The organism is Yersinia rohdei ATCC 43380 (assembly GCF_000173775.1).
Taxonomy (GTDB): domain Bacteria; phylum Pseudomonadota; class Gammaproteobacteria; order Enterobacterales; family Enterobacteriaceae; genus Yersinia; species Yersinia rohdei.
Map to the genome: position 1 here is coordinate 57,672 of NZ_ACCD01000011.1, position 57,671 is coordinate 115,342.

A 57,671-nucleotide genomic window follows, 5' to 3' on the forward strand; every position below is an offset into this window, starting at 1 on the left:
AAGTCACATCAAATAGTATTTAGATTACCCCGCAGAAACCTTCTTGCGCCGCTTATCCAAATCTTTCAATAAAAGATTAACCTGGCTGTCGGCAAACATCTCTTCCAAGCTTACTTTTAACTTGCGCCGCCAGTTAGGATATTCATCACTGGTTCCAGGGATGTTGACCGGCGTTGCCATATCTAACCAATCTTCTGGCTGTAAACCTAATAGCGCGCTGGCGCTGTCCGCAACATAACGCTGTAATCCGCGATTAAGCACCGGGCTCATTGCCAGCAACGATGCCTTATGGCCCACTTTCTTTGGCACACAATCATAATGATGCAGCCCTTCCAGCAAACCTTGCTTCGCGCGCTCTCTATCCAGATAAAGCTGTTTCAATATCTGTTGGTCCGGATAGAGCCCCAGCTTATTCCCCAGCGTCAAATCATCACTTTGCCAATAACCGCGCAATGTCGGTAAGTCATGGGTCGTAATGGTGGCCATAGCTTGTACCGGATAAGATTGCGGCGCACGGAAGGTGTTCTCACTGTCATGCTCAAAATACAGCACTTTGTAGGAATACACGCCGCTGTCGCGCAGCTTGCCAACAATCTCTACCGGAACTGTGCCCAAATCCTCGCCAATCACCATGCAGTGGTGGCGCTGACTCTCCAGAGCCAATATCGCCAGCAGATCATCCACCGGATATTTTACATAAGCGCCGTGATCAGCAGTCTGGCCATAAGGTATCCACCAGAGGCGCAATAAAGCCATTACATGGTCAATACGCAGCGCGCCGCAACTGGTCATATTGGCGCGCAGCAAATCAATGAAAGGCTGATAAGCACGGGCCACCATGACGTGCGGATCCATTGGTGGCAACCCCCAATTCTGACCCAAAGGCCCTAAAATATCAGGCGGTGCCCCCACGGAGGCTTTAAGGCAATATAATTCGCGATCACACCAGGTTTCAGCCCCGCCTTCCGCCACACCAACCGCCAAATCACGGTATAAACCCAGTGGCATTTTGCGCGATTGGCTGGCGCGGAAACAGTCATCAAACTGGCTGGCGGCCAACCACTGTAGCCACAGATAGAAATTCACTTCCTGCACATGCTCGCGACAGAACTCAGCCACAGCACTGCTGTGACCATTACGATATTTTTCCGGCCACACTGGCCAGCCCCACATCATGGGGTCATTTTCACTTAAATGGGCATGAAGGGCATCAAAAGCGGCTTGTTGATGCAAGCTACTGCCGCCTTGCTCAACAAACTTATGAAATGCCTGCATCCGGGTATCTTTTGCTTTGCGGGCAGTAAACAAAGGAAATGCCAAACGCAATGCAGTTAATTTCAGCTGCATAACCTGCGGATAATCAACCCATTCGCTGGCCCGGATACTGGCCAAGCTGGCTTGTGTCTGTGGCTTATGCCACCAGAGTTGTGCGGCTTCACTGTGCTTAAATTCATCCACGCGATTTACGTCGATATAAATCACATTCAGCCAACGTCTGGATGAGGGGCTATAAGGGCTGGCACTTTGTGGATTAGCAGGATACAGCGCATGAATCGGATTGAGGCCAATAAAGGCCCCGCCGCGCTCTTCGACCTGCTCCAGCATCTGGTTTAAATCACCAAAATCACCAATACCCCAGTTATGTTCAGAACGCAGGGTGTAAAGCTGCACACAAGCGCCCCAGAGCTTTTTCCCTGCCAGCAAGGCATCTGGCTCATAGCAACGTTTTGGCGCTACAATAACTGAGCACTGCCACTGTTGTAAGCCCTGCTCCAGTACCAAACGGTGATAACCTTGCGGCAAAGATGCCGGCAATGTTAGCGTTTTTTTGGCACTGATACGCCCTTGATGTAATTCACCTTTTTCGGTTTGTAGCTGCCAGTGATAATCGCCCGAACCCGCCATTGGCAACTGCATTGGGCTGCCAAAAGTAAAGATTTTCACGACCGGTAATGGGGCTTTTTCTACCTGAGTCTCCTGGGGCGCATGCAAGCGCCCCATCGCCGCCAATAATTGCTGCTTAGTTTCCGGCGAAATAGCTTGCGGCTTACCATGCGCATTAATATAGCTGGCAGATATTCCTGCCAGTGTTGCTGCTTGATCGAGCGATTTACGATCCATGCAGTCTTCTCCTTAACGTTTGGCTTGCCAGATTCGCTGTTGGTAATCGCGAATTGAACGGTCAGAACTGAACATCCCTACCCGGGCAGTGTTAAGGATGGTACGGCGAGTCCATTCATCCTTATCGCGGTACAGGGTATCGATTTGCTTCTGAGCCTGACAATATGAAGCAAAATCAGCCAATACCAGATAAGGGTCGCCCCCTTCCAACAAGCTATGCAGCATCATGTCAAATGCGTGTTTATCACCGTCGCTGAATGCCCCGCTGGCTAATTCATCCAGAATACTCTTCAGGTGTTTATCAGTTTTCAGATATTTTTTCGGCTGATAGCCTTTGGCCAGAATGGCTTTCACTTGCTCAACAGTATTGCCGAAAATAAAGATATTCTCATCGCCTACTTGTTCAGCAATTTCTACGTTAGCACCATCCAATGTGCCCACGGTTAGTGCCCCATTCAGGGCCAATTTCATATTACCGGTACCGGAGGCTTCTTTACCGGCGGTTGAAATCTGCTCAGACACATCTGCCGCTGGGATCATCAATTCCGCAACCGAAACACGGTAATCTGGGATAAAGACCACTTTCAGGCGATCTTTTACGATCGGATCATTGTTGATCTTCTCAGCGGCCTGATTAATAGCATAGATTATATTCTTGGCTAAATAATAACCCGGCGCGGCCTTCGCCCCAAACAGGAAAACACGCGGAACCATATCCAAGTTCGGATTGTCACGAATCTGGCGATATAACGAAAGAATGTGCAACAGGTTCAAATGTTGGCGTTTATATTCATGTAACCGCTTGATCTGCACATCAAAGATGGCATCCGGGTTAATGGTTATCCCCATTACGCGCTTAACATATTCAGCCAACTTAACTTTGTTGTCATATTTGATTTGCTGATAGCGCTGGCAAAAGGCTTTATCCGCGATAAAAGGCTCAAGCCCCGCTAATGCATCTAAATCATTCGCCCATTCTACTTTTAGCGTGTCATCAATCAGAGTAGAGAGTGCCGGGTTACATTGCTTCAACCACCGGCGCGGGGTAATACCATTAGTAACGTTATGGAATTTATTCGGCCATAATTGGTAGTATTCAGGGAACAAGTCTTTGATAACCAAATCAGAATGCAACTGTGCTACGCCATTGACGGCAAAGCCGCTGACGACACATAAATTCGCCATCCGCACCTGTTTATCATGGTGCACTGCCAGCTTGGCCCACACCTTGTCATCCCCCGGCCATTGTTTGGCGACCAACTTCTTAAACTGCGCATTGATCTGCTTGATGATAACAAAATGGCGTGGCAGCAAGCTGCGCACCAGTTTTTCATCCCAGCACTCCAGCGCTTCTGGCATCAGAGTATGGTTGGTATAGGCAAAGGTTTTGCTGGTGATAGCCCAGGCCGCATCCCAATCTAGCTGATGCTCATCCAGCAACACGCGCAGCATTTCAGGAATGGCGATAGTTGGGTGGGTATCATTCAGCTGAATCACTTCATAGTCTGGCAATTCAGCTAATTTACGGCCGGCCAGGTGGTGTTTTCGCAAGATATCGGCAACAGAACAGGCGCACTGGAAATATTGCTGCATCAACCGCAGGCGCTTGCCGGCCAGATGATTATCATTCGGATATAATACTTTGGTCAGTTTTTCTGCTTCAACACCCTTTTGTTCTGCCAGCAGGAACTTTCCGTCATTAAAGTTTGTTAAATCAAATGGATGCTGATGGGTCGCCTGCCATAAACGCAACGGCTGAGTGACACCATTGCGAAAACCTAGCACCGGTAAATCCCAAGCTTCACCACGAATGCTAAAGTCCGGACGCCACAATTGGCGGCCATCGGCCTGTTTCTCCAGCTTGCCACCAAAACCGACATCTACCGCCAGGGCGGCATTGTGGCGGAACCACGGGTAGCTCTCGCGCTGCCAATTGTCCGGCGCTTCCTGTTGTTTACATTCACTGAAAGATTGGCGGAACAAACCGTATTGATAATTCAGACCATAACCGGTGGCCGGTTGCTCAACTGTCGCCATTGAATCCAGGAAACAGGCCGCAAGACGCCCTAAGCCGCCATTACCCAATGCCGGGTCGGTTTCCTGCTCCAGCAGGTCACTCAGGTTAATCTGCTGTTCAGCCAGCAGAGCCTCCACTTGGTCATACCACCCCAGGTTAATCAGGTTATTTGCCGTTAAACGACCAATTAAAAACTCCATCGAAATGTAGTTAACATGGCGCTGTACCTTTTTGGTTTTACCTGGCGCGGGCTGAGCCGCTAACTGCTCAGCTAAAGCTGCGCTAACCGCTTCCCACCATTGGTGTTGGGTCATTTGCTGAGCAGAGGTTAAGCCAAAGCGCTGCCACTGGCGGGTCAGTGCGGCCAGAAAATCGTCCTTTTTAAGCATAGGCTGTGACATAGGGAAGTCTCTATCCTGTGAGTTGGGTAATTTTACCCTTATCCTGCCAATGAGCGCGGACAAGAGCATCATCCTGCCAGGGGCTTAGCTGGGGATGAGTTGCAGGGCGTAGCTAAAATTGTGATCCGGTGCAACTTACAGCCATAGGAAACATTATCTTTATTGCATTAATATGGCTGTTATCAGACCTTAGCAGTGCTGATTAATTACGAGGCTAAAAATAATTACTCTTATGAATGCCTGTAACATTTCACTACAAATGGACATAACAACCGTCAGGACGTCTTTTCACCGGATCTCTTTTAAACCGGACACAGTATGCTGATCCCCTCAAAACTAAGCCGCCCGGTACGGCTGCAAAATACCGTGATACGCGACCGTCTGTTGGTTAAGTTATCCGGTGTAGCAAATTATCGCCTGACATTAATAAATTGCCCAGCTGGGTACGGTAAAACCACATTGATAGCGCAGTGGGCCGCCGACCAGTCTGATCTCGGCTGGTATTCTCTGGATGAAAGTGACAATCAGCCGGAACGTTTTGCCAGCTATCTGATTGCCGCCGCCCAATTGGCCACCGGCGGTCATTGCAGTAAAAGTGAAGCGCTGAGCCAAAAACATCAATACGCCAACCTTTCTGCTCTGTTTGCACAATTATTTATTGAGCTGTCTGATTGGCACGGCCCGCTTTATCTGGTTATTGATGATTACCATCTGATTACCAATGACGCCATTCATGAAGCAATGCGGTTTTTCCTGCGCCATCAGCCAGAAAATTTAACCTTAATCCTGCTCTCCCGCACCTTGCCACCTCTGGGTATTGCTAACCTGCGGGTGCGCGACCAGTTGCTGGAGCTGGGGATGCAACAGTTGGCATTTAATCATCAGGAAGCCCAGCAATTCTTCGAATGCCGCTTATCTGTGCCACTGGAACAAGGTGATAGCAGCCGGCTCTGTGATGAGGTTGAAGGTTGGGCGACGGCGTTACAGCTGATCGCGCTATCCTCACGTCAGCCAAACTCCTCGGCACAAAAATCGGCAAAACGTCTGGCGGGGCTGAATGCCAGCCATTTGTCAGATTATTTGGTTGATGAGGTGCTGGATCAGGTTGATAGTGATTCCCGCGCCTTTCTGCTGCGCTGCTCAGTATTACGTTCCATGAATGATGCGCTGATTGTCCGCCTGACCGGTGAAGATAATGGTCAGCAGCGGCTGGAGGAATTAGAGCGGCAAGGATTATTTATTCATCGCATGGATGATAGTGGCGAATGGTTCTGTTTCCATCCATTATTTGCCACTTTCTTACGTCAGCGCTGCCAATGGGAATTGGCTCTGGAACTCCCGGAATTACACCATGCCGCCGCTGAGGGCTGGATGGCGCTGGGCTATCCCGCCGAAGCTATTCACCACGCATTGGCCTCCGGTGATGTCGGTATGCTACGTGATATTTTGCTGCAACATGCTTGGGCGCTGTTTAATCACAGCGAACTGGCGTTGCTGGAACAATGTTTGGTCGCGCTGCCTTATTCTTTATTGGTACAAAACCCTGAACTGGCATTATTGCAGGCCTGGCTGGCGCAAAGCCAACATCGCTATGGTGAAGTAAATACCCTGCTTGAACGGGCAGAATCGGCCATGTTGGACAGGAAAATCCCTATCGATGAGATTTTACGCGCTGAATTTAATGCGCTGCGCGCCCAGGTTGCTATCAATGCTGGCAAACCGGATGAAGCAGAAAAACTGGCGGCAGATGCACTGAAAATTCTGCCGATGGCTAACTTCTACAGCCGGATTGTCGCCACCTCTGTCACCGGAGAAGTTCACCATTGCAAAGGGGAGCTTAGTCGCGCGCTGCCGATGATGCAGCAAACTGAACAAATGGCTCGCCGCCACGAAGCCTATCACTATGCATTATGGGCTTTATTGCAACAAAGTGAGATTCTGATTGCTCAAGGATTCCTGCAAGCGGCCTATGAGACCCAAGATAAAGCCTTTGAATTAATTAATGAACAGCATCTTGAACAGTTACCAATGCATGAATTCTTGCTGCGTATTCGCTCTCAGGTGCTTTGGTCATGGTCACGGCTGGATGAAGCCGAAGAAGCCGCGCGCAAAGGGATTGCAATATTAGTTAACTACCAGCCACAGCAACAATTACAGTGCCTGGGGATGTTGGCAAAATGTTCTCTCGCCCGTGGGGACTTGGATAACGCCAATATGTATATTCAGCGCTGCGAGGCGCTACAACACGGCAGCCAGTATCACCTCGACTGGATAACCAATGCTGACAAACCACGGGTCATTCACTGGCAGATGACCGGAGATAAAGTCGCGGCAGCTAACTGGTTACGTCAGGCGGAAAAACCAGGGATGGCCGATAATCACTTTTTACAGGGTCAGTGGCGTAATATTGCCCGAATACAGATTATGTTGGGCCGCTACAATGAAGCAGAAGTGGTACTGGATGAGCTCAATGAGAACGCCCGCCGCCTGCGACTAACCAGTGACCTTAATCGTAATCTATTGTTAAGTAACACACTTTACTGGCAAACAGAACGTAAAAGTGAGGCGCAAAAAACGCTGATTGAATCACTATCATTAGCTAATCGTACCGGTTTTATCAGCCACTTTGTTATTGAAGGTGAAGCCATGGCACAACAGCTGCGGCAACTGATTCAGCTAAATGCCTTACCCGAGTTAGAACAGCACCGTGCCCAGCGGATCCTCAAAGACATTAATCAGCATCATCGGCATAAATTCGCCCATTTTGATGAGATATTCGTCGATAAGCTGCTAACTCACCCACAAGTGCCGGAATTAATCCGCACCAGCCCGTTAACTCAACGCGAATGGCAGGTACTGGGGCTGATTTACTCCGGTTACAGCAATGATCAAATCGCCGGTGAACTCGATGTTGCCGCCACCACCATTAAAACCCATATCCGCAATTTGTATCAAAAACTGGGTGTCGGCCACCGTCAAGAAGCGGTACAGCAGGCGCAACGTTTATTGCAGATGATGGGATATGTTTAAGTCGCAGGGCGAATACGCCCTGCTTTTTATCTGTTCTATAATGATGAGTTAGCTCTTTAGATTAGAATATTTTCGCTCATATCGATGGTCTTCCCACAATATTCATGAAGAATATTAATATTGCGTATCTCTTTTTTAATTCTTTCTCTTTCTATTTTTACTTCTTCACCCACAAAGTCACTTTCTTTTTCCCTCAGTCCATTAACAATCAAATCAATATATTTTATTCTTTCTTCTGGATTATCAGAGGCGTGTTTTTTAGTAATTATATTTCTTTTAATCGCATCTAAATTATTAGAAATCAAACCAGCCTGTTGCCGATCAAATGCAATATCAATTTCATTATTATGAAGTAACGCTGCACTCTTTAATATATCGCTTAAATGTTGAGAAGTAGACCCGGCACTTCCCTCGCCTGAGGTTATTTCAACCCCCATCATTCTTATGATGTTATTATATTGGACTAATAATTTTAGTTTTTTTATTTCTGTCAACATTGACTCAATATAAACATGTCGCTCTTGTCGATCATAATGCCGGCAGTCCCCTTTTAGGATAGCATTTAATTTACCATCAATATTTGTCATCACATTAGTTAGTTCAGAATATGGACAAAGGGTAAAGTGATTATTAATCTTGAAGTTACTAGCATTCGCATTTGTTTGCGCACTATATTCAGCACGAGCACTCATTATTAATTGATGATCAGCTCCTTTTAGGGATATATCTAATCGAGAATGACCATCAACTCGAAAAACAAACCGTTCAATCTCACTGGTGTATATATTAGTCATTAGAAACGCATTATAACTTTTCTTATCATATTCATTTGCAATTAACCACTCATCAATAAGTATAATTACCTCATGCTTAATGAAAGCTTCTCTGGATATTTCACTATATACTTTACCATTTTCATAGGTAGAATAACCATTACTTGCTTTATCAGTCACTTCATAAATATTAAACACTGAATTTTCCATTATTTCTTTATCTGCTATTGTGAGCCAGCACTGTTCAGGTTCTATTTTTAAAAATTTACCATTGCAAACTATCTCCAGATTTTTTATCTTCTTATCATCGTTTTCGTAATGAATAAAAAAACTCATGCTGTTTTTTATTTTATCCGGCAATAGCTTATCAAAAATAGTTAATATTTCTATTGGGCTATGTGCTAGATGATTTTCATATAGGTACTTATTCAGATCAGATAGTGCATGACTTTTTGTATCAAGAAACAATAACTTTCTTACGAAATCTATAATAGCCTCTTTAATCGTCAATTGAGGTTTAAAAGTCTCTGGACTATTTTGAAGGGAATTTATGTCATTCATATTTAACTTGTGGTTGGCAAAATACCCGGTTGTTATGTCACCCATAATAAACGCCTCTGAGTCTATTTCATATAAGACTACCCTTCACACCTAAAAATTCTTTTGTAAACCCCCTTAATTTATAAAATAGAAACATCGCGTGTGATAAGCATAACCCTATATAACTTGTTGGTTTTTATTAACCAAAAATCGCTTACAATGACGTATAAATATGACTCACCTGTATTAGGGCAAAAAAATGGAACAGTTTGAGACAATCAGTGTTGAGCAGGCACATACCCGCTTGAAAGAAAACCAGGCAGTGTTAGTTGATATCCGCGATCCACAAAGTTATGAGGCCGGACATGCGCCAGAGGCATTCCATCTGACCAATAGCAGCTTACATTCCTTTATGCAGCAAACCGATTTTGAGCAGCCGGTGATGGTAATGTGCTACCACGGCAACAGCAGCAAAGGTGCGGCGCAATATTTGCTCCAACAAGGCTTTGAAGCGGTTTACAGTATTGACGGTGGTTTTGAAGCTTGGGCCAAAAGCTATCCACAAGAAATTATGCATGAAAATACCTAACCTTTATTGCTCGCTGATAGCCAGCCATTCGCCACGAGCAGCCTAATTGTGATATTTTTAAGCGCGTTGATTGCATTAATAATGCCGATGCCCAAAGTCATTACAGGTGCAGCCAGGCAGCAAGAGAACGAATCCCGCTGAACGTATTCAGGTTAATGATTCGTGAGTGAATGTAGCTAACAACCCTGCGGCTGCATGCCGGTGGGAAACAGACGGTAATGGGCAAAATGATTCGTGTAATCGCAATATCTAATCTACGTCTGGCGCAAGCTTTTGTAGATTATATGGCCACCCGCAATGTGGCTCTGGAAGTAAAACCCGATACTCAAGGTGCCGAGATTTGGCTGGCCGATGATGAGCAATTGCCCTTGGTACAGCACGAGCTGGAACAATTTTTACTGGACCCGCTCAATCCGCGCTATCAGGCCGCCAGTTGGCAATCGGGTAATCTGCATTCTAATTTGCCTTACCAGCGTTTTTCCTACCTCCAAACTATTCGCAGCCAAGCAGGGCCGCTGACCTTGGGTGTCATGGTGCTGTGTATTGCCGTCTATATTTTGATGCAAATTGCGGGTGATGCCGCGGTAATGTCCTGGCTCGCCTGGCCCCGCGATAGCAGTCAATATCTGCAAGTTTGGCGGTGGGGCAGCCATGCTTTATTGCACTTTTCACTGCTGCATATTCTGTTTAACCTGATGTGGTGGTGGTATCTCGCCGGGCAGATGGAAAAACGGCTTGGCACCGGCAAACTGCTGGTATTAACCCTTGTTTCGGCCTTATTCAGCGGCTGGGGGCAATCGCTGTTTAGCGGTGTGAATTTTGGCGGTCTGTCTGGTGTGGTTTATGCCTTAATGGGCTATGTCTGGCTCACTGGCGAACGCGCACCTGAGCGGGGCATCTCCTTGCCGCGTGGTTTAATGGCGTTTTCTGTTCTCTGGCTGGTTGCCGGATATTTCGATATTTTAGGTTTGTCGATTGCTAATGCAGCTCATATTTCAGGTCTGATTATTGGGTTACTGATGGCATTTTGGGATACGCGCAATAGCGCAAAAACCGCATAATAACTGCCTGCATTCATAGGGCGCATTAGGGGATTATCGTGAAGCAAACGCAGCGACATGATGCAATTATTGAATTGGTACGCCAACAGGGCTACGTCAGCACTGAAGAGTTAGTGGAACATTTTGCCGTTAGCCCACAAACCATCCGACGCGATTTAAATGATTTGGCGGACCAGAACAAAATTCACCGCCATCATGGTGGCGCAGCATTACCGTCCAGTTCAGTTAACGCCGCGTATAACGATCGTAAAGTGATGTGGTCGGAAGAAAAGGCGCGAATTGCTCAACGTGTTGCGAGCCAGATCCCCGACGGCGCAACCTTATTTATCGATATCGGCACCACGCCAGAAGCTGTTGCTCACGCCCTGTTGAATCATAAGGGCCTGCGAGTGGTGACCAATAATCTGAATGTCGCAACATTGTTGACTGCCAAAGAGGATTTCCGGCTGATTCTTGCCGGGGGTGAAGTTCGCACCCGTGATGGCGGGATAATAGGTGAAGCCACACTGGATTTCATTTCTCAGTTTCGTCTTGATTACGGCATTTTGGGTATCAGCGGGATTGATATGGACGGCTCCTTACTGGAGTTTGATTACCATGAAGTTCGCACCAAGCGGGCGATTATCGAAAACTCCCGCTGTGTGATGTTAGTTACCGACCATTCCAAATTTGGTCGTAACGCAATGGTAAATCTGGGGAATATGAATTTAATCGACTACCTATTTACTGATCAAATGCCACCCGCCAGTGTGATGAAGATTATCGAGCAACATGAAGTTCAATTAGAGTTATGTTAGTAGTTCAAGTTTGGTTTTAGTTATCTGGTTTGTTTGATGATTTGCTTGATGATCGGTTCGGTTGTTAAAGCTTCACAGTCCACCTAATCCTGGATGAACCAACCGCCAAAGGGTGCGGGCGCGCACGTCGTGGGCTAGCGATACCTGCGCTAGCGCTTGTGACCCCTTTGGCGGTTGAGGCTGAAGAGCCGAAGTAATTACTAATCCTATATCAACCGACCTTTACGCACCTCCCCCCTATCAGCACACCCAAAGCATCTCAGCACACCCAAACCATCCCACATCCTGATAACAAAACTGTTACCTCCATCACGTGTGAATGTTTTTTTTTGGTTAACTCTTGGCTTGTTTGTTGGTTTTTGATTACAATCATGAGCGAAAACGAACATTAAAGAGCTGTTTCGAACATCCGGAGGAAGTAAGCATGGAAACCAAAGACTTGATTGTGATCGGTGGCGGCATTAATGGTGCCGGTATCGCTGCAGATGCTGCAGGGCGTGGCCTGTCCGTTCTGCTGCTTGAAGCACAAGACTTGGCCTGTGCTACGTCTTCCGCCAGTTCCAAACTTATTCACGGCGGCTTGCGCTATTTGGAACATTATGAATTCCGTCTGGTAAGCGAAGCACTAGCAGAACGTGAGGTTTTGCTGAAGCTGGCTCCCCATATTGCCTTCCCAATGCGCTTTCGCCTGCCCCACCAGCCCCATCTACGCCCGGCCTGGATGATTCGTACCGGTTTATTCTTATATGACCACTTGGGTAAACGTACCAGCTTGCCTGCCAGTAAAGGGCTGCGTTTTGGGCCAGAATCTGTATTGAAGCCGGAACTGGTGCGCGGTTTCGAATATTCTGACTGCTGGGTGGATGATGCGCGCTTAGTGGTATTGAATGCCCAAGAAGTGGTCGAGCGCGGTGGTGAAGTTCGTACCCGAACCAAAGTGACCCGCGCATGGCGTGAACAAGGGCTATGGATGGTGGAAGCCGTTGATGCAAATACCGGCAAAACCATGACCTGGCGTGCTAAAGGTTTGGTCAATGCGACCGGCCCTTGGGTGAAACAGTTCTTCGATGATGGCCTAAAATTGAAATCGCCTTATGGTATCCGCTTGATTAAAGGCAGCCATATTGTCGTCCCACGGGTGCATAATCAGCCACAGGCTTACATCTTGCAAAACGAAGACCACCGCATTGTCTTCGTCATTCCTTGGTTGGACGAGTATTCCATCATTGGCACCACCGACGTGGAATACCACGGCGATCCGAAAGAGGTGAAGATTGATGATCAGGAAATTAGTTATCTGCTGAAGGTGTATAACGACCACTTTAAAAAGCAGCTGGGCCGTGATGATATCGTCTGGACTTATTCGGGTGTCCGTCCGCTGTGCGACGATGAATCAGATTCACCGCAAGCGGTGACCCGCGATTACACACTGGATGTCGCCGATGAAGCGGGTAAAGCGCCACTGTTGTCAGTATTTGGTGGCAAACTAACCACTTATCGTAAATTGGCCGAACATGCGCTGGAAAAACTGTCTGGCTACTATCCGAATATCGGCCCGGCGTGGACGAAAACCGGCGCATTACCGGGTGGTGATATTGGTGGCAACCGTGACACCTATACCGTGCAATTACGCCACCGCTATAACTGGTTACCAGAAGCCCTGGCGCGCCGCTATGCCTGCACTTATGGTAGCCACAGCGAGCTGATTTTAGCGGATGCCAACAGCATCGAAAGCTTGGGTGAACACTTCGGTCACGGCTTGTATGAAGCTGAATTACGTTATTTGGTTGCCAAAGAGTGGGTTGTTGAGCTGGATGATGCCATTTGGCGTCGAACCAAACTGGGCATGACTTTAGATGAGGCGCAAAAACAGCGCGTTGCACAGTGGTTAGCTACCGAACAAGCAGAGAAAAAACAGACACTTTCTTTGGTTTCCTGATAACCACCGCATTAAAAACTATCAATTAAAACCCCCTTTTATCAAGGGGGTTTTTTATTATTGAGTTAGTTGTTACAGCCGGTGAATTGTTACAACCGGTGAATTGTTACAGCTGGCAAACTGTTACAACCGGCAAACTGTTACAGCCGAATAGGCTTAATATGCCAAATATCATTGGCATACTCTTCAATCGTCCGGTCTGAAGAGAAATACCCCATATTGGAAATATTGAGCAAGGTTTTGCGTGTCCATTCATCAGGGTGACGATACAGCGCATCGACTTTATCTTGAGTATCCACATAGCTGCGATAATCAGCCAGCAATTGATAATGGTCTCCCAGATTGACGAGTGAATCAAACAAACTGGTATAGCGATTTGGCTCTCCAGGGCTGAAGGTTCCGGTCGCAATTTGTGTCAATGCCAGATGTAATTCGGGGTCTTCGTCGTAGTATTTCCGCGGGTTATACCCATCATTTCGCAGTGCTTCTACCTGCTCGGTGGTGTTACCGAAGATAAAGATATTATCCTCACCGACATGTTCTCGGATCTCGACATTCGCGCCATCCAAGGTGCCAATCGTCAGCGCCCCATTCAGTGCAAACTTCATATTACTGGTACCCGATGCCTCGGTTCCCGCCAGCGAGATCTGTTCAGAAAGATCGGCCGCCGGAATGATCAATTGCGCCAAACTGACACTGTAGTTCGGAATAAATACCACTTTCAGCAGATTATTAATCCGTGGATCATCATTGATCACCTTGGCTACATCATTGATCAGCCGAATGATTTGTTTTGCATTGTAATAAGCCGAGGCCGCTTTACCGGCAAAAATGACCACTCGCGGCACCCATTTTTCATCCGGTGCTTCAAGAATACGGTTATAACGAGTGACCACATGCAGCACATTCAGCAATTGCCGTTTGTATTCATGAATACGTTTTATTTGCACATCAAACAAGGCTGCGGGGTTCACCACAATATTCAGCTTTTGGGCAATGTAGATAGCCAGCCGTTTTTTGTTCTCCAACTTGGCTTTTTGCAACGCCCGCAAGAAGCTCGGGTAATCAAGATTCTTTTCCAGCTCACTCAATTGACTCAAATCAGTCCGCCAGTTGTGGCCGATACTCTCATCTAACACCGCAGCCAGCGGGCGGTTAGCTAGCCCCAGCCAGCGCCGTGGTGTCACGCCGTTGGTTTTATTGCAGAAACGATTGGGGAAAATACGGGCAAAATCAGCAAACAGCGACTGCACCATTAGCTCGGAGTGGAGGGCCGAAACACCGTTAACTTTATGGCTGGCAATTACCGCCAGCCATGCCATTCGCACCTGTCGGCCATGATTTTCATCAATAATGGAGACCCGTGGCAGTAAATCTGGCTCTCCTGGATATTGCTCCTGCACCAGCTTGAGGAAGTGGTCATTGATATCAAAAATGATTTGTAGATGACGTGGCAAGATCTTGCCAATCATGTCAATTGGCCAGGTTTCTAGCGCCTCGCTCATTAAGGTGTGGTTGGTGTAGGAGAAAACCTGCTGCACCACATCCCAGGCATCCATCCAGCTAAATTTATGCTCGTCGATCAGCAGACGCATCATTTCAGGAATAGAAAGCACCGGGTGAGTATCATTCAGGTGAATAGCAATCTTGTCGGCCAGATTATCGAAGGTTTGGTGCATCGCCCAATGGCGGCTAAGAATATCCTGCACCGTCGCCGACACTAAAAAGTATTCTTGCCGTAAACGCAGTTCGCGTCCGGAGTATGTCGAGTCATCGGGATACAGCACCCGCGATACGTTTTCTGAATGGTTTTTGTCTTCAACCGCCGCGAAATAATCACCTTGGTTAAATTTACCCAGATTGATTTCGTTACTGGCTTGCGCTGACCATAAGCGCAGTGTATTGGTCGCGTCAGTATCAAAACCGGGGATAATTTGATCATAAGCACAAGCAAGGATTTCTTCGGTTTCCAGCCAGCGGGTTTTACTGCCTTCCTGCTGAATTCGCCCACCAAACCGCACTTTATAGCGGGTATTGTGCCGTGGAAACTCCCAGGCATTGCCGTATTCTAGCCAGTTATCCGGCGACTCCATCTGTTGGCCATTAACTATTTTCTGGCTGAACATGCCATATTCATAGCGGATGCCGTAGCCACGGCCCGGCAATGCTAATGTCGCCAGCGAATCCAGGAAACACGCCGCCAGACGCCCTAGCCCGCCATTACCTAAGCCGGGGTCATTTTCCTCTTGCAACAACTCAGATAAATTGAGCCCCATCTCATCCAAAGCCTGTTCGAGATCTTCATAAATGCCCATTGATAACAGAGCATTAGATAGCGTCCTCCCCAAGAGAAACTCCATCGACAGATAGTAAACCTGCCGAACATCTTGTGATAATTGCGCGCGACTAGAACGCAGCCAGCGTTCGACCATCCGGTCTCGCACCGCAAATAATGTCGCATTCAACCAGTCGTGCTGAGTCGCAATTGAAGGGTCTTTGCCAACAATAAACATCAGTTTATAGGCAATGGAATGTTTCAGCGCATCCACACTGACAACGGGTGAGGTATAACTGAACGGTGATGTCATAGCGGTTTCCCCAATTCGTGGTCACAAGCCATCATATTTCTAACTAACCAGCAGCTCAAAGACGTCGATAAAGAGACAGATATTCTGCCGCTGCTACTTGCCAGCCAAAATCCAGCCCCATCGCATGGCGCTGAACATGACGCCAATGTTTTGGCCGGCTCCACAGTACAAAAGCACGGCGTATCGCCTGTACTAATGCCTGCGCATCGCATTCATCAAACACAAACCCCGAGGCGCTGCCATCAGCCAGATTTTCCAGCGCGCAATCCACCACGGTATCGGCCAACCCGCCCGTACGCCGGACAAGTGGCAAGGTGCCATACTTCAAACCATACAACTGAGTTAGCCCACAAGGTTCAAAACGGCTGGGCACCAGAATCACATCCGCACCGGCGATTATTCGGTGAGAAAATGCCTCGTGATAACCAATTTGTACACCAACTTGCCCGGAATAGTCTGCCGCTGCCGCCAGGAATTCCTCTTGCAAAATGGCATCTCCCGCCCCCAATACCGCCAGTTGGCCACCCAATTTAAGCAAATCGGGCAATGCCTCCAGCACTAAATCTAACCCTTTCTGTTCTGTTAACCTGCTGACAACAGCAAAAATAGGTTTCTTCTCCGTCACCTCCAACCCCATCGTGGTTTGCAGATGCACTTTATTCACCGCTTTTTCTTGCAGGTTTTCTGCATTATAGCGGGCATGCAGCAGAGCATCATTTTGTGGGTCCCAAATGTTGTCATCGACACCGTTGAGGATCCCCGTCAAGCGCCCTTGGCTAGCCCGTTCCTGTAGCAGCCCCTCCATGCCGTAACCAAAAGCGGGCTGCGTAATTTCCTTGGCATATGTCGGGCTGACAGTGGTGACATGGTCAGCAAAGAATAACCCGGCTTTCAGGTAGGAAATTTGACCATAAAACTCCAGCCCGTACATTTGGAAAAATGCCGCAGGCAACTGTAACTCAGCCATATGTTTAGCAGAGAATAGCCCTTGGTAAGCCAAATTATGGACGGTAAATACCGAATGTGCTGGTCGGCCACGAGCGGCCAGATAGGCGCAAGCCAGCCCGGCATGCCAATCATGGGCGTGCACCACCTCCGGACGCCAGTATCCATCAAGCCCGCAGGCCAGCTCACACGCCATCCACCCCAGCAAGGCAAAACGGCGATAGTTATCGGCGTAAGCATGCAAAGATTGGTCGTGATAAGGGCTGCCCGCGCGGTCATACAGGCCCGGCGCATCAATCAGATAAATGCCAATCCCTTGATAGTGGCCATAACGTAGAGAAACACGGCCAGCAAAGGTATCAATATCCCGTACCAGCACGGAATCAGGAATACCACGGCGCAAGTCAGGGAAGCTCGGCAGCAAGAGTCTGACATCCGCCCCCTCAGCAATTTGGGCGGCAGGTAAAGCACCGACCACGTCAGCTAATCCGCCTGTTTTCAACAGGGGAAACAGCTCGGAACATACGTGTAAGACCCGCATTCTATCTCCTGATACTTATCTTCCCTTTTTACTCGACGCAGCAGCGGCGTTCATTACTCTCACTCACCCGAATCACTGATTTGTGCCAGTGATTCGGGATAAGTGTGTTTCCTGCCCTGCTGCAACGCCAATTAATTGGGGTATAGGGACACTGACAAAGTAACTATTTTTCCGCCAACTTGGCAAGCATAGCTCGGGTCACTAGCACCACTCCGCTCTCGGAGCGATAAAAACGCGCGCTGTCTTCATCGGCGTTTTCCCCAATAACCATCCCCTCAGGGATTTGGCAAGCTCGGTCAATAATGCAACGGCGCAAACGGCACGAGCGCCCAACATTGACATCAGGCAGTAAAACCGTGGAGTCGATGGTGCAAAACGAGTTCACCCGCACCCGTGGGAACAGCACCGAATGCACCACAACCGAACCAGAAACAATGCAACCGCCGGACACCAGCGAGTTCATGGTCATGCCATGGCTACCAGAGCGGTCTTGTACAAATTTGGCCGGTGGCAGCGGTTCCATATGTGTGCGAATTGGCCAGTTGCGGTCATACATATCCAGTTCCGGTGTCACTGACGCTAAATCAAGATTGGTGCGCCAGTAAGCATCCAGTGTCCCAACATCACGCCAATAGGGCGGCATGTCTGCATTGGATGTCACACAGGAAAGATCAAATGGATGTGCCCAAGCGGCTCTTTGCTCCGTAATTTTCGGGATTAAATCTTTACCAAAGTCATGAGTAGAACCCGGAGTGACCCGGTCTTCTTCTAATAATTTAAATAAGTAATCCGCATTGAAAATGTAGATTCCCATACTCGCCAGCGCCATATCTGGACGCCCCGGCATAGCCGGAGGTTTAGCTGGCTTTTCTAAAAAGGCGGTAATCTGGTATTCCTCATCCACTTCCATCACGCCAAATTCCGTGGCCTCTTTAATCGGCACGGGAATACAGGCGACGGTGCATTCTGCTCCCTTCTCCACGTGGTCGAGCAACATGCGCGAATAATCCATTTTGTAGATGTGATCGCCGGCCAAAATGACAATATATTCCGCACCGTAACGGCGAATAATATCCAAATTTTGATAGACCGCATCGGCCGTGCCTTTGTACCACTGTTCCGTGCTCTGGCGCTGCTGGGCGGGCAATAAATCAACAAATTCGTTCATTTCTTCATTAAGGAATGACCAGCCTCGCTGAATATGCTGAACCAGAGTATGAGACTGATACTGGGTAATAACACCAATACGGCGGATACCGGAATTCAAGCAATTTGATAAGGCAAAATCAATAATGCGGAATTTACCGCCAAAATGTACCGCCGGTTTTGCGCGGGTTGCGGTTAAATCTTTCAGCCGAGAACCGCGTCCGCCTGCCAGAATCAGCGCTACAGATTTATTCGGTAATAATCTGGCTAACATCAGCGGATCTTTATTTTCATACTTAACCATGAAGACTCCTTAAAATTTCTGTTCGAGTACGCAAACGGCATAGGCAGTTCCCTGCCATCGAGTTAATGGCTCCGCGTGCTCTGGCGGCCCAAAAGGAGAAACCACCCCCCATTTCCCCGGCGGTAATTGCATGACACACTCTTGGTCAGTCGCGTTAATGACGACCAACCAGCGCTGAGATAACAAAATTTGTAACTGTTGCTGACATCCCTGCTCCCACGCCGCCTCACTCAGTGCTTGCCCCTGACTATCCAGCCATTGCACATTGCCATCACCTTCCTGCCACCATGTGTCTTTAATTAGGGCCGGAATTTGCTGGCGTAACCGAATAAGTTCAGCGGTAAATTCAATCAATGCCGAATCCGCACTGCCCCAGTCGAGCCAGGTGAGGATGTTATTCTGACAATACGCATTATTATTCCCTTGCTGGCTATGACCATGCTCATCACCAGCCAGTAACATCGGTGTTCCCTGCGAAAGCAACAAGGTGGTAAGCAAGGCCCGCTGGCAAGCTTTACGCCGCTGCCAAATAGCCTCATCCGCCACTAAACCTTCGCTACCAAAATTATTACTGAGATTGTTATCGCTGCCATCACGATTTTCTTCCCCATTGATTTGATTGTGTTTTTGGTTAAAACACAGTAAATCCATTAAGGTAAAACCATCATGGGCAGTAATCTGATTGATACTGGCGGAAGGCCGGCGCTCCCGCTGTTCGAAAATATGGCTGGAGGCCGCAAAGTGCTGAGCAAATAGCCCTCGTGGTAAATCACCCCGGAGCCAGAAACGGCGCATCGCATCACGATATTGGTCATTCCATTCACTGAAACCAGTAGGGAAGTTGCCCAGTTGGTAGCCGCCCAAGCCAATGTCCCAAGGTTCCGCAATCATTTTGCAGTGACTCAGGCAGGGATCGGCCGCCAGTGCGGCAAACAATGGCGCATGTTGGTCAAAAGCCGGTGTGCGGCCCAAAACTGTGCCCAAGTCAAAGCGAAAGCCATCAATATGACAACTTGCAACCCAATGGCGTAAGCAATCAATAACCCACTGCGTCACATAAGGCTGATTAAGGCGCAATGCATTGCCGCAGCCGGTAATGTTGTCATATTCCCCTTCGGGGGTGAGCCAGTAGTAGCTGGCATTATCAATCCCACGTTGGCATAACGTTGGGCCAAAAATATCCAGCTCGGCACTGTGGTTGAATACCACATCAAGAATGACTTCAATTCCCGCTTTATGCAGCGCTTTCACGGCATCTCGCAGCTCTCGCAGCGGAGAAACACCTTCACGCCCAGAGACATAATCCGGATCTACCGCATAAGGGGCCAACACGTTATAACCCCAATAATTACTCAACCCCATTTTCTGCAACCGCGGCTCATCTACATGAAATTGCACCGGCAGCAGTTCCAGGGTGGTAATTCCTAATTTTTTCAAATAGCGAATTATGGCCGGATGGGCCAGTGCGGCATAAGTGCCGCGCAGGTCAGCCGGAATATCCGGATGTAATCGCGTTAAGCCGCGCACATGGGCTTCATAAATGACGGTATTGCCCCAAGGAATAGCAGGCGAGCAGTCACCCTCCCAATCATATTCTTCGTGCACCACAATGCATTTAGGCACGACGGCAGCACTGTCCTGTTCGTCCGGCTGGTTTACCCCACCATTCAAACTGGGATGATCCCCGAGCTTATGCTCTAAAGCATGGGCGCAGGGGTCTATCAACAGTTTATTGGGATTAAAACGGTGGCCTTGTTGTGGTTCAAATGGCCCACTGACCCGGTAACCATAGCGCTGGCCCGGTTTTCCTCCGGGGAGATAACCATGCCAAATATCCCCGCTACGAGCGGGAAGAGGTATCCGCAGCTCTTGGTCATTATCATCAAATAAGCACAATTCAACCTGCTCGGCATTCGCCGTAAACAAGCTAAAATTTATTCCTTGCCCATCAAAATGAGCCCCAACAGGGGTCGGCAATCCATTGGTCAGACGGGTCATCCTACCCCTCCCGCAACAAATAAATTGTCGACAGCGGCGGCAGGGTCAACAGCAATGAATGAGGGTGATTATGGCTAGCCACCTGATGGCTATGAATCCCCCCCTGATTGCCCAAATTACTGCCACGGTAAAACTCTGAGTCAGAATTCAGAATTTCACGATAATGGCCCCCTTGCGGTATCCCCACGCGGTAGTTATAACGCGGGACTGGAGTGAAATTACTGATAGCAATCAGTTCGTTACCATTAGCATCGCGCCGCAGGAAAGCAAATACCGAGTTCTCATGGTCATCCACCACCAGCCATTCAAAACCTTCTGGTTGGTAATCTAACTCATATAATGGCGCACATTGTTGATAACAATGGTTAAGGTCGCGAACCAACCGTTGCACACCTTTGTGCCAGCCATTTTCGTCGTCCAGCAAATACCAGTCGAGACTGGCATCGAAATTCCACTCACGCCCTTGGGCAAATTCACATCCCATAAACAGCAATTTTTTGCCGGGATGCGCCCACATAAAGGCGTAATACGCGCGCAGATTGGCGAATTTTTGCCATGCATCTCCCGGCATCCGGTCAAGTACCGAGCGTTTGCCATGCACAACTTCATCATGAGAAATGGGTAAAATAAAGTTTTCGGTATAGGCATATAACATACCGAAAGTCATAAGATTATGGTGGTATTTGCGGTGAATAGGGTCACATTGCATGTAATTGAGCGTGTCATGCATCCAGCCCATATTCCATTTATAGTTGAAGCCCAATCCGCCCGCCTCCGGCGGTAATGTCACCCCAGGGAAGTCGGTAGATTCCTCCGCCATCGTCACACCACCAGCGCGCTCAACACCAATCGTGTGGTTGGTGTAGCGCAGGAAGGCGATGGCCTCTAGATTCTCCCGCCCACCATAGTGGTTAGGCACCCATTGCCCTTCAGCACGGCTATAATCGCGGTAAATCATTGAAGCTACGGCATCAATGCGCAATGCATCAATACCAAAACGCTCCATCCAATAAAATGCGTTTCCGGCCAAATAGTTACGAACTTCATTGCGGCCATAGTTGTAAATCAGGGTATTCCAATCCTGATGAAAACCTTCTCGCGGATCGGCATATTCATAAAGCGCGGTGCCGTCAAAAGTGGATAAACCATGCTCATCACTAGGGAAATGGCCGGGCACCCAATCAAGAATGACATTAATGCCGGCAGCATGGAATTTAGCGACAAAATCTTTAAAATCCTGCGGCGTGCCAAAGCGGCGGGTCGGGGCATACAATCCCAGTGGCTGGTAACCCCAACTGCCATCAAAGGGGTGTTCGTTAATCGGCAATAATTCCACATGGGTAAAGCCCATGTATTTGACGTATTCCACCAGTTGGTCGGCTAACTCGCTGTAACTAAGCCAATAATTATTCTCAACATGGCGTCGCCATGACCCCAAATGCACCTCATAAATAGAAATAGGTGAGCGTAAATCATTGGCTTTTTGCCGTTTCGGGGTATTCGCCACCACATCAGGTAATGGGCTAATCAGAGACGCGGTTTCTGGCCGCATTTGAGCTTCAAAGGCATAGGGATCGGCTTTCAGCCGTACCTGACCATGGCAATCAATGACCTCAAACTTATAAAGTTGCCCCGCCTCAACACCGGGCAGAAACAGCTCCCAAATTCCATTTTCACGTCGTAGGCGCATTGGGTGGCGACGACCATCCCAAAAGTTAAATTCACCAACCACCGATACCCGCTTGGCATTCGGAGCCCAAACAGCAAAACTCACCCCCGGCACCCCATCAAGGGTCATCAAATGCGCACCTAAACGTTCATAAGGACGTAAATGGGTGCCTTCGGCCAGTAACCAAATATCGATATCTTGCAATAATGTTCCGAATCGGTAGGGATCTTCGATAATCTGGCTGCTTTCTTGCCAGGTAACGGCTAATTGATAGCGAAATGGATTTTTACGGCGCGGGAGTTTGGCAATAAAAAAACCGCGTGGGTCTTCACGGGTAAACTGAGCAACATTTCGCCCATTTTTGGTGTCGACCAACCAGACGTCTTTAGCATCTGGCAGCAGTGCACAGACCTGTAGCCCCTGCTCAGCTTGATGCATGCCCAAAATAGAAAAAGGATCGGCATAATGGCCGGAAATAATTTGATTAATCACCTGACGGTTGGGAAGTCCTGACATATCTTCTTCCTTTGATTAACAACATGATTTCATGACAAAGTTTGAAAAAAAGTGTCAAAATCCAGCATTTTAATCATGCAATCCATTTAATGTATGAAACATGATTAAGGTCAAAAAAATGGATTTAATGCCTTAACCTTTTTCTGATGATGCGCATAGTCGGCAAAATTTTCTTGCCCAAACAGAATTTTCTTACCCAAACAATAAGCATAGTCAATGGATGACAAAAAACTGGCTTATGGCTAATGAAATTTTTTCTTCCACCATTTAGTAAGAAAAGAAGGACTTGAGTGGTACAAAAGGCACCGGGTATGGCGTTATTTTCTTAATGAGTAACATAAAAGCAACCCGTTACCCACCAGCTGAAATCGAGAAAATAAGAAACTGGCATGATATTTAGCCCCAAAGGGCTTTTTTGTTAAAAAAAGAGGCCGGTTAACTTCTCCACAAAGAAATCTGGCTACAATGGCGGCAGAAATAAATAATCGCAGCAATTACAGTGGTCATCCAACATGGGCGTGAGCCAAGTAGAACTTATTTTTTCTCTGTTACAACAGATGTGTGTGTATCTGGTTATTGCCTATCTGTTGAGTAAAACACCTCTTTTTATTCCCTTAATGCAGGTTACCATTAGGTTGCCCCACAAACTGGTGTGCTACCTCACGTTTTCCATGTTTTGTATTATGGGAACTTACTTTGGCTTGCATATTGATGACTCCATCGCCAATACCCGGGCTATCGGCGCAGTGCTTGGGGGGGTGCTCGGGGGGCCATCAGTCGGATTTTTAGTCGGGTTGACTGGCGGATTACACCGCTATTCTATGGGGGGAATGACTGCAACCGCCTGCATGCTCTCTACCGTGGCCGAAGGGCTATTAGGTGGTTTCCTGCACAGCTATTTGATCCGTAGAAACCGACTCGACCTGTTGTTCCAGCCATTGGTGGTGGCGGGGATTACCTTGGTGGCTGAAGTCTTACAAATGCTGATTATTCTGGTCGTTGCCCGCCCATTCGCCGAAGCCGTCGAACTGGTAGAAAATATTGCCCTGCCAATGATGATTACCAACACCATAGGGGCCGCCATGTTTATGCGGATCTTATTGGACAGGCGGGCCATTTTCGAAAAATACACCACGGCATTCTCGGCCAAAGCATTGCAAATTGCCGCGCGAGCAGAAGGGCTACTCCGCCACGGTTTTGACCAAAAAAACAGTATGCGGGTGGCGCGTATTTTATATGAAGAGCTGGGGGTGGGCGCGGTGGCCATCACTGACCGAGATAAACTGCTGGCATTTATTGGCACCGGCTCTGACCACCATCGAGTGGGCGATACCATCACCTCAGACCATACCCACCGGGCAATGGAGCTCAATCAAGTGGTCTATGCCGATGGCAATGCGGTGCCCTATACCTGCTCAATTTCGCCCACTTGTAAGCTGGGTTCCACCTTAGTCATTCCCTTACGTGGCGAAGAACATCGGGTGATTGGCAGCATCAAACTGTATGAACCCAAAAGTAAATTATTCTCCAGTATGAACCGCACCTTGGGCGAGGGTATTGCCCACTTACTGTCAGCCCAGATTCTGGCGGGTGAATTTGAGCAACAAAAGCAGTTATTGGCACAATCTGAAATCAAACTGCTGCACGCGCAAGTGAATCCCCATTTTCTGTTTAATGCGCTCAATACTCTGTCAGTCGTTATTCGCCGCAATCCAGATCATGCCCGCAAACTGGTGCTTTCTCTGTCGACATTTTTCCGCAAAAATCTCAAACGCAGCCACGATGTGGTCACACTAAGTGATGAAATCGAACATGTGAATGCATATCTGGAAATCGAAAAAGCACGTTTTGCTGATCGTCTGAGTGTAGAAATCTCATTGCCGAGTGAATTAATGGACGCGCGATTACCGGCATTTTCCCTACAGCCGGTCGTCGAAAATGCTATTAAACATGGTATTTCACAGATGTTCAGCCATGGGCGAATCAGATTGCACGGGCAGCTGGATAATAATGTGCTGGTGCTAGAAGTCGAGGATAACGCCGGATTGTATCAACCACGGCCCAATGGCGATGGGCTGGGCATGAATCTGGTGGATAGACGTATTAAAGTGCGCTATGGCAACGAATATGGCGTGACCGTAATAAGCAAGGCTGAGGAGTTTACCCGCATTATCATTAAACTGCCGTTTATTACCGCGAGTGAGAGTTAGGACTCTCTCAATCATGCAAAGGACATAATATCACGTATCAGTACCTGGAACTAATTGTGCCAGACTGTCCCCGACATTAACCATTTGCCCGGTTGTCACACTAAGTGATTCTATTCGCCCATTGACTGGCGCATTGATAACTAATATTCCTGTCGCATCAGTTTCAGCTAACTGCCGTTGTAAATCACCATACTGTAATTGATATTGTGAAATCTGATTATCAAAATCAGCAGCCCGGATAATAATTTCACTCTCAAAATTGATAATTTGCAGTGCTTCTTGCATATTTTGGCTAGACAGATTCTAGAAAGCACTTTGCTGCTGATAATCAAAGGCTTCCTGCCTGAACATGCTGTATCTCCAAAACAAAAATTAATATCTACTATAATTACTCTAAAAAAACTCACAGTAGATACTGAGAATTAATAGATCAGATTAATTAATATATATATAAATTAGAGTTAAAATAAAAACACAACACATTATCACATAAATGAAGATGTATTGTGTTAGTTTGACTAAAGAAAAATAACTATATTCACCATCTTGGGAAATGGTTTTGATTCATCGGAATATGATAAGCAGGTTGTCTCACGGTGTTGTGGTCAAGAATATTATAATGCTGTGGGGGGATCGTAATTTGAGGTGATGAGTTAATGATGTGAGCGACACCATCATAAGCTTTCCCTCCGACAACACTACCTAATGCCGCACCTCCTGTAGCCCCAGCAACACCAGCGAAACGCCCACCAATAACTCCCCCAGCTATAGAACCGGATGTCTGAACTAATTCTCTTCCAGAATCGCCACCGCTGACATTATTTATTTCAATTATAGATAAGTTTCTCATACAATAACTACTTTTATTTACATTGATAAATTATTATACCAATTATTTATTTACTCCTTATTTTAAAGTAACTGTCTATCACCTTCCTCATATAATCTAAAGTGGGAACGAATGTGCATATAATCGCACAGCCAAATGAAATATATAGTTTACTTCCAACCCCAGGTATTTCCCCGCCCAATAAAAAACTAGAGAAATATAACATCACCAAATAAAAAAACGTGTAAAATATAACTTTTAATATTATGTTTAAAACCCTAATAATAAGCTTTGAATTGTTCATATTTTCTACCGAGCCGAACTCAAATACAGAATATTCCGTCGGAAAATTCATTGCAACTGTTATTTAGATGTAAATAAAAATCAGCCTTATTTTATTCTTCATGATTGCATTATTTTAATAAAAAATATAACTAACGACATAATAGATATATTAGTTTATTTTAATCTTGACTGAAAATAAAAAAACACCCTGACCAGCAGAGTGTTTTTTCGTATTATTAGCTAAACTTGGCGAAATAATTACATCAAGAGCCGCAGCATACGGCGCAGTGGCTCTGCCGCACCCCACAGTAGCTGGTCACCCACGGTAAAGGCAGAGAGATATTCTGGCCCCATATTCAGTTTGCGCAAACGGCCAACTGGGGTATTTAATGTCCCTGTGACTGCGGCTGGCGTCAGTTCCCGCATGCTCAGTTCGCGGTCATTCGGAATAACACGAACCCAGTCATTATGTGTGGCCAGCAATTGCTCGATTTCTGGCAATGGTACGTCTTTTTTCAGCTTCAGCGTAAAGGCCTGGCTGTGACACCGCAGAGCACCAACACGAACACACAAACCATCAACTGGAATTACCATACCAGTATTCAGAATCTTATTAGTCTCGGCTTGGCCTTTCCACTCTTCGCGGCTTTGACCATTATCCAGCGCCTTGTCGATCCACGGAATTAAACTGCCCGCCAGTGGTACGCCAAAATTATCGGTCGGTAAAGTACCGCTACGTGTTGCCGCTGTGACTTTGCGTTCAATATCCAAAATAGCCGAGGCTGGGTCTTGCAACTCTTTCGCCACGCCAGCATGCAACATGCCCATTTGGGTCAGCAATTCGCGCATATGGCGAGCACCGCCACCGGATGCGGCCTGATATGTTGCCACTGAGGCCCACTCCACCAGATCGTTTGCAAACAAACCACCCAAGGACATCAGCATCAAGCTAACAGTACAGTTACCCCCCGCAAAGGTTTTGATACCTTTATCCAGCCCTTGCTGAATCACATGGTGGTTCACCGGGTCCAGAATAATAATCGTGTCATCGCGCATGCGCAGTGAAGACGCGGCATCAATCCAATAACCTTGCCAGCCAGTTTCTCGCAGCTTTGGATAAATTTCGTTGGTATAATCCCCTCCTTGGCAAGTGATGATAATATCCAATGCACTCAGCGCATCAATATCATAAGCATCTTGTAGCGTGCCCTGCTGCCCCGTAAAAGTCGGTGCAGCTTGACCGTGCTGAGAGGTAGAGAAAAAGACCGGGCGGATGCCGTCAAAGTCGCGTTCTTCAATCATGCGTTGCATGAGGACTGAGCCGACCATACCGCGCCAGCCGATAAAACCAACGTTTTTCATGTTTACTGCCCTGCCTTGGAAGGTGACACCGATTAATGGATGTCTATCTTGCATCACTGCACGTTTACTATGGCAAACTGATGAACACAGACCTGATACCACCTTACAAAATATGGACAAAGTGGCAAGTTAAATTATTCGATACCAGAATGATTCAAAGTAATCATCCTAATATGTGACTTTGACTGGCTGGAAACGCCAGTTTTTTTAGCCCTTTTTGAGGTAAAAATGACAGAGATGATTGCGGCAACTGTGTTGCTGTTTTTGATTATGGATCCGCTAGGAAACTTGCCGATTTTTATGTCAGTGCTCAAACATCTGGAGCCCAAACGGCGTCGAGTGGTATTGATCCGCGAATTGCTGATAGCCCTCGTATTGATGCTGATTTTCCTGTTTGCCGGTGAAAAAATCCTGGCATTTCTGAATCTGCGCACTGAAACTGTGTCGATATCTGGCGGTATCATTTTGTTTTTAATCGCCATTAAGATGATTTTCCCTTCACCAGAAAGCAATGTTACCGGGCTATCTGCCGGGGAAGAACCTTTCTTGGTTCCATTGGCAATTCCATTGGTCGCAGGCCCGTCCATTTTGGCAACACTGATGCTGTTGTCACATCAATACCCTAATCAACTCGGTCATTTAGTGCTGGCATTAATGATTGCCTGGGGGTTATCTGCTGCCATTTTGTTGATGTCGAATCTGTTCCTGCGCTTGCTGGGAAACAAAGGTGTCAGTGCATTGGAAAGGCTGATGGGATTAATTTTGGTAATGTTATCAACACAGATGTTCTTAGATGGTGTGCGGGCCTATTTAATGAAGTAATACATTACCCGCTCGATTTGCCAGTAAGTCACAGGAGGGGCGGCCAGCCCTCCTGCCCGGCTGAGAATATGGAGAACAGCTAATCACGGAATGAATATCAACTGAAATCTTCTCCAATACCCGCCGAATCGAACTACATCACGCCATCCCCAACCCCGCCACACACCGCTGCACGACTTCATCAATATCCGCATCAATATCCACACAGATAACATCTGGCTCTTCTGGCCCAGGTTCTTCCAGTGCTTCGAATTGGCTTTTCAGCAAGTCGGTTGGCATAAAATGGCCGGAGCGGGCTTTTAACCGTTCCATAATTACATCAAAACTGCCTTGCAGATATAAAAACACCATTTCCGGATTGCCTTCCCGCAGGCGGTCGCGATAGCGGCGTTTTAATGCTGAGCAGACAATAATGCCCGTTTCATTTTTATGATTCAGACTATAAGCCGCGTCACTCAAGCGCTCTAACCACGGCAGACGATCCTCATCATTTAGCGGATGCCCACTGCCCATCTTCTGAATATTGGCGCGAGGATGCAGGTCATCACCATCAATAAATTTGGCATGAATCCGGCGGGCTACAGCTTCTCCCACTGTGGTTTTACCGCTCCCCGATACGCCCATCACGATAATGCTACGTCCTGCCATAATTTTGATCTCTATCTCAGAATGGGAATTTTACTGTTCGCTATGGTTCCGTATTTTATCATGTTACCGGTATCATGATACCGGTAACAAAAAGAGATGTGACTTTTATCACAAAGGATAGAACACCATTATAGAACTTAATCGCGCAATCACGCTGGCCTGCAAGGCTGACTGCAAACTATAACTAAAAGCGATATATACCCAAAGAACATGGAGTTGCATGCAGCTCTAGGGGCGATGGGATACCCTAAGTAAGTGGAGAAACACTATGCCATTAGTCATTGTAGCGATTGGCGTCGCTATGTTGCTGTTATTGATGATCCGTTTCAAACTCAACGGATTTATCTCCCTGATACTGGTCGCGCTGGCGGTCGGTGTTATGCAAGGAATGCCTGTCGATAAAGTCGTCGGCTCAATCAAAGCAGGGGTCGGAGGAACACTGGGGAGCCTGGCACTCATTATGGGCTTCGGTGCCATGCTGGGTAAATTACTGGCTGACTGCGGTGGCGCTCAACGTATTGCCACCACCTTAATTAATAAATTCGGCAAAAAACATATCCAGTGGGCCGTGGTATTAACCGGTTTTACCGTCGGTTTTGCTCTGTTTTATGAAGTCGGCTTCGTGTTATTACTGCCGCTGGTCTTCAGTATTGCTGCTTCCGCCCGTGTTCCCTTGTTGTATGTCGGTGTCCCGATGGCCGCCGCATTATCTGTAACTCACGGCTTCTTACCGCCACATCCCGGCCCCACCGCTATTGCGACTATTTTCCATGCAGATATGGGCAAAACCTTGCTGTACGGAACATTGCTTGCCATTCCAACTGTTATCCTGGCAGGCCCGGTATTTGCTCGTTTTCTGAAAGGCATTGATAAACCGGTACCAGAAGGTTTGTATAATCCGAAAATCTTCACTGATGAAGAAATGCCAAGCTTTGGTGTCAGTGTCAGTACCGCGCTGGTGCCAGTTATTTTGATGGCATTGCGGGCGGTGGCAGAAATGGTTTTGCCCAAAGGCCACCCTATCCTGCCTTACGCCGAGTTTTTGGGTGACCCGGTAATCGCCACTCTGATTGCTGTCCTTATCGCGATTTTCACTTTCGGTTTAAATCGTGGGCGCTCGATGGAATCAGTGATGAACACGGTCACCGACTCCATCAAAATTATTGCAATGATGCTGTTGGTTATCGGCGGTGGCGGCGCTTTCAAGCAGGTTTTAGTCGACAGCGGTGTTGACCATTACATCGCCGGCATGATGAACAGCAGCGGCCTATCACCAATTCTGATGGCATGGTCAATCGCCGCAGCTTTACGTATTGCTCTGGGTTCTGCGACTGTTGCCGCCATTACCGCAGGCGGTATTGTGGCCCCCTTAATCGCCACCACCGGTGCCAGCCCTGAACTAATGGTCATTGCCGTCGGTTCTGGCAGTGTGATTTTCTCTCACGTCAATGACCCCGGCTTCTGGTTGTTCAAGGAATACTTCAACCTGACGATTGTGGAAACCTTTAAGTCATGGTCAGTGTTGGAAACCATTATTTCAGTCTGTGGATTGGTTGGGTGTCTGCTGTTAGCTACAGTGATATAACAGCAATGAGATAGACTAAAAGAGTGTAAATTTTGCGGTGAAAGCTCATCAATCCTGATGAGCTTTTTAACTTATTGATTTTATTTCGCTAAGTAGCCGACTCTTGCATTAAGCAAGATGGCAAAAATTAGATACTGCCGCCAAGGAGGAGGGTAAAACCGACATCGACCATCCTGGGCGTGACCACTTCTCCGCGCAGCCGTGCCAACAAACGCTCAGCGCCAATTTGCCCCATTCTTTCACGGGGAGTCAGCACACTGGCCAGTTTCGGCACCATCGACTGACCAATATCATGGCCATGAAAACCGGCGATTGCCATATCATGTGGAATAGACAGCCCCTGGCGCTGACACTCGAATACCGCGCCAATTGCCAGGTCATCATTAGTGCAGAAAATGCTGTCAATCTGCGGATAACTGGCCTGCGCTTCACGCAATAATTCCGCACCCGCAGAATAGGATGAGGAGCGGCCGGTCATTACACTCATAGGTTCTAATCCGGATTCCCGCATGGCCTGCTCATAACCTTGCTGCTTAATGACTGTGCGCTCGTCCTGACGCGCGCCAAAATAGACCACATATCTATGCCCTTTGGCGATAATTTGCTGTGTCATCTGCCGCGCGGCTTCAAAGTTGTTGAAACCCACAGCTAAATCAATACAAGGGGAAATGCAATCCATCAGCTCAATTACAGGAATGCCCGCAACTTCAATCATTTTTAAGGTACGGGGCGTATGGTGGCGTTCTGAGAGGATAAGACCATCAATATTATACGAAAGTAGTGAAGTTAAGCGCTGCTCTTCGCGCTCTTTCCGATAGCCATAATGCGCCAACATCGTTTGATAGCCATGCGCATCTGTCACACTCTCAATCCCGCGCAGCACTTCAGCAAAAACCTGGTTAGTTAATGACGGCAGTAATACACCAATAGCATGGCTGGTAGCGTTAGAAAGGATATCGGGAGCACGATTGGGAATATAGCCAAGCTCGTCTAATGCCAATGCGATTTTTTTCTGCAAAACTGCAGAAACTTGCTCCGGATTGCGCAAATAGCGGCTGACGGTCATTTTAGTGACCCCAACCATATTGGCAACATCTTGTAGCACTGGCCTTTTTTTCTTCATTATCAATGAGCTGAGCCAAAGTAAACGAGGCTCTATTCTAGCAAAAAAAAGGGTATTACGCGATGCGCATACCCTTTTTACTCTGGATAATCACACTTAAACTGGCGGTAAATCAAACAACAAGATTTCACTGTCTTCATCTGCATGAATAGAAAGCGCAACTTCATCCCAGATAGCGAAGGCATCGCTGGTTCCCGCATGATGGCCATTAACAGACACTCGACCACGCACTACCTGTATCCAGACGCGTCGCTCTGGCTGCATCTGATAAATCGACTGCTCGTCGCGTTTTAGCGCCCAACGCCATAGAGTCATATCCTGGAACACTTTCAGCGAACCATCACGAGCATCTGGTGATAGCACTAGCTGACGCCCCTGCGGGATATCGAACATTTGCTGCTCGTAGCGTGGCTCCAAGCCCGTTTTATTCGGGATAATCCAAATCTGGTACAAATGCAGCGGTTGGTCATCACGGCCATTATATTCTGAATGGCGGATCCCGGTGCCTGCGCTCATTATCTGGAATTCACCGGCATGAATTTGTTCTTTATTACCCATACTGTCTTGGTGCTCGACGGTGCCCGACAGTACATAAGTCAGGATTTCCATGTCTTTATGTGGATGAGTACCAAAACCTTGTCCTGCATCGATAACGTCTTCGTTAATCACACGCAGCGCTGAAAAACCCATAAATTCAGGATCATAATAATCAGCAAATGAGAAGGTATGCCAGCTGTCTAGCCAACCATGATTAGCATGCCCACGTGCTTCTGCTTTGCGTAAATAGATCATCTTCAGTTCTCCTCAATGTTTTCTATAGTCTAGATGCCGCTGGATAATATGAAAGCGCAAAAAACTCACTCCTCTGTTCAAAAAATTCGACTAATTAGCCAGTGAATAGACAAATGATTTGATTTTTAGGCAATTAGAGACAGGGAATATGACCAACGCAGACGTAAAAACACTTAGGGCGGGATTAAGTAAGAAGGCAGTGAAAAAATGGCAAAAAAAAAGCCAGCACCCGGCTGGCTAAGTAAACACTGGAAGCAATGTGAGCAATGTCGTGCCTTCATAATGTGAACACCTAAACGTTGTGGCCTCATCGGAAAGCACGACAATGATAATCATTATCACTCTCACTTGTAAAGTGTTTTTTTTCACCACTGGCAATATTATTGACTCAGATAAATAAATTGATATTTTATTAGGTAATTCAAATAGTAAGAGTAAGGGTATATTTATGAATAATGTGCAGATACGCCATGTGGAAGCCACTGACTATCCGGCCTTGCAGCAGCTATTTTCTCATCCACAGGTTTATCGTGACACATTACAGCTCCCCCTGCCGTCTCAAGATATGTGGGCTAAAAAAATCAAAGAGATACCCGCCGGAATGCATAATCTGGTGGCCTGCATCGATGATAAAATTGTCGGGCAACTCACTGTCGAAGTTAATCAACGGGCTCGCCGCCGCCATGCCGCAACTTTCGGTATCGCTGTAGATGCCCATTTTTGTGGTCAAGGTATTGGCAGCACGTTAATGGCAACCATGATTGACTTATGTGATAACTGGCTGAATATACAACGGATTGAGTTGACAGTTTTTGTCGATAATGACGCGGCAATTGCCCTGTACCGTAAATTTGGCTTTGATATTGAAGGAACCAGTTCGCTATTTGCTTTCCGAGATGGCCAATTTATCGACGCGTACCATATGGCGCGAATCAAGATTTCAGGTTAATCATCAGGAACAGGTAATCATCAGGGAAGAGTAAAAAACCTATCCCCTGCGGCCCCAAAGACAAAAATAGAGTTAAATGCCAGCCGTTTCTTTGATATAGCGGCGGGCTTTCACCGCATATTCGAATGGGTTAGCAATAGCCGGATCCTGCTCGGCCTCCACCACCATCCACCCCTGATACTCTTTTTCATCCAGCAACTTAAATACAGGGCGGAAATCGATGACACCATCACCAGGCACGGTAAAGGTTCCTTTTTTCACCCCATCAAGGAAGCTGAGTTTTTTTGCTTTAACTTCTGCGACAATATCATCTCGGACATCTTTCAGATGGACATGATTAATTCGCGGTAAGTATTTTTCTAGAATAGCTAACATTGCCTCTTGGCTGCCCTCGGAATAATAGGCATGGCCAGTATCAAATAACAGGTAAACGTCGTCGTTAACCATACTCATATAACGGTCGATTTCTTCAGTCGTTTGAATGCCGGTCCCCATATGGTGATGTAAACACACCTGCATCCCTTTCGTGGCAGCAATTTTGGCTAATTCGTTATAGCCGTCCGCAACACGTTGCCATTCAGAATCAGTAAAATAAGGTTTCTCTTCAAATACGGCCTTTGTGGTTCCTTGAATACTTTTACTTTGCTCTGAACAACCAATGACTTTCGCCCCCATTGCATGGAGAAAATTCATATGATGGGTAAATTCATCAATGGTTTTAGCGCGCAGGTCATCGGCAAAAAAAGTACTGAACCAGGCATTACAAATCTGTATACCGCGCAGCTCCAGCATTGGTTTCAATATGTTAGGATCTCGTGGATATTTACTGCCAACCTCACTGCCGGTAAAACCTGCCAATGCCATTTCACTGATACATTGTTGGAAGGTATTTTCTTTACCTAAATCTGGCATATCGTCATTCGTCCAACCAATAGGGGCAATTGCCAACTTCACACGATCTTTATTCATAATAAACCTCTGCGATACCGCTGATTTATACAGATGAATACAATTAAAACAATACGGATAAATCAATTCTTCCGTCACCAATATTCACATGTTGATGAATAACAGCATCAACATGTGGCGGATGCGCAATATATTGCTAACCGATGCATGTGAAATGCCGTCAGCAGTAAATTGATGACTTCACGAAAGGCCGCACCCAATATTATTGGTTATAAAAATTAGGGCGTTGCGGCAAGCTAATAGAGACAATATCACCACTGTCTTGTGCTGCAATACACGCATCCGCCGTCACCGCGGCAGCAAAACCATCCCATGCAGAAGGCCCAGTTAGTTTTTCAGCCAGAACATCATTGATAAAGGCTTGCAGCTCAATATCATAGGCATCGATAAAACGGTCTTTCCAATCGGTGAGGATTTCATGCGACAGCCGCGCTTCGCTACGCAGCAATACTGAGGATGGCTCAGGTAATTTTGCTATACCAATATCGCCCACAACTTCACATTGAATATCATAGCCATATTGACAGTTTACAAAGATTTCCACATCAATACGTGTCCCTTTCGCTGTTTCAAATAACACGACTTGCGGGTCTCTCAGCTGTGCTTTGGCATATTTAGCTTTGCGAGGGAAAACAACCTGTACAGAGACATAATCATCATCTAATAACCAGCGTAATACATCGATTTCATGAATTAATGTATCAGTGATAGCCATATTAGTGGTGTAATTATCGCCAACTCTCGGATTACGATGAGCGCAATGCAACATTAATGGCTCGCCAATTTTCCCACTCGTAATCACCTCTTTTAGCGCACGATAACCTTGATCATAAGGGCGCATAAACCCAACCTGAACCAAGCGCTTACCTTGTGCAGCCTCTGCTTCCACAATGCGCTTACACCCTTCGGCAGTGACAGCTAATGGCTTTTCACAAAAAACATATTTACCCGCAGCAATCGCTGCCAGAACAAACTCTTCGTGGCTCGGCCCCCAAGAAGTGACGAGCACTACATCCACTTCTTTTGCCTTAATCACTTCATAACCATCAGCATAAACATTGGCTTCAATACCAAGGTCGCGAATAACGTTAGTCGCATGTTCGCGATTAATATCGGTTACGGCGACAATACGGCCCCCCTGCAATACCTTGCTGCAACGACGAATATGATCCTGACCAATCGCGCCCGTTCCGATCACACCAATATTTAGTGACATATTATTTCCCTCATGAAGTTTTGGCTTGCAGGTGACACCGTTTTTTTACGACTTCACATCCAGATCAAATACAATTAGCGCTAATAATCACGGGCTTTGGCTATATTTTGATCCAATACCCGAACCACGGCGTCTGTCCTTTCACTGGCAGAAACCTGAGCAACCCCGACCCGCCACCAGCTCAAGTACTTATGCACCATGGTTTTTGGCAGGACTTTAATGTCTATCAAGGTTGAAATGGTCTGCAAACGGGCATCTGCCAATGCATCGATCAGCTGCTGTTCGGTAGCAACACGATATGTTTTACAGCCATAAGCTGCGGCTAACATGGCAAAATCTACGGGAACAAAATCACCGTCTAATTGGCCAGTCTCTTGATTACGGAAACGGAATTCGGTGGCATAGCTGTCCATGCCATGTTCCATTTGAAGGTTATTAATACAGCCATTGGTCATGTTATCGAACAGCACGACATTAATTTTGCAGCGCTCTTGAATGGACGTGACCAGCTCGGAATGCAGCATCATAAAAGCACCGTCACCCACTAATGAATAAACTTCGCGCTCAGGTTCAGCCAGTTTCACCCCTAATGCCGCATTAACTTCATAGCCCATGCACGAATAACCATATTCAACGTGGTAGTCATTATTCCCTTGTGCGCGCCATACACGCTGCAAATCACCGGGTAAACTGCCCGCAGCGGCAACAATGACAGCATCTTGAGGTAATTGAGCATTGAGCACCCCCAGCACTTGGCTTTGTGTCAGGAAAGAGCCGGTTTTATTGATAAATTCAGCAAAAACCTGTTTACGATCCAAGTGGTCATTAATCTCAGGGGTGAAATCATGTGCAGCGTATTCCACCTGATAGACCCGCTGTGTCTCGGTTAATTGCTCAGCGCGCATCCGAGCAATTTCACCACCCCAATCGGCCTGATATCCGGTATCACTCAGCTGTTGATACAATGCCGACAATGCATCCCGCGCATCAGCCAGCAACTGCAAACCATCCAATTTTCCAGCATCAAAAGCACTGACATTAATATTGAGGAATGAAACATTCGGGTTCTGGAATAACCATTTAGATGACGTGGTAAAGTCGCTATAACGAGTGCCGACACCAATGACTAAATCAGCCTGTTTTGCCAATGTGTTGGCGGCCAAGCAACCGGTTTCGCCAATACCACCAAGATTCAATTCATGTTCGGCGCTAATCGTCCCTTTACCGGCTTGTGTTTCTACCCACGGCACCCCGAAATATTCGGCAAATCGTTGTAATGCCAGGCCCGCTTGTGAATATTTCACCCCGCCACCGCACACCAAAATAGGCTTACGTTTTGCACTCAACAATGCAATGGCATCAGCCAGCATTGCTGCACTGGCTGGCCGCCTATCAAGTCGATGAATTCTTTTTTGGAAAAAATAATCAGGATAATCATAGGCTTCTGCCTGAACATCTTGTGGCAGACACAACGTCACAGCTCCTGTCTCTGCCGGGTCTGTCAACACTCTCATGGCATTAATACACGCGCTCATCAACTGTTCTGGCCGCGTAATACGGTCCCAGTATTTACTCACTGGCTTGAATGCGTCATTGGTGCTGATACTCAAGTCATGAGATTGTTCGATTTGTTGTAGCACTGGGTCAGGTTGGCGTGATGCAAACACATCACCAGGGAGAAGAAGTAACGGTATGCGGTTAGCCGTTGCAGTCGCTGCGGCAGTCACCATATTGGCACTGCCGGGCCCGACCGATGATGTACAAGCATAGATCTGCTGGCGCAGTTTTTGTTTAGCAAAACCGGTGGCCGCATGGGCCATTCCTTGCTCATTTCGCCCCTGATGAACAACTAATCCGCCACAATCTTGTTCCAGAGCCTGTCCGATACCCAGCACATTACCGTGGCCAAAAATAGCAAAAATACCTTTGATAAATTTGATTTCCTGACCATCAACTTGCAGGTATTGATTATCCAAAAAACGGACTAATGCCTGTGCCGTGGTTAGCCGAATCTTATTCATTTACCCATCCTTTGCTTTGTTTGCGCAACACCATAGTGGCTAAGAGGTATTCAGCCCCTTGGGATACCTTTGCCGGGAAGCAGCAGCAGACTTGATGGTTTCCGCTATGCTGATTACCGAGAAGTGAAACATAGCAGGGATTATAAACAAATATTTTTTTCATAAAATGGCATTACAGAAGAAACATTTCATTATGCGATGAAGATCAAATTATCGGGTAAATACTGAAATCACAAAACCCAAGTATCGTCGCTACAAATGGCATCAGTCCATCCAATTAAATATGCATATATACAATTGATATTATTATCTTATATTGAAAATTAGCACCCATAAACCCTTCAAATCAAACAACCATTAATCCGCTCAATCAATCCTTGTAATGCCTCTTTTAAGTGGTGATATAGGGCTTTTAGCCAGGTCACATAACCGGGGAATAAATTTCATTTAATCTTGAACTTGAAATTTTTATTCCTCATACTGATTTTAGAAGCATTATTTCAGGTCTATTGCAGCCGCCATTGTCGGGTTTGATTTAATACAGAAGGAAATGGGGATGGGTACACAACACAAAGTGCTGGATGTCATATGTATCGGGCGAATTGCCGTCGATTTTTATGGACAACAGATTGGTTCCCGGCTGGAAGATACCAGTACATTTGCCAAATATTTGGGCGGCTCATCCGGTAATGTTGCCTATGGAACAGCAATCCAAGGCTTAAAATCAGGGATGCTAGCCCGTGTAGGAGATGAGCATATGGGCCGCTTCCTACGCGAGGAATTACAACGTGTTGGAGCTGATACCCGTTTTCTTATTACTGATAAACAGCGCCTGACAGCCCTGGTTATTCTCGGTATTAAAGACCAAGAGACTTTTCCACTCATTTTTTATCGTGAAAACTGTGCTGACATGGCACTGATACCGGAAGATATTGACGAATCTTATATTGCATCCTCACGCGCGCTGGCCATCACCGGTACACATCTTTCTCATCCAAATACGCGCGCCGCAGTATTAAAAGCATTGGAATATGCACAGAAACATGGTTTACGAACAGCCCTGGACATTGATTATCGCCCAGTTTTATGGGGCCTGACCTCCCTTGGCGATGGTGAAACACGTTTCATTGCGTCAGAAAAAGTTACCCAGGAATTACAGGAAGTTTTGCACCATTTCAATTTAATTGTTGGCACAGAAGAAGAATTCCACATTGCCGGGGGCAGCACCGATACGCTGACCGCCTTGAAAAATGTGCGTAAATCTACTCCGGCGACCTTGGTCTGCAAACGTGGAGCACAAGGTTGTTCGGTATTTGAAGGGGAAATTCCCCACCATTGGGAGTTCGTCAAATTACATTCTGGCGTGCGTGTGGATGTCCTCAATGTATTGGGGGCGGGTGATGCATTTATGTCTGGTTTACTGCGCGGCTACCTGAATGATGAAGGCTGGGAACAAGCTTGCCGCTATGCCAATGCCTGTGGTGCGCTGGTTGTTTCCCGACATGGCTGCGCACCGGCCATGCCAACCAAAATTGAATTAGACGATTATCTCGGCCGTGAACATTCGGTTCCACGCCCTGATCGTGATACCCGACTTAACCATTTACATCGGGTGACCACACGTAAACAACAGTGGCCAGAACTTTGTGTGTTTGCTTTTGATCACCGCAAACAACTTGCTGATATGGCGCGTGATGCCGGTGTTAGCGAAGAGCGCATTCCCAAACTCAAACTATTGCTGCTACAGGCGGCACAACAGGCGGCCCAAGAATCTGGGCTGGCGCATAAAAGTGGCATTTTGGCGGATACAACCTACGGTCAGGACGCACTAAATACCATCACAGGACAAGGATGGTGGATAGGCCGTCCAATTGAGCAGCCCAGCTCAAGGCCATTGCGGCTTGAACATGGCAACATTGGCTCCCAACTGATTGATTGGCCAATAGAACATATTGTGAAGTGTTTGGTTTTTTATCATCCCCAAGACAGCGCAGAGCTGCGCCGGCAGCAAGATGAACTGATTATGGATGTTTACCAAGGCTGCTGTAAATCAGGCCATGAATTGCTGTTAGAGGTGATTTTACCTGAAGATAATAGAGATAAAGACGAACGCTATTATATTGAAACTATGTCACATTTCTATCAATTAGGTATTCAACCAGATTGGTGGAAACTCCCGCCTCTTAGTGCAGAAAACTGGCAGCAGGTTGGTAAACTGATTGAAACTCAAGACCCTTATTGTCGGGGTGTATTAATTCTTGGGTTAGATTCCCCAGAAGCCATATTAAAAGCGGGTTTTTCCGCCGCTGCGCAAGCCCCGTGGGTTAAAGGTTTTGCTGTTGGTCGCACCATTTTCGCCCAGGCATCGCGTCATTGGCTGCAAGGCGAGTTGAATGATGCAGAGCTTATCTCGCAAGTGAAACAAAATTATCAAACACTTATAGGTTATTGGCGGGACTGTCGTCCGTTAGCCTAAATTTAAAGCAACTTTACCGATGCCGGTGTGCGAACACATCGGCGTCATTATGCTGCTATCTGCGCTGTTTATTCCTCATTAGTCTTAAAAATGCCCATCTTTGCTAAATTTAATAAAGTAATATCTTTAGGTTACCCGCTTTTCTTTAATAATACGCAGTGAACTAATTCAAGTTGCAATGAAATAAAAGTAAATGCCAGCATCAGTAAATGAAATTTTCCAACCATCTGTTAGAATACCTGGCAGATATACCCAAAGAACTTGGGGTTACAGGTCGTCAGCAAGTGAACAAACCCAGGCGAATTTGCGTCAATAAGTGATTCGGGTGAGTAAACCTAGCTAACAACTTTGCGGCTTCGAGTACGAAAGGGATAAGACCTGAATTTTCCTCAGCCGTAGGCCGAATGAATGAATAACCCAACTCAGCTTTCATTATTACAAGACCAAATCCGTCAGCGTTATGAGACGTTAAGTAAACGCTTAAAACAAGTTGCCCGTTATATCTTAGATAACAGTAATAGCATCGCATTTGATACGGTTGCGTCCATTGCAGCACAAGCCAGTGTGCCACCTTCAACCCTAATTCGGTTTGCAAATGCCTTTGGTTTCAGTGGCTTTAATGAAATGAAACAGGTATTCCGTCAACACTTGATGGAAGAAACGGTAAATTATACCGAGCGGGCACGGTTATTCCGCCAAACCTCGACCGATGGCAACACTGCACCAGAAAAACCCGCGGAAATACTCAATGTATTTACCATGGTGAATGCACAAGCTCTGCAACAATTGGCAGTGCAAACCAGTGCCGAGCAATTGGATAAAGCAGTTGAGTTGTTGAATAACGCTGAAAATATCTACGTAATTGGGCTGCGCCGTTCTTTCAGTGTGGCATCTTATCTGACTTATGCATTACGTCACTTAGAGCGCCGTGCTTTCCTGATTGATGGGCTGGGAGGAATGTTCGCGGAACAATTGAGTATGGTGAAACCTAAAGATGTAGTTATTGCTATCAGCTATTCACCTTATGCTCAAGAAGCATTAGAACTGGTGGAGTTGGGTGCGAAAAGTGGTGCTCAGCAAATTGCGATTACCGACAGCCAGGTCAGCCCATTGGCGGCGTTCAGCGATGTATGTTTTGTGGTGCGAGAAGCGCAAGTTGACGGATTCCGTTCACAAGTTGCATCTATGTGTCTGGCGCAAACATTGGCGGTTTCATTAGCATTGAATAACGCAAAGGAGTAAGTCTTTCAGCAGACTCTCTGGTTATACCAAACTATGCATTCCCCAAGTTAACCATAAAATGGGTAGGATCTTACCTACCCATCAATCTATCTCACACGCATTATCTCTAACCAAAACTAGTTGGCTTATTTATTTTCTGGCGAATATTGATCACTATTGATCCATGCGTGATCTCTTTCCCAGGTAAACTTCCACAACCGCACCGGCCCCGCCATGACATTCAAGTAATAGCTGTTATATCCGGCCAATGTTGCCACTGGGTGGTAGCCTTTCGGTACTTTCACCACATCACGGTTATAAACTGGCATGCATTCATCCAGTGAACGATCGTCGGTATAGACTCGCTGCATGCAGAAACCTTGCTCTGGGTTCAGGCGGTGATAATAGGTTTCTTCCAGATAAGTTTCATCTGCGGCATTTTCCTGATCATGTTTGTGGCTTGGATATGAACTGGTATTTCCTTCATCGGTATACACCTCAACCACCAGCAGGCTGTCTGCGGGTTGTGTATCAGGTAAAATATTATGCACTAAACGTTGGTTGCGCCCTTTCCCCCTACGCTCAACACCCACATCTGCCGGAGTAATCAGGCGAGAAGGTAAATAACCATGACCTGGAGCGCGGCAAACGGCCAATTCCAAATCAGTTTCCGCCACAATTTTCACCTGATCATGGTGTGGCACATAAACAGCATACGGTGGTGTTCGTTCAAACGGACTCATGCGCTTGCCAATATGCGGATATTCAGCTTGCTGAGTTGAAACGGATGCAATACCCGCAATCAATACCAGACAAAGTTCATTATCAGCACTGTCCAGAATCAACGATTTTCCCGCTGCAAGGTGATAGACATCAAACCCAACAAATCGCCAGCCAGCATTCTCTGGTGAGATATGCTGAATACGTCCATTCACATCTGGTGGCTGACATTTGGCAAGCAGTGAAGACATAATGGCGCTCCTGTTAACAACATGAAATTATTCTAACGAACACCTTCAGATAGCATTACCCCAGCGTTGGCATACTGTATTCTGATACGGTCTGCTGACCGGTTGGCCAGCGGGCGGTCGTTGTTTTCATTCGCGTGTAAAAACGCACGCCATCAGTACCATGAACATTCAATGCGCCAAATACAGAACGTTTCCAACCGCCAAAACTATGAAATGCCATAGGAACTGGAACTGGCACATTAACACCGACCATCCCAGCCTGGACTTCATGGACGAATTGTCGGGCAAAGTGGCCGCTACTGGTAAAGATAGCGCTCCCGTTACCAAATTCATGGCTATTCACGGTATCAATCGCTGTTTGATAATCACCAACTCTGACAATACCGAGCACTGGCCCAAAGATTTCTTCTCGGTAAATTTTCATATCTGGCGTGACATGATCAAACAAGGTGCCACCGACGTAATATCCTTGCTCATGACCATCAACCTTATAATTTCGGCCATCAGTGATTAACGTCGCACCTTCTTTAACCCCTTGATCTATATATCCCAAGACTTTTTTCTGATGAGCCGCTGAAATTAATGGCCCCATTTCATTTTCTTCGCCACCTTGCTGCAAGCCAGGGCCGATACGTAAGCGAGCAATAAGTGGTTTTAGTTTTTCAATTAACTTATCTGCTGTGCTATCACCAACAACAACGGCGATAGGCAGTGCCATACAGCGCTCACCTGCAGAACCAAATGCACCGCCCATCAATGCATTTACGGTCGCATCGAGGTCGGCATCAGGCATTATAATGGCCTGATTTTTTGCCGCACCAAAGGCTTGTACGCGCTTACCATGAGCACTGGCAGTGGTATAGATATGTTCAGCAACAGTAGAAGAACCAACAAAACTTACCGCTTGAATTCGTGGGTCAGTACAAAGTTGGGCCGCACTCTCATTTGAACAGTGAATAACATTGAATACACCGTCAGGTAAGCCAGCTTCGGTCAGTAACTCAGCCAAACGAACAGAAGCAGAGGGGTCTAAAGCGGGTGGCTTCAGAATAAAAGTATTGCCACAGGTTAAGGCCACCGGGAACATCCACATCGGCACCATTGCAGGGAAGTTAAATGGCGTTATTCCTGCGACAACCCCCAAGGGTTGCAGCATTGAGAAGCTATCCACACCAGTACCGACATCTGCCGAATATTCACCTTTCAATAAGTGCGGGATACCACAGGCAAACTCGACAACTTCAAGGCCGCGGGTAATTTCACCCAGTGCATCGGAGTAGACTTTACCGTGCTCGCGAACAATCAACTCGGCCAATTCATCACGATGCTGTTCAATCAGCACTTTAAAATTGAACATAATCCGGGCTCGGCGCAAAGGGGTGGTCTGTGACCAGTCGGCAAACGCCTGATGAGCAACACCAATAGCCTGATGAACCTCCTCAGCAGTGCTTTGAGTAACCTGACCCTCAACCTTACCAGTGGCTGGATTATGAATATCGGCAGTTTGATGGCTGGAGCTTAGACAATGCTTTCCACCAATAAAGTTACTCACAATTTTCATGTTTCACCCTCTTCTTAATAGCGGTTATCGCAAGGGTCATTAAAATGGCGAGATGCCAGACACCTAACGAGCCATACGCTCAATCAGTAAGGGTATCTTGTGGTCGTGCCAAGAGACCCCGCAAGGCGATCAGTCACCAGGAAGGCGAAGAACCAGCCGATATGCAGACTCTATTCTATTGAAAAAAAAGTTTCAAATAACTTTCTTTAGAAATTTTGTTTTGTGCGATGCATCGCAAGTTCCTGCAAAGCTTTAACCTAACCCTCAAAATACTCAGAACAGCTGCGCACTACACATACTTACCTGCATTTCCTCAGTTTTATATCCGAAATAAACTGCTAGCATAAAAAATCCAGTGTATTTAGTGGGCAATTAATCATCTTAAATAACCTTTATCCGATTTTTTACCGCTTGATATTTGAGCTTTATCTAAAAATTAATGTTTCGTTATTTTAAATAAATGAAATGAATGTTTTTATTAAGTATCTATGTGAGTGACCTCCGCCCGCTCTTGCCCTGCTTATTTTTCTCAACAGGTTAGTGCTGCAGGTTGGTGGCAAGGGATACAAAATGGAGTTTTTATGGCGTATCAACCAAAAAGGAATACCGGTTATGTGTTGCGGATCTGCGGCATTTTTCTATCTGTAGATTTTTCTGCCCGCAGCGTTTTTATCGTTAAGCGGCTCTCCGAGCTAAACATCTCAGAGAGTCAATATATCTCAAGCATCCATAACAGCAGGAGCAAATCGCATGTTTATTGCACAAAATCGTTTCTGTATTAATCGCAAAATTGCCCCCAATTTAAGTATTGAACGTTTTATCCAACTGGTAAAAAAATGTGGGTTAAATAAGGTTGAATTACGCAATGACATGCCAAGTGGGGAAGTCACTGACGGGCTAACCGCGGCACAACTGAATGCTTTAGCCAATGAATACGAAATTGAAATTGTCACTATCAATGCATTGCAATACTTCAATTTACCAGAGCATGGTTCGGTGCTGCTGCAAGAGGCAGAAAACCTGCTAAAACAGGCACAAGCGATTAACTGCCACGGGGTAATTTTGTGCCCCAATTGTAACGCCAGTGACCCGCGTTCCGCAGGACAAAAAGAGCAAGACACACTGGATGCATTATTGTTACTCGCCCCGCTATTTAAAAAATATCAGATTACCGGACTGGTGGAACCTTTAGGCTTTGAGATCAGTTCATTGCGCTCTCATCTGCTCACACAGTCCATCATCCGCCAATCAGCAACCCCCTACAAAATGGTGTTGGATACCTTCCACTACTATTTGAGTGATATCGTGCAGGCCGAGTTTGATGCACATATTGATGTCAATACTATTGGCTTGGTGCATCTTTCTGGTGTTGAAGAAGCACGGCTAAAATCTACACTCACTGATGAAGACCGCATCATGCTAAGTGAGCAAGATAAACTGCAAAGTAAGCAGCAAGTCGAGAATCTTGAGCGGCTAGGCTATCAGGGAATATATGCTTTTGAACCATTCTCATCACAGTTAACTACCTGGTCAGAGGCTGATATTGAAAGAGAGATTCGCCACAGTATTGCTTACCTGCAAAGCTAACAGGCAAAGTTCGTGTTGATGGCAAATATTAACGGCCAAATTTCGTGTTGTGTATGAAAATTGCAATGTGGCATCGGGGTGCCTGGTTGTTAGGCATCCCGAAATATGCTGGATAAAGGTTTTCTATGTATTACCGCAAAAATCCTGCTATTGGGCACTTCGACCACGCCATCTAACAGCCAGACTTGCAGCACCCGCCAGGGTGATCAGGGCAACAACACCGACCCAGCCCATTTTTTCCAGCATCAGGCTGCCCAAGGCAGACCCGACAGCCATCCCAATAAACACGCCGGTGAATAACAGCGCATTGAGCCGGCTACGGGCTGCGGGTTCAAGGCTATAAATAATGGTTTGATGTGCGACTAATGTGGCTTGAACACCAAAATCAAAACCAATGGCGCTGACGACAATAAGCCCTATCTGAAGCTGAAAGGGTAGCAAAGGCAAAAGAAACAGAGCGGCAAACGATAATGTTGCCAGGCCTGCGCCAATTAAAGTAACCACTTGTGGCCCTCGGCGGTCGGCCAATGATCCCGCTAATGGCGCAGCCAATGCACCTGCAGCACCGGCAAGACCAAACGCCCCCGCCACGGCACTGCCAAGGTGATAAGTATCCTGTAGCATCACAGCTAAAGTTGACCAGAATGCGCTGAATCCTACAGATAATAACCCTTGTGATAATGCAGCCCGGCGTAAGTCTTTAAACTGCAGCCACAAATGGCTCATTGAGGTGAACAGAGCCGGATAACTCAGTGTCGAGGTTGCTGGCAGCCGCGGCAAACAGCGCCAGATAACTAGAGTGATTAAAATAACTGACAGTGCGGCGCCCATATACAGTGACCGCCAACCGAAGTATTCAGCGACAAAACCACTCAACACCCGTGACAACAAAATACCCAACAGCAAACCCGTCATAACCGTTCCGACTGTTTTTCCGCGTTGAGCCGCCGAGGCTAAGCTTGCGGAAGCCGGGACAATGTCCTGCGCCATCGTGGCCGCAATACCGATAACAAAACTGGTGACAAGTAACCCACTGATACCCGGTGCAAAGCCGCTAAATAACAATGCCATGGTCAGCAGAATGCCTTTCAACAAAATGATAATCCGGCGGTCATGGCGGTCCCCCAGTGGGGCCAGTAATAATATGCCTAACGCATAACCAATTTGTGTCAATGTCGGCACCATACCTACCGCACCTACGCTGGCATGCAAATCACTACCCATAACGCCCAATAGGGGTTGGCTATAATAAATCGATGCAACGCTAAGGCCTGCACCGGTTGCCAACATAAGAACTGTCCGCCCGGAAAGGCTTTGTTCAATGCTATTTGCGGGGCTTGCTGTGGTTTGGATGACTGTCATGATGGCTACCTGTAATGTTATTGAGGCTATATTTTTGCCTGTACAGACACATCTTGGTAGTCGCCCACAGAGTAAAACTGTTATACGCTGTACGTATGAAGGAAATTAATTTATCTAGCATTGACCGTATAGAGTTGATGCAAACATTTATTCGTATTGTCGAGGCGGGGAGTTTGTCCGGGGCAGCGGCACGTCTGGGTACAAGCCAGCCAACAGTTAGCCGCCGGTTGCAAACACTGGAACGTTTGCTGGGTTTGAAGCTATTGCAACGTACCACGCATATCATGAAATTGACTGATGATGGCGAACGTTGTTATTCCCACGCCAAAGCATTGGTTGAAAACTGGAATGCCATGGAGGATGACCTACGAGGTGCGACCGACCAACCCAGAGGCTTATTGCGTGTATTGGTTCCGCATGCCTTCGGACAGGATCAATTAATCAAACCACTTAAAGACTATCTGTATCGTTACCCGGAAATGTCGGTTGAATGGACGCTAAACGACCGTCGCCCAGATTTTATTGCTGAAGGTATAGATTGTGCTATTCAAGTTGGGGCTGTAACCGACCCTTCGGTTGTCGCCATTCTTCTTGCTGAGGTGCCGCGCATCGTGGTGGCTGCACCTGAGCTATTGAACAACAAACCGCTGCCCACACACCCCGAACAATTGCTGGATTTTCATTGGATAGCATTAAATTCGTTTTACCGTAATGAAGTCGTTCTTAGCCATAAAACACAGGGTGAAATCCAGCGTATTTCCATTAAACCACAGTTGAGTACTGACAGCCTGTATGCATTACGTAATGCTGCACTGGCAGGATTAGGAGCAGGGATTGCATCAACATGGGTAATCAGCGACGACCTTGCCCAAGGGCGATTAGTCCATCTGGCACCAGATTGGCACGGATTACCTTTACCCATCTATTTAGTTTACCCCCACGCCAGTTTTTACCCTGCCAGATTGCGCGCGTTTCTCGATATCATGCGCCAAGCCATGCCAAGTTTGGCGGGAACACAACTTCCGAGTAAGAAATCTAGATATACACCAAGGTAACAGCCATATTCAGATGACATGGGGAGCCAGAGGCTCCCTTTAAGATAATAATTAAAACATAACGATATTTTGGGGCGAAAAAAACACTGAATATTAACTAACGATAGAGTCAACCTGTTCAACAAAAGTCTTCATACATTCAGCCATATATTGCTGAGTGACTTTTGTCACTTTTTCGTAGTTGTTTATTTGCCACTGCTCTAATGGGGCTTTAATAGGTTTAGGCTCACAAACAAAATACATCGTATTCTTTTGCCAAGCTTCTTTCTTTTTACTGAAACTGGTCACATAACGTAATTCATAGTCAGTTTCTGATCCAGATAAGTTCTCGTACATTAATAACCAGACACTTGGGCGCACTTCTATTTTTTCCGTATAAAGATGCTTAGGTTTATCCGCCAGCCCTTTCTTTACTTCAGCTTCAATATTTGGCATGAAATAACCAATAGTCGGATTACTCAACACGACTATTTTTGTGCCTCTTAAATCTTCTTTCGTAAAAGTACTGCCCGAAGCCCCCCCCGCAAACGCCTGAGCGACAAAAGCCACAACAGAGACACCTACAGCAGCAGCGGTATCAGAGCGGGTAACCAGACGTAGCGAGGTATCCGTTGCATGGCTGTTTCCTGTTTCCAGCTTGTTATATGCGGATATTGGTATTTCTGCACCATTTTCACCACGAATAGATTTCTTTTCGACTTCAGTATCATAGGGCTGTTTACCAGCACAACCTGATAACAATATAGACACTAATATAAGACAAAGAGATTTAGAGTATTTCACCACATAGTCCTTTAGATAGTTACTTAAATAAAAACAAACCAATATAGATTACTTAACGATACATTTTATTAGAGCGAGGTTATCTCAATATTATATTTTGTTGTGTGCATAAAAATCTCAAGGCGAGATAAATCCATGCATAGGTCGCAAATGATATCATCATCTTAATGAATTCATTAAAGTAAAAATCATTTCATGCGAAAAATACAATTGGGTAAAATTAATGCGGTCATTAAGCTAAATTTACTAGATAAAAAAATATTTCTTGGGTTAACGTAAGATAAAATTATTTTATGCAGGTTATTATTAGCAGGTAAGGGATATAGCGAGACGCGCCACTCCAGCATATTTTTATGTCGCGGTGAGATAATGCTCTTTAACTCAATTGGCGCGATTCATTGGCTTCCTGACTTAGGAATGTCTATATGATAAAACCACTAAGGCTGACACTGCGGCTCTACTTTGTCAGATTTCATCTCAGACAATAACCAGAGTGAAAAATCCCGCATAGCCGGTGTTTCTGTACGAGATTGCAGACGAGTTAACCAATATCCGCCCAAGTTAATCGTCGTGCTAAAAGGCTGGATAATACGTTCACTCAGTAACAGATGTGAAAACATTGACGGTGGGGCCAGTGCAATACCTATCTCTGCTTGTACCGCTTCCAGCATGCTCACCGACGAGTCGAACACCATTATTTGCTGAGAGGGTGAAGGTAGACATCCCCCAGCAGCAGCAAACCATGCTGACCATTCATCACGCCGATAAGAACGCAGCAGGGTAAATTTTTGTAGGTCATTAGGCTGGCGCAAACTTCCCGCCAATGTAGGGGCACACAGCGGAGCCAGTGGCGCATCGCACAAAAATTGCGACTCGGTATCATGCCAGGCTCCATTGCCATAACGAATAGCATAATCCAGCCCTTCAGCCACAACATCAACACGATTATTGTGCGTTGAAAGTAAAATATCCACATGTGGATAGCGCTGTTGAAAATTCTTCATCCGCGACAATAGATAGCCAGTTGCAAACGTTCCAACAACACCCACCCTGACTTTTTCACGCATTACCCCGGCAGAAAAACGGTCTAGTGTGTCTGCGATACGATCAAAGGAATCATTAAGGATTGGCAGCAGATTCTCGCCTTCGGTGGTTAACACTAATCCACGAGAAATCCGAATAAAGAGGCGACAATTAAGGCGTTGTTCCAGCGCTTTGACCTGCTGGCTTATGGCTGCATGGGTAACATTTAATTCGATAGCAGCCTTAGTAAAACTTAACTGTCTGGCTGCGGCTTCAAAGGCACGAAGCGAATTTAAGGGAATGTAACTGCGTACCATAGATTTATCTGTTAGTTTTTCTATTATTAAGTATCAAATATAATCGATTGTTATCCATAGTCAATCACCGCAGAATCGGCAGCGCAAAGGAGCCACACTGCTTATTACTGATTAATTTATGGAAGATCCCCAATGTTAAAAAAATCTATCGTCAATATTTTGGTCTTCGCCGCTATCGCAACTTCCCCATTTTATACCTCGGCACAAACTCGACTGACGGAACAGCAGGTTGCAACTATCGTCAATAAAAATCTTAAGCCGTTGATCGAACAACAAGATATTCCCGGGATGGCCGTCGCTGTCTTTTATGATGGCAAGCCACAGTTTTTTAATTACGGCGTAGCGGATATAAAAGCCGGTATTCCAGTGACTGAAAATACGCTGTTTGAACTTGGCTCGGTCAGTAAGACCTTTACCGGAATAGCCGGGGAATATGCCATGCAAACCGGCATAATGAATCTTAATGACCCAGTGACAAAATACGCTCCTGAGCTAACAGGGCAGCAGTGGCAAGGTGTGAAAATGCTGCATCTGGCAACCTACACTGCCGGAGGGCTGCCTCTGCAACTGCCAGATTCAGTGACAGACCAAAAATCACTGTGGCAATATTATCAACACTGGCAGCCACAATGGGCGCCGGGTGTAATGCGAAATTACTCCAATGCCAGCATTGGTTTATTCGGTGCGTTAGCGGTGAAAAAAAGCCCATTAACCTTTGAAAACTATATGAAAGAATATGTATTTCAGCCATTAAAACTGACACGTACTTTTATCACTGTCCCTGAATCTATGCTGCCCGACTATGCTTGGGGATATAAGGATGGTCAGCCGGTGCGCGTCACCTTGGGCATGCTGGGTGAGGAAGCCTATGGGGTAAAATCCACCACGAAAGATATGGTGAGATATATGCAGGCAAATATGGACCCAGACCAGCTATCAGCCAAAAACGATAAGTTAAAGAAAGCGATCATCGCGGCGCAATCTCGCTATTTCCAAGCTGGAGACTTGTTCCAAGGATTGGGTTGGGAAATGTACAACTGGCCTATCGACCCGCAAAAAGTCATTGCTGACAGTGGCAATGATATCGCCTTGAAACCGCGTAAAGCAGAGGAGTTACTGCCACCGCAGCTGGCAACACCGGCATCCTGGGTTCATAAGACCGGCGCGACCAATGGCTTTGGTGCCTATATCGTCTTTATCCCAGAGGAGAAGATTGGCATAGTGATGTTAGCTAACAAAAACTACCCGAATCCAGTCCGCGTGCAAGCAGCTTATAATATTCTTCAGGCACTGCATTGAGAGTTATACCGCACTGATTTCTTTATTGCCTCTTGCTCGGATATACCGGGCTAAGAGGCTTTACTGCACTGCGAGTGATTTTAGCGGGTAAATCTCATGATGCCTGCTTCGCGGCCAATGCCTGCGCGCAAGCCCAGGCCGAGCTCCAGGCCCATTGGAAGTTATAACCACCTAACCAGCCAGTAACATCAACAACTTCACCAATAAAGTACAATCCCGGCACTTTATGCGCTTCCATTGTCTTAGAGGAAAGTTCTTGGGTATCTACACCGCCAATGGTGACTTCTGCGGTGCGATAACCTTCAGTCCCATTGGGCTGTACCCGCCACTGCTGAAGGTTCGCCACCAGTGCCGCTTGCTGCGGAGCATTTAATTGCTTCAGAGTGACATCTGGCAGTTGCTCCAGCGTCTGAAGACATTCCACCAACCGCTTAGGTAGCAGTTGCGCCAATGTGTTTTTCAGAGACTGATTTGGATGGGCTTGCCGCTCATTGTTCAAGAAAGCATCTAAATCAGTATCAGGAAGTAAGTTAATGCTCACAAACTCGCCAGCCTGCCAGTAGCTTGAAAGTTGTAAAATTGCTGGGCCAGAAAGCCCACGATGGGTAAATAAAATACTCTCGCGGAAACTGACCCCATTTTCTGCCGTCACTACCGCAGGGACTGAAACACCGGACAACGTTTGTAGGTGCTCGAGCAACGGTTTATGCAAGGTGAAAGGCACCAATGCCGCACGGGTTGGCAAGACTGTCAAACCAAACTGTTCTGCCAATTTATAGCCAAATGGAGAGGCTCCCAGTCCAGGCATAGACAGGCCACCAGAGGCCACAACAAGTGAGTTAGTGCTCACTTGCATTTCGTTAATCTGCAATAGGAAGCCGGTCTCGCTTTTTTCAACTGATAGAATTTCACTGCGTAACCGAAGGGTAACCTGCCCCAACTCGCACTCTTTTAGCAGCAACTCAACCACCTGTTGTGCAGAATCGTCACAGAACAGTTGCCCCAGTGTTTTCTCATGCCAGGCGATACCATAGCGATTCATCAGGTCGATAAAATCCCACTGGGTATATCGTGCCAAAGCAGATTTACAGAAATGAGGATTTTGTGACAAGTAGGCAGCAGGTTCTACAAACATATTGGTGAAATTACAGCGGCCACCACCGGACATCAGTATTTTACGCCCTGCTTTTTTGCCATTATCAACCAACAGCACCCGACACCCTGCTTGCCCGGCTTGAGCAGCACAAAATAGCCCCGCCGCACCCGCGCCTATCACTACCACATCAAACTGTTCCACACTGGCCTCACTGAGTAAAAAAATCATCGCAGCAAAAAATTGCTCATACTACTGACAAAGCCGATTGGAGGGGAAATGTACCGAATGGGTCGTAACGGCGTAAGCCGTCGGAGCGCCCATAGGTGCAGTCACCGCGACAAACTCCAGACCATAATCTATGGGTTTGTCATCAACCGCAGCAAAAAATTGCTCTTTTTTTTATCGATTTACAGACTATTTAGTTCATTCAACCGACAAATTCGCGGCGGGGGATTGTAAGTCGCCCATCAACAGGAAGCTATAGTAAGAAAATGTCTCATAGGGTAAAACTAAGTAACCTGCTGATATAACATGCATATGTTGCTCAAAAAGACGATATTGTCTGCACTCATGTCAAAAAAAGGTCATATTTTCCTTTTCCCCACCCCCCATTGTCACTGATAATGCGCCGCGTTCATGTCCACAAACTGGCGTAACGCTTATGCTACATCTTTTCGCTGGCCTGGATTTCCATACCGGCCTAATGTTAGTCCTTGCTTTGTTGTTCGTGCTGTTTTACGAAGCCATCAATGGTTTTCATGATACAGCCAATGCGGTTGCGACCGTAATCTATACCCGTGCCATGCGTTCTCAGGTGGCTGTCGTGATGGCAGGGGTGTTTAACTTCCTCGGCGTGATGCTGGGCGGATTGAGCGTGGCTTATGCCATTGTTCACTTATTGCCTACTGATCTGCTGTTGAACGTCAGTTCAGCACATGGGTTGGCCATGGTCTTCTCAATGCTGCTGGCCGCGATTATCTGGAATTTGGGTACCTGGTATTTTGGTATTCCGGCCTCCAGTTCACATACGCTGATTGGTGCAATCATCGGTATTGGTTTAACCAATGCATTAATGACCAGTACATCTGTGGTAGATGCGCTGAACGTTCCTAAGATGATTCAAATCTTCCTGTCATTAATCTTGTCCCCAATAGTGGGTCTGGTTATTGCTGGGTTGATGGTGTTCCTGCTACGTCGTTACTGGAACGGAACCAAGAAGCAGCAACGTATTCACCTGACACCTGCTGAACGAGAAAAGAAAGACGGTAAACGTAAACCGCCATTCTGGACACGTACTGCGCTTATCCTGTCGGCTATTGGTGTGAGTTTCTCTCATGGCGCTAACGATGGTCAGAAAGGGATTGGCTTGATCATGCTGGTATTAATCGGCGTGGCTCCGGCTGGGTTTGTCGTGAATATGAGTGCTACCGGCTATGATATTGCTCGCACCCGCGATGCAGTGACTCATCTGCAACAATATTATCAGCAGCATGTTGAAGTAATACCTCATGCTGTCGCGCTGAAGCCATCAGTGGCTACGCCTGATACATTGCCGAATACATCTGCTCAGTTCCATTGTGACAGCTCACGCGCCATGATAGCCATTGATCAAGCACAAGCCCTGCTGGCTAATCTGCAAAGCTATGATGGCCTGACAGTAGACCAACGCAGCCATATGCGTCGCTTGCTGATGTGTGTTGCCGAGACCGCAGGAACTGTTGCTAAACTGCCAGAAACCAGTGCTCAAGACCGCCGTTTCCTTAACAATCTGCGTACCGATTTGTTAGAAACTGTGGAATATGCGCCAACCTGGATTATTGTTGCTGTCGCTTTGGCCCTGTCCTTGGGTACCATGGTGGGTTGGAAACGTGTTGCGGTCACTATCGGTGAGAAAATCGGTAAGAAAGGCATGACCTATGCACAAGGGGTTTCTGCCCAGGTGACTGCGGCGGTATCTATCGGTATTGCCAGTTACACCGGTATGCCAGTCTCAACCACTCAGGTGCTTTCTTCTGCGGTTGCCGGCACCATGTTGGTCGATGGCGGCGGTGTGCAAAGCAAGACGGTGAAGAACATTATGTTGGCATGGGTACTGACTTTGCCAATCTCTATTCTTCTTTCCGGCGGTTTGTATTGGATTGCGTTGAAGCTTATCTAATCCAGCGAATGTATTGCTATTACAGTACGCCTTAGTGCAAAACTGTGATGATACTGGACGGTGATAGCACCGGACGGTAAGGGTAAATAAAAGGCGGCCTGATGAGGTCGCCTTTTTTAATTGTTTTTATGCCAAGAGTTCATACTAATACCACAACATTAAGCCCATCAGGCTGACCACCACCAAACCGCATAATGCACTGGTCAGCATAAATTGCCCACGTAATCTCTCGCAGCGGCGAATAAACTCCGGATCATGGTGATCAAGATAACGCTGAGCAAAGATATAGCCGACTAATCTAATCTGTTTGCTCGGCTGACCGTGGGAGGTAAAAAATCCACCGCCATCGACATATTGATACAGCAAAGGGTCACAACCACGTAAGACGACCAACAAAGCACGCAGTGATGAGTAATAACGCGCCATATTAATCACACATACCACACATAATGCCCAAAAAAGTGCGACGGTACTGATCATAATCATCCCCCCAGCGATATCACACGCATTAGGCCAGTGCCTAACCCTTTTGCGCCATCGCTCACTCTAGCCGATACAAACACCCCCAGGGCCTCAAAAGTCACCCCCTATCGTCCGCTTTCTACTTGTGGTTCGAAGCATTTTTACGCGACGCACAATACGAACCTGTAGGACTCCCTTATGAGTGTAGGAAATGAAATGAAAAATAGCCTGATAATCTCCAAATTAAGCCCATTTGGGGCTTGTTTAGGCCCGACGCATTCGAGCCTTGCGCTCTGGAAAGTCGGTTTAACCGGTAAAAAACATTGTCTAAATATTAATCTTTCTTAACTAAACCATATATATTTGACCGCGAGTTTTTATAAGTTATATTTGCATCACAAATATGAAATTCTCCCCATCGGGATGATTTATCAGCGCTATACTGAGTATAATGATCTGCATTAAATTCAATCAATTTGGTAGTACACCAAGGTAATCAACTATAGAAATTAGTTAACTCTTGGTGTAAAAAGACAGACGTTTGCTTTAGTGATCATCATCAAAACGGTGTGTTGTGATCCGTGAAACACTTCAATGACGGGTCATAATGATATTATGTCACTATCGCGCTAGCACCCGTTCAACAGGTTGAATGTTTGCTTACCCATTAATTAACATTATGGAAGGAGTTTACTTATGGCTTACAAACACATTCTGATTGCGGTTGACCTCTCTCCGGAAAGTAAAGTGTTGGTAGAAAAAGCGGTCTCCATGGCCAGACCATACAATGCCAAAGTGTCTTTGATCCATGTTGATGTTAACTACTCAGATCTCTATACCGGTCTGATCGACGTTAATCTTGGCGATATGCAAAAACGCATTTCTGAAGAAACCCACAATGCTTTGACCGAACTTGCTCAAAATGCGGGCTACCCGATTACGCAAACACTGAGCGGGAGTGGTGACTTGGGTCAGGTACTGGTTGATGCCATTAAGAAATATGATATGGACTTGGTATTATGCGGCCATCATCAGGATTTCTGGAGCAAGTTGATGTCTTCAGCACGCCAACTGATCAATACCGTACATGTCGATATGCTTATCGTACCACTGCGCGATGACGAAAATGGTGAAGACGAATAAGCTGCCTAAATCTAATTAGTTCAGCATCATCACCTCTAACGCCCGCCATTGACGGGCGTTTTTTATGCTCAAACCTGCATCCACCCTATATTTCCACACATTAGCAACCCTGCTGATTTTTTTGGTTAAATCCCTTGTGGTATGAATATAAACCAGTGATATAGTCGATGATTCACAACATCGTCTCCTCACTATTTTGATAATAATAATTATCCACAGAACCTAGCATCTAAGCTTAAGGTCACAAAAGCGGTCAGGAGAGTCTTACTTAGTACAAGGAATTTTTAGTGATGAATGGTTTAACCTCTCTGGAGTCGTTTTTAGAGTCTTTACAACAACGTGATACCAACCAACCAGAATATCTCCAAGCCGTACGTGAAGTTTTTACCTCGCTTTGGCCTTTTTTGGAGCAAAACCCCCATTATCGTGAACAGAGTCTACTAGAGCGTTTAGTTGAGCCAGAGCGCGTGATTCAATTCCGTGTGGCATGGACTGACGACCAAGGTAAAGTCCAGGTTAACCGTGCCTGGCGTGTTCAATTTAACTCTGCGATTGGGCCATATAAAGGCGGAATGCGCTTCCACCCCTCAGTAAACTTATCAATTCTTAAGTTCCTGGGCTTTGAACAAACGTTCAAAAATGCCCTGACAACACTGCCAATGGGTGGCGGTAAAGGCGGTTCTGATTTTAATCCGAAAGGAAAAAGTCAGGCCGAAGTGATGCGTTTTTGTCAGGCACTGATGACGGAGCTTTACCGTCACCTTGGCCCGGATACTGATGTCCCTGCGGGGGATATTGGCGTTGGTGGCCGTGAAGTGGCCTTTATGTCCGGCATGATGAAAAAACTGTCCAACAACACCGCCTGTGTATTTACCGGCAAAGGGCTTTCCTTCGGCGGCAGTCTGATTCGCCCGGAAGCCACGGGTTATGGTTTAGTTTATTTCACTGATGCCATGCTAAAACGCCACGGTTTAGGTTTTGAAGGGCGAAAAGTCTCTGTTTCTGGGGCGGGTAACGTTGCGCAATATACCATCGAAAAAGCGATGGAGCTGGGGGCGCGGGTCATTACTGCCTCTGACTCAGGCGGCACCGTGGTTGATGAAGCCGGCTTCACACCGGAAAAACTGGCCCATCTGGCTGAGATTAAAAACAAACGTTATGGCAGCATTGAAGATTATGCCCGCGAGCGAAATCTGGTCTATTTAGCCAATCAGCAGCCGTGGAGTGTCCCTGTTGATATTGCCCTGCCTTGTGCAACACAAAATGAGCTGGATTTACCTGCGGCCCGTCAGTTGATTGCTAATGGCGTTAAAGCTGTAGCCGAAGGCGCTAATATGCCGACAACCATTCAGGCCACTGATGCCTTCCTGG

General features: G+C 46.6%; 41 protein-coding genes (1 of these 41 only partly in view). 17 read left to right on the forward strand and 24 right to left on the reverse strand.

What is annotated here, in order from left to right; translation table 11 throughout:
- Window positions 1–24: 24 nt before the first annotated feature.
- Both malQ and malP read right to left on the reverse strand, forming a co-directional pair.
- Window positions 25–2,121, reverse strand: a complete 2,097-nt coding sequence (gene malQ / locus YROHD0001_RS08795) for a 4-alpha-glucanotransferase (protein ID WP_004714727.1) — start codon at window positions 2,119–2,121, stop codon at window positions 25–27.
- A gap of 12 nt (window positions 2,122–2,133) precedes the next feature.
- Window positions 2,134–4,539, reverse strand: coding sequence for a maltodextrin phosphorylase (gene malP, locus YROHD0001_RS08790; protein ID WP_032816913.1), 2,406 nt, complete (start codon window positions 4,537–4,539; stop codon window positions 2,134–2,136).
- Between the two features lie 318 nt (window positions 4,540–4,857).
- On the opposite strand from malP, the gene malT reads away from it, so the two are divergent.
- Window positions 4,858–7,569, forward strand: a complete 2,712-nt coding sequence (gene malT, locus YROHD0001_RS08785; protein WP_004714729.1) for an HTH-type transcriptional regulator MalT — start codon at window positions 4,858–4,860, stop codon at window positions 7,567–7,569.
- A gap of 56 nt (window positions 7,570–7,625) precedes the next feature.
- On the opposite strand, the gene YROHD0001_RS08780 is transcribed toward malT, so the two are convergent.
- On the reverse strand, window positions 7,626–8,948 hold the full coding sequence (locus YROHD0001_RS08780) for a hypothetical protein (protein WP_032816914.1): 1,323 nt from the start codon (window positions 8,946–8,948) through the stop codon (window positions 7,626–7,628).
- Between the two features lie 193 nt (window positions 8,949–9,141).
- On the opposite strand from YROHD0001_RS08780, the gene glpE reads away from it, so the two are divergent.
- From glpE to glpD, 4 genes are all read left to right on the forward strand, one after another.
- Entirely contained in the window at window positions 9,142–9,471 is a 330-nt protein-coding gene (gene glpE, locus YROHD0001_RS08775) for a thiosulfate sulfurtransferase GlpE (protein WP_004714731.1), read from the forward strand.
- Between the two features lie 227 nt (window positions 9,472–9,698).
- The gene (gene glpG, locus YROHD0001_RS08770) at window positions 9,699–10,532 is read left to right on the forward strand and encodes a rhomboid family intramembrane serine protease GlpG (protein WP_032816934.1); all 834 of its coding nucleotides are present in this window, start codon (window positions 9,699–9,701) and stop codon (window positions 10,530–10,532) included.
- 38 nt (window positions 10,533–10,570) lie between these two features.
- On the forward strand, window positions 10,571–11,329 hold the full coding sequence (locus YROHD0001_RS08765) for a DeoR/GlpR family transcriptional regulator (RefSeq protein WP_004714734.1): 759 nt from the start codon (window positions 10,571–10,573) through the stop codon (window positions 11,327–11,329).
- 424 nt (window positions 11,330–11,753) lie between these two features.
- Window positions 11,754–13,268 carry a glycerol-3-phosphate dehydrogenase gene (gene glpD / locus YROHD0001_RS08760; RefSeq protein WP_004714735.1) on the forward strand — a complete coding sequence of 505 codons (1,515 nt, stop codon included), beginning with the start codon at window positions 11,754–11,756 and terminating at the stop codon, window positions 13,266–13,268.
- Between the two features lie 140 nt (window positions 13,269–13,408).
- Here glpD and glgP read toward each other — a convergent pair whose 3' ends face one another.
- The 5 genes from glgP to glgB form a co-directional block, all read right to left on the reverse strand.
- The gene (gene glgP / locus YROHD0001_RS08755; RefSeq protein WP_004714737.1) at window positions 13,409–15,856 is read right to left on the reverse strand and encodes a glycogen phosphorylase; all 2,448 of its coding nucleotides are present in this window, start codon (window positions 15,854–15,856) and stop codon (window positions 13,409–13,411) included.
- A 55-nt stretch (window positions 15,857–15,911) separates the two neighbouring features.
- Entirely contained in the window at window positions 15,912–17,342 is a 1,431-nt protein-coding gene (gene glgA / locus YROHD0001_RS08750) for a glycogen synthase GlgA (protein WP_032816916.1), read from the reverse strand.
- 163 nt (window positions 17,343–17,505) lie between these two features.
- On the reverse strand, window positions 17,506–18,792 hold the full coding sequence (gene glgC, locus YROHD0001_RS08745) for a glucose-1-phosphate adenylyltransferase (protein ID WP_004714739.1): 1,287 nt from the start codon (window positions 18,790–18,792) through the stop codon (window positions 17,506–17,508).
- A gap of 9 nt (window positions 18,793–18,801) precedes the next feature.
- On the reverse strand, window positions 18,802–20,790 hold the full coding sequence (gene glgX / locus YROHD0001_RS08740) for a glycogen debranching protein GlgX (RefSeq protein ID WP_004714740.1): 1,989 nt from the start codon (window positions 20,788–20,790) through the stop codon (window positions 18,802–18,804).
- Between the two features lies 1 nt (window position 20,791).
- Window positions 20,792–22,975 (reverse strand): 1,4-alpha-glucan branching protein GlgB, encoded by a 2,184-nt coding sequence (gene glgB, locus YROHD0001_RS08735; RefSeq protein WP_004714741.1) that lies wholly within the window; start codon window positions 22,973–22,975, stop codon window positions 20,792–20,794.
- 512 nt (window positions 22,976–23,487) lie between these two features.
- Here glgB and YROHD0001_RS08730 point away from each other — a divergent pair.
- Complete coding sequence (locus tag YROHD0001_RS08730) at window positions 23,488–25,185, forward strand: sensor histidine kinase (RefSeq protein WP_004714745.1); 1,698 nt, start codon at window positions 23,488–23,490, stop codon at window positions 25,183–25,185.
- 30 nt (window positions 25,186–25,215) lie between these two features.
- Here YROHD0001_RS08730 and YROHD0001_RS08725 read toward each other — a convergent pair whose 3' ends face one another.
- The 3 genes from YROHD0001_RS08725 to asd all read right to left on the reverse strand — a co-directional run bounded on the left by YROHD0001_RS08725 (window position 25,216) and on the right by asd (window position 27,661).
- Window positions 25,216–25,470, reverse strand: coding sequence for a biotin/lipoyl-binding protein (locus tag YROHD0001_RS08725; RefSeq protein ID WP_004714746.1), 255 nt, complete (start codon window positions 25,468–25,470; stop codon window positions 25,216–25,218).
- A gap of 253 nt (window positions 25,471–25,723) precedes the next feature.
- Window positions 25,724–26,035, reverse strand: coding sequence for a hypothetical protein (locus YROHD0001_RS0117910; RefSeq protein WP_032816918.1), 312 nt, complete (start codon window positions 26,033–26,035; stop codon window positions 25,724–25,726).
- Window positions 26,036–26,557: 522 nt separating this feature from the next.
- Entirely contained in the window at window positions 26,558–27,661 is a 1,104-nt protein-coding gene (gene asd / locus YROHD0001_RS08720; RefSeq protein ID WP_032816921.1) for an aspartate-semialdehyde dehydrogenase, read from the reverse strand.
- Between the two features lie 228 nt (window positions 27,662–27,889).
- Between asd and YROHD0001_RS08715 the strand changes: the two genes are divergently transcribed.
- Window positions 27,890–28,483: a YhgN family NAAT transporter gene (locus tag YROHD0001_RS08715; RefSeq protein ID WP_004714748.1), complete on the forward strand. Its 594-nt coding sequence runs from the start codon at window positions 27,890–27,892 to the stop codon at window positions 28,481–28,483.
- A gap of 138 nt (window positions 28,484–28,621) precedes the next feature.
- On the opposite strand, the gene YROHD0001_RS08710 is transcribed toward YROHD0001_RS08715, so the two are convergent.
- The gene (locus YROHD0001_RS08710; RefSeq protein ID WP_004714749.1) at window positions 28,622–29,131 is read right to left on the reverse strand and encodes a gluconokinase; all 510 of its coding nucleotides are present in this window, start codon (window positions 29,129–29,131) and stop codon (window positions 28,622–28,624) included.
- A gap of 268 nt (window positions 29,132–29,399) precedes the next feature.
- Between YROHD0001_RS08710 and gntT the strand changes: the two genes are divergently transcribed.
- On the forward strand, window positions 29,400–30,716 hold the full coding sequence (gene gntT, locus YROHD0001_RS08705) for a gluconate transporter (RefSeq protein WP_004714750.1): 1,317 nt from the start codon (window positions 29,400–29,402) through the stop codon (window positions 30,714–30,716).
- Between the two features lie 127 nt (window positions 30,717–30,843).
- Here the strand turns inward: gntT and gntR are convergent, their stop codons facing one another.
- Together gntR and YROHD0001_RS08695 are read right to left on the reverse strand one after the other, a co-directional pair.
- Window positions 30,844–31,839 (reverse strand): gluconate operon transcriptional repressor GntR, encoded by a 996-nt coding sequence (gene gntR / locus YROHD0001_RS08700; RefSeq protein ID WP_004714751.1) that lies wholly within the window; start codon window positions 31,837–31,839, stop codon window positions 30,844–30,846.
- Between the two features lie 96 nt (window positions 31,840–31,935).
- Window positions 31,936–32,631, reverse strand: a complete 696-nt coding sequence (locus YROHD0001_RS08695) for a pirin family protein (protein WP_004714752.1) — start codon at window positions 32,629–32,631, stop codon at window positions 31,936–31,938.
- A gap of 448 nt (window positions 32,632–33,079) precedes the next feature.
- Here YROHD0001_RS08695 and YROHD0001_RS08690 point away from each other — a divergent pair, with 448 nt between their 5' ends.
- Window positions 33,080–33,580: a GNAT family N-acetyltransferase gene (locus tag YROHD0001_RS08690; RefSeq protein WP_004714753.1), complete on the forward strand. Its 501-nt coding sequence runs from the start codon at window positions 33,080–33,082 to the stop codon at window positions 33,578–33,580.
- A 72-nt stretch (window positions 33,581–33,652) separates the two neighbouring features.
- Here YROHD0001_RS08690 and iolE read toward each other — a convergent pair whose 3' ends face one another.
- The 3 genes from iolE to iolD all read right to left on the reverse strand — a co-directional run bounded on the left by iolE (window position 33,653) and on the right by iolD (window position 37,786).
- Entirely contained in the window at window positions 33,653–34,549 is an 897-nt protein-coding gene (gene iolE, locus YROHD0001_RS08685; protein WP_004714754.1) for a myo-inosose-2 dehydratase, read from the reverse strand.
- A 202-nt stretch (window positions 34,550–34,751) separates the two neighbouring features.
- Entirely contained in the window at window positions 34,752–35,765 is a 1,014-nt protein-coding gene (gene iolG / locus YROHD0001_RS08680) for a bifunctional inositol 2-dehydrogenase/D-chiro-inositol 1-dehydrogenase (protein WP_004714755.1), read from the reverse strand.
- Window positions 35,766–35,845: 80 nt separating this feature from the next.
- Window positions 35,846–37,786, reverse strand: a complete 1,941-nt coding sequence (gene iolD, locus YROHD0001_RS08675) for a 3D-(3,5/4)-trihydroxycyclohexane-1,2-dione acylhydrolase (decyclizing) (RefSeq protein ID WP_004714756.1) — start codon at window positions 37,784–37,786, stop codon at window positions 35,846–35,848.
- A 556-nt stretch (window positions 37,787–38,342) separates the two neighbouring features.
- Here iolD and YROHD0001_RS08670 point away from each other — a divergent pair.
- Together YROHD0001_RS08670 and YROHD0001_RS08665 are read left to right on the forward strand one after the other, a co-directional pair.
- Window positions 38,343–40,262, forward strand: a complete 1,920-nt coding sequence (locus YROHD0001_RS08670; protein ID WP_032816923.1) for a bifunctional 5-dehydro-2-deoxygluconokinase/5-dehydro-2-deoxyphosphogluconate aldolase — start codon at window positions 38,343–38,345, stop codon at window positions 40,260–40,262.
- A gap of 408 nt (window positions 40,263–40,670) precedes the next feature.
- Window positions 40,671–41,504: a MurR/RpiR family transcriptional regulator gene (locus tag YROHD0001_RS08665; protein WP_004714758.1), complete on the forward strand. Its 834-nt coding sequence runs from the start codon at window positions 40,671–40,673 to the stop codon at window positions 41,502–41,504.
- A gap of 125 nt (window positions 41,505–41,629) precedes the next feature.
- On the opposite strand, the gene iolB is transcribed toward YROHD0001_RS08665, so the two are convergent.
- On the reverse strand, window positions 41,630–42,454 hold the full coding sequence (gene iolB, locus YROHD0001_RS08660; protein ID WP_004714759.1) for a 5-deoxy-glucuronate isomerase: 825 nt from the start codon (window positions 42,452–42,454) through the stop codon (window positions 41,630–41,632).
- Window positions 42,455–42,509: 55 nt separating this feature from the next.
- Entirely contained in the window at window positions 42,510–44,015 is a 1,506-nt protein-coding gene (locus YROHD0001_RS08655) for a CoA-acylating methylmalonate-semialdehyde dehydrogenase (RefSeq protein ID WP_004714760.1), read from the reverse strand.
- A gap of 750 nt (window positions 44,016–44,765) precedes the next feature.
- Here YROHD0001_RS08655 and YROHD0001_RS08650 point away from each other — a divergent pair.
- Window positions 44,766–45,602 (forward strand): TIM barrel protein, encoded by an 837-nt coding sequence (locus YROHD0001_RS08650; protein WP_004714761.1) that lies wholly within the window; start codon window positions 44,766–44,768, stop codon window positions 45,600–45,602.
- A gap of 147 nt (window positions 45,603–45,749) precedes the next feature.
- Here the strand turns inward: YROHD0001_RS08650 and YROHD0001_RS08645 are convergent, their stop codons facing one another.
- Window positions 45,750–46,964 (reverse strand): MFS transporter, encoded by a 1,215-nt coding sequence (locus YROHD0001_RS08645; protein WP_004714762.1) that lies wholly within the window; start codon window positions 46,962–46,964, stop codon window positions 45,750–45,752.
- A 95-nt stretch (window positions 46,965–47,059) separates the two neighbouring features.
- Between YROHD0001_RS08645 and YROHD0001_RS08640 the strand changes: the two genes are divergently transcribed.
- A complete protein-coding gene (locus YROHD0001_RS08640; RefSeq protein WP_004714763.1) occupies window positions 47,060–48,019 on the forward strand; it encodes a LysR family transcriptional regulator in 960 nt (319 codons plus the stop codon).
- A gap of 93 nt (window positions 48,020–48,112) precedes the next feature.
- Here the strand turns inward: YROHD0001_RS08640 and YROHD0001_RS08635 are convergent, their stop codons facing one another.
- On the reverse strand, window positions 48,113–48,802 hold the full coding sequence (locus YROHD0001_RS08635) for a hypothetical protein (RefSeq protein WP_032816925.1): 690 nt from the start codon (window positions 48,800–48,802) through the stop codon (window positions 48,113–48,115).
- Between the two features lie 437 nt (window positions 48,803–49,239).
- Window positions 49,240–50,142 carry a LysR family transcriptional regulator AmpR gene (gene ampR, locus YROHD0001_RS08630; RefSeq protein WP_004714766.1) on the reverse strand — a complete coding sequence of 301 codons (903 nt, stop codon included), beginning with the start codon at window positions 50,140–50,142 and terminating at the stop codon, window positions 49,240–49,242.
- Window positions 50,143–50,274: 132 nt separating this feature from the next.
- Here ampR and ampC point away from each other — a divergent pair, with 132 nt between their 5' ends.
- The gene (gene ampC, locus YROHD0001_RS08625) at window positions 50,275–51,441 is read left to right on the forward strand and encodes a class C beta-lactamase (RefSeq protein WP_004714767.1); all 1,167 of its coding nucleotides are present in this window, start codon (window positions 50,275–50,277) and stop codon (window positions 51,439–51,441) included.
- A 94-nt stretch (window positions 51,442–51,535) separates the two neighbouring features.
- Here ampC and YROHD0001_RS08620 read toward each other — a convergent pair whose 3' ends face one another.
- A complete protein-coding gene (locus YROHD0001_RS08620) occupies window positions 51,536–52,738 on the reverse strand; it encodes a BaiN/RdsA family NAD(P)/FAD-dependent oxidoreductase (RefSeq protein ID WP_032816936.1) in 1,203 nt (400 codons plus the stop codon).
- Between the two features lie 460 nt (window positions 52,739–53,198).
- On the opposite strand from YROHD0001_RS08620, the gene pitA reads away from it, so the two are divergent.
- Window positions 53,199–54,695 (forward strand): inorganic phosphate transporter PitA, encoded by a 1,497-nt coding sequence (gene pitA, locus YROHD0001_RS08615; RefSeq protein ID WP_032816926.1) that lies wholly within the window; start codon window positions 53,199–53,201, stop codon window positions 54,693–54,695.
- Window positions 54,696–54,839: 144 nt separating this feature from the next.
- Here the strand turns inward: pitA and uspB are convergent, their stop codons facing one another.
- Window positions 54,840–55,175, reverse strand: a complete 336-nt coding sequence (uspB, locus tag YROHD0001_RS08610; RefSeq protein WP_004714770.1) for a universal stress protein UspB — start codon at window positions 55,173–55,175, stop codon at window positions 54,840–54,842.
- A gap of 678 nt (window positions 55,176–55,853) precedes the next feature.
- On the opposite strand from uspB, the gene uspA reads away from it, so the two are divergent.
- Window positions 55,854–56,300, forward strand: a complete 447-nt coding sequence (gene uspA, locus YROHD0001_RS08605) for a universal stress protein UspA (protein WP_004714772.1) — start codon at window positions 55,854–55,856, stop codon at window positions 56,298–56,300.
- A 290-nt stretch (window positions 56,301–56,590) separates the two neighbouring features.
- On the forward strand, window positions 56,591–57,671 hold the 5' portion of the coding sequence (gene gdhA, locus YROHD0001_RS08600; RefSeq protein ID WP_004714773.1) for an NADP-specific glutamate dehydrogenase. Its footprint extends 263 nt past the window's final position; only the first 1,081 of its 1,344 coding nucleotides appear in the window; the start codon lies at window positions 56,591–56,593; the stop codon falls past the right edge of the window.

Excerpts from the sequence above, each read along its gene's own strand:
- malQ (WP_004714727.1), bottom strand. The coding sequence starts at position 2,121 with ATGGATCGTAAATCGCTCGATCAAGCAGCAACACTGGCAGGAATATCT.
- malP (WP_032816913.1), bottom strand. The coding sequence starts at position 4,539 with ATGTCACAGCCTATGCTTAAAAAGGACGATTTTCTGGCCGCACTGACC.
- malT (WP_004714729.1), top strand. The coding sequence starts at position 4,858 with ATGCTGATCCCCTCAAAACTAAGCCGCCCGGTACGGCTGCAAAATACC.
- YROHD0001_RS08780 (WP_032816914.1), bottom strand. The coding sequence starts at position 8,948 with ATGGGTGACATAACAACCGGGTATTTTGCCAACCACAAGTTAAATATG.
- glpE (WP_004714731.1), top strand. The coding sequence starts at position 9,142 with ATGGAACAGTTTGAGACAATCAGTGTTGAGCAGGCACATACCCGCTTG.
- glpG (WP_032816934.1), top strand. The coding sequence starts at position 9,699 with ATGATTCGTGTAATCGCAATATCTAATCTACGTCTGGCGCAAGCTTTT.
- glpD (WP_004714735.1), top strand. The coding sequence starts at position 11,754 with ATGGAAACCAAAGACTTGATTGTGATCGGTGGCGGCATTAATGGTGCC.
- glgP (WP_004714737.1), bottom strand. The coding sequence starts at position 15,856 with ATGACATCACCGTTCAGTTATACCTCACCCGTTGTCAGTGTGGATGCG.
- glgA (WP_032816916.1), bottom strand. The coding sequence starts at position 17,342 with ATGCGGGTCTTACACGTATGTTCCGAGCTGTTTCCCCTGTTGAAAACA.
- glgC (WP_004714739.1), bottom strand. The coding sequence starts at position 18,792 with ATGGTTAAGTATGAAAATAAAGATCCGCTGATGTTAGCCAGATTATTA.
- glgX (WP_004714740.1), bottom strand. The coding sequence starts at position 20,790 with ATGACCCGTCTGACCAATGGATTGCCGACCCCTGTTGGGGCTCATTTT.
- glgB (WP_004714741.1), bottom strand. The coding sequence starts at position 22,975 with ATGTCAGGACTTCCCAACCGTCAGGTGATTAATCAAATTATTTCCGGC.
- YROHD0001_RS08730 (WP_004714745.1), top strand. The coding sequence starts at position 23,488 with ATGGGCGTGAGCCAAGTAGAACTTATTTTTTCTCTGTTACAACAGATG.
- YROHD0001_RS08725 (WP_004714746.1), bottom strand. The coding sequence starts at position 25,470 with ATGCAAGAAGCACTGCAAATTATCAATTTTGAGAGTGAAATTATTATC.
- YROHD0001_RS0117910 (WP_032816918.1), bottom strand. The coding sequence starts at position 26,035 with ATGAGAAACTTATCTATAATTGAAATAAATAATGTCAGCGGTGGCGAT.
- asd (WP_032816921.1), bottom strand. The coding sequence starts at position 27,661 with ATGAAAAACGTTGGTTTTATCGGCTGGCGCGGTATGGTCGGCTCAGTC.
- YROHD0001_RS08715 (WP_004714748.1), top strand. The coding sequence starts at position 27,890 with ATGACAGAGATGATTGCGGCAACTGTGTTGCTGTTTTTGATTATGGAT.
- YROHD0001_RS08710 (WP_004714749.1), bottom strand. The coding sequence starts at position 29,131 with ATGGCAGGACGTAGCATTATCGTGATGGGCGTATCGGGGAGCGGTAAA.
- gntT (WP_004714750.1), top strand. The coding sequence starts at position 29,400 with ATGCCATTAGTCATTGTAGCGATTGGCGTCGCTATGTTGCTGTTATTG.
- gntR (WP_004714751.1), bottom strand. The coding sequence starts at position 31,839 with ATGAAGAAAAAAAGGCCAGTGCTACAAGATGTTGCCAATATGGTTGGG.
- YROHD0001_RS08695 (WP_004714752.1), bottom strand. The coding sequence starts at position 32,631 with ATGATCTATTTACGCAAAGCAGAAGCACGTGGGCATGCTAATCATGGT.
- YROHD0001_RS08690 (WP_004714753.1), top strand. The coding sequence starts at position 33,080 with ATGAATAATGTGCAGATACGCCATGTGGAAGCCACTGACTATCCGGCC.
- iolE (WP_004714754.1), bottom strand. The coding sequence starts at position 34,549 with ATGAATAAAGATCGTGTGAAGTTGGCAATTGCCCCTATTGGTTGGACG.
- iolG (WP_004714755.1), bottom strand. The coding sequence starts at position 35,765 with ATGTCACTAAATATTGGTGTGATCGGAACGGGCGCGATTGGTCAGGAT.
- iolD (WP_004714756.1), bottom strand. The coding sequence starts at position 37,786 with ATGAATAAGATTCGGCTAACCACGGCACAGGCATTAGTCCGTTTTTTG.
- YROHD0001_RS08670 (WP_032816923.1), top strand. The coding sequence starts at position 38,343 with ATGGGTACACAACACAAAGTGCTGGATGTCATATGTATCGGGCGAATT.
- YROHD0001_RS08665 (WP_004714758.1), top strand. The coding sequence starts at position 40,671 with ATGAATAACCCAACTCAGCTTTCATTATTACAAGACCAAATCCGTCAG.
- iolB (WP_004714759.1), bottom strand. The coding sequence starts at position 42,454 with ATGTCTTCACTGCTTGCCAAATGTCAGCCACCAGATGTGAATGGACGT.
- YROHD0001_RS08655 (WP_004714760.1), bottom strand. The coding sequence starts at position 44,015 with ATGAAAATTGTGAGTAACTTTATTGGTGGAAAGCATTGTCTAAGCTCC.
- YROHD0001_RS08650 (WP_004714761.1), top strand. The coding sequence starts at position 44,766 with ATGTTTATTGCACAAAATCGTTTCTGTATTAATCGCAAAATTGCCCCC.
- YROHD0001_RS08645 (WP_004714762.1), bottom strand. The coding sequence starts at position 46,964 with ATGACAGTCATCCAAACCACAGCAAGCCCCGCAAATAGCATTGAACAA.
- YROHD0001_RS08640 (WP_004714763.1), top strand. The coding sequence starts at position 47,060 with ATGAAGGAAATTAATTTATCTAGCATTGACCGTATAGAGTTGATGCAA.
- ampR (WP_004714766.1), bottom strand. The coding sequence starts at position 50,142 with ATGGTACGCAGTTACATTCCCTTAAATTCGCTTCGTGCCTTTGAAGCC.
- ampC (WP_004714767.1), top strand. The coding sequence starts at position 50,275 with ATGTTAAAAAAATCTATCGTCAATATTTTGGTCTTCGCCGCTATCGCA.
- pitA (WP_032816926.1), top strand. The coding sequence starts at position 53,199 with ATGCTACATCTTTTCGCTGGCCTGGATTTCCATACCGGCCTAATGTTA.
- uspB (WP_004714770.1), bottom strand. The coding sequence starts at position 55,175 with ATGATCAGTACCGTCGCACTTTTTTGGGCATTATGTGTGGTATGTGTG.
- uspA (WP_004714772.1), top strand. The coding sequence starts at position 55,854 with ATGGCTTACAAACACATTCTGATTGCGGTTGACCTCTCTCCGGAAAGT.